This window comes from Bacteroidia bacterium (assembly GCA_033391075.1).
Lineage (GTDB): Bacteria > Bacteroidota > Bacteroidia > J057 > J057 > JAWPMV01.
Map to the genome: position 1 here is coordinate 461,372 of JAWPMV010000005.1, position 57,671 is coordinate 519,042.

The 57,671-nt window shown below is 42.3% G+C and carries 41 protein-coding genes and 1 pseudogene (2 of these 42 running past the window's edge); 23 read left to right on the plus strand and 19 right to left on the minus strand.

Features of this window, described 5'->3' with window-relative positions; genetic code table 11:
* A protein-coding gene (locus tag R8P61_37665; GenBank protein ID MDW3652869.1) for a hypothetical protein crosses the window boundary here: on the plus strand, positions 1–703 show its 3' portion. 662 nt of this gene lie to the left of the window's left edge; 703 of the gene's 1,365 nt are visible here — the last part of the coding sequence; the start codon falls outside the window, past its left edge; its stop codon occupies positions 701–703.
* Here the strand turns inward: R8P61_37665 and R8P61_37670 are convergent.
* The 7 genes from R8P61_37670 to R8P61_37700 form a co-directional block, all read right to left on the minus strand.
* Positions 683–1,843 carry a membrane dipeptidase gene (locus R8P61_37670; protein MDW3652870.1) on the minus strand — a complete coding sequence of 387 codons (1,161 nt, stop codon included), beginning with the start codon at positions 1,841–1,843 and terminating at the stop codon, positions 683–685. The genes R8P61_37665 and R8P61_37670 overlap by 21 nt on opposite strands.
* Positions 1,844–1,881: 38 nt before the next feature.
* On the minus strand, positions 1,882–2,349 hold the full coding sequence (locus R8P61_37675) for a hypothetical protein (GenBank protein MDW3652871.1): 468 nt from the start codon (positions 2,347–2,349) through the stop codon (positions 1,882–1,884).
* Positions 2,350–2,393: 44 nt separating this feature from the next.
* On the minus strand, positions 2,394–3,644 hold the full coding sequence (locus tag R8P61_37680; protein MDW3652872.1) for a replication initiation protein: 1,251 nt from the start codon (positions 3,642–3,644) through the stop codon (positions 2,394–2,396).
* 775 nt (positions 3,645–4,419) lie between these two features.
* Positions 4,420–4,995 carry a hypothetical protein gene (locus tag R8P61_37685; protein MDW3652873.1) on the minus strand — a complete coding sequence of 192 codons (576 nt, stop codon included), beginning with the start codon at positions 4,993–4,995 and terminating at the stop codon, positions 4,420–4,422.
* Positions 4,996–4,998: 3 nt separating this feature from the next.
* Positions 4,999–5,661, minus strand: coding sequence for a ParA family protein (locus R8P61_37690; GenBank protein MDW3652874.1), 663 nt, complete (start codon positions 5,659–5,661; stop codon positions 4,999–5,001).
* A gap of 792 nt (positions 5,662–6,453) precedes the next feature.
* Complete coding sequence (locus R8P61_37695) at positions 6,454–8,544, minus strand: prolyl oligopeptidase family serine peptidase (protein MDW3652875.1); 2,091 nt, start codon at positions 8,542–8,544, stop codon at positions 6,454–6,456.
* 71 nt (positions 8,545–8,615) lie between these two features.
* Positions 8,616–9,347 carry an SDR family oxidoreductase gene (locus tag R8P61_37700; GenBank protein ID MDW3652876.1) on the minus strand — a complete coding sequence of 244 codons (732 nt, stop codon included), beginning with the start codon at positions 9,345–9,347 and terminating at the stop codon, positions 8,616–8,618.
* A 105-nt stretch (positions 9,348–9,452) separates the two neighbouring features.
* On the opposite strand from R8P61_37700, the gene R8P61_37705 reads away from it, so the two are divergent.
* The gene (locus R8P61_37705) at positions 9,453–9,815 is read left to right on the plus strand and encodes a DoxX family protein (protein MDW3652877.1); all 363 of its coding nucleotides are present in this window, start codon (positions 9,453–9,455) and stop codon (positions 9,813–9,815) included.
* Positions 9,816–9,951: 136 nt separating this feature from the next.
* Here R8P61_37705 and R8P61_37710 read toward each other — a convergent pair whose 3' ends face one another.
* The 3 genes from R8P61_37710 to R8P61_37720 all read right to left on the minus strand — a co-directional run bounded on the left by R8P61_37710 (position 9,952) and on the right by R8P61_37720 (position 12,557).
* On the minus strand, positions 9,952–11,238 hold the full coding sequence (locus R8P61_37710) for a tetratricopeptide repeat protein (GenBank protein ID MDW3652878.1): 1,287 nt from the start codon (positions 11,236–11,238) through the stop codon (positions 9,952–9,954).
* A gap of 75 nt (positions 11,239–11,313) precedes the next feature.
* Positions 11,314–11,787 (minus strand): DUF4331 family protein, encoded by a 474-nt coding sequence (locus tag R8P61_37715; GenBank protein MDW3652879.1) that lies wholly within the window; start codon positions 11,785–11,787, stop codon positions 11,314–11,316.
* A 119-nt stretch (positions 11,788–11,906) separates the two neighbouring features.
* Positions 11,907–12,557, minus strand: coding sequence for a DUF4331 family protein (locus R8P61_37720; protein MDW3652880.1), 651 nt, complete (start codon positions 12,555–12,557; stop codon positions 11,907–11,909).
* 222 nt (positions 12,558–12,779) lie between these two features.
* On the opposite strand from R8P61_37720, the gene R8P61_37725 reads away from it, so the two are divergent.
* A complete protein-coding gene (locus R8P61_37725) occupies positions 12,780–14,306 on the plus strand; it encodes an MATE family efflux transporter (protein ID MDW3652881.1) in 1,527 nt (508 codons plus the stop codon).
* 50 nt (positions 14,307–14,356) lie between these two features.
* Here R8P61_37725 and R8P61_37730 read toward each other — a convergent pair whose 3' ends face one another.
* Both R8P61_37730 and R8P61_37735 read right to left on the minus strand, forming a co-directional pair.
* Entirely contained in the window at positions 14,357–15,184 is an 828-nt protein-coding gene (locus R8P61_37730; GenBank protein ID MDW3652882.1) for a DUF4249 family protein, read from the minus strand.
* A gap of 5 nt (positions 15,185–15,189) precedes the next feature.
* The gene (locus tag R8P61_37735) at positions 15,190–17,916 is read right to left on the minus strand and encodes a TonB-dependent receptor (protein ID MDW3652883.1); all 2,727 of its coding nucleotides are present in this window, start codon (positions 17,914–17,916) and stop codon (positions 15,190–15,192) included.
* A gap of 228 nt (positions 17,917–18,144) precedes the next feature.
* Between R8P61_37735 and R8P61_37740 the strand changes: the two genes are divergently transcribed.
* The 11 genes from R8P61_37740 (at position 18,145) to R8P61_37790 (ending at position 31,978) form a co-directional block, all read left to right on the plus strand.
* Entirely contained in the window at positions 18,145–19,218 is a 1,074-nt protein-coding gene (locus tag R8P61_37740; GenBank protein MDW3652884.1) for a histidine kinase, read from the plus strand.
* 13 nt (positions 19,219–19,231) lie between these two features.
* Positions 19,232–20,284, plus strand: a complete 1,053-nt coding sequence (locus R8P61_37745) for a T9SS type A sorting domain-containing protein (GenBank protein ID MDW3652885.1) — start codon at positions 19,232–19,234, stop codon at positions 20,282–20,284.
* A 79-nt stretch (positions 20,285–20,363) separates the two neighbouring features.
* Positions 20,364–21,074 carry a response regulator transcription factor gene (locus R8P61_37750; GenBank protein ID MDW3652886.1) on the plus strand — a complete coding sequence of 237 codons (711 nt, stop codon included), beginning with the start codon at positions 20,364–20,366 and terminating at the stop codon, positions 21,072–21,074.
* A 104-nt stretch (positions 21,075–21,178) separates the two neighbouring features.
* Positions 21,179–21,787, plus strand: coding sequence for a hypothetical protein (locus R8P61_37755; GenBank protein MDW3652887.1), 609 nt, complete (start codon positions 21,179–21,181; stop codon positions 21,785–21,787).
* Positions 21,788–21,854: 67 nt separating this feature from the next.
* The gene (locus R8P61_37760; protein MDW3652888.1) at positions 21,855–22,751 is read left to right on the plus strand and encodes a TIM barrel protein; all 897 of its coding nucleotides are present in this window, start codon (positions 21,855–21,857) and stop codon (positions 22,749–22,751) included.
* A 5-nt stretch (positions 22,752–22,756) separates the two neighbouring features.
* On the plus strand, positions 22,757–23,029 hold the full coding sequence (locus tag R8P61_37765; protein MDW3652889.1) for a hypothetical protein: 273 nt from the start codon (positions 22,757–22,759) through the stop codon (positions 23,027–23,029).
* Between the two features lie 86 nt (positions 23,030–23,115).
* On the plus strand, positions 23,116–26,526 hold the full coding sequence (locus tag R8P61_37770; GenBank protein ID MDW3652890.1) for an amidohydrolase family protein: 3,411 nt from the start codon (positions 23,116–23,118) through the stop codon (positions 26,524–26,526).
* Positions 26,527–26,695: 169 nt separating this feature from the next.
* The gene (locus tag R8P61_37775) at positions 26,696–28,933 is read left to right on the plus strand and encodes an adenylate/guanylate cyclase domain-containing protein (GenBank protein ID MDW3652891.1); all 2,238 of its coding nucleotides are present in this window, start codon (positions 26,696–26,698) and stop codon (positions 28,931–28,933) included.
* Positions 28,934–28,935: 2 nt separating this feature from the next.
* Entirely contained in the window at positions 28,936–29,727 is a 792-nt protein-coding gene (locus tag R8P61_37780) for an AAA family ATPase (GenBank protein ID MDW3652892.1), read from the plus strand.
* Positions 29,728–29,827: 100 nt separating this feature from the next.
* Positions 29,828–30,631 carry a KilA-N domain-containing protein gene (locus tag R8P61_37785; protein MDW3652893.1) on the plus strand — a complete coding sequence of 268 codons (804 nt, stop codon included), beginning with the start codon at positions 29,828–29,830 and terminating at the stop codon, positions 30,629–30,631.
* Between the two features lie 18 nt (positions 30,632–30,649).
* Positions 30,650–31,978 (plus strand): ADP-ribosylglycohydrolase family protein, encoded by a 1,329-nt coding sequence (locus tag R8P61_37790; protein ID MDW3652894.1) that lies wholly within the window; start codon positions 30,650–30,652, stop codon positions 31,976–31,978.
* Here the strand turns inward: R8P61_37790 and R8P61_37795 are convergent.
* Positions 31,975–33,426, minus strand: a complete 1,452-nt coding sequence (locus tag R8P61_37795) for a hypothetical protein (GenBank protein MDW3652895.1) — start codon at positions 33,424–33,426, stop codon at positions 31,975–31,977. The genes R8P61_37790 and R8P61_37795 overlap by 4 nt on opposite strands.
* Before the next feature lie 465 nt (positions 33,427–33,891).
* On the opposite strand from R8P61_37795, the gene R8P61_37800 reads away from it, so the two are divergent.
* Together R8P61_37800 and R8P61_37805 are read left to right on the plus strand one after the other, a co-directional pair.
* Positions 33,892–35,079, plus strand: a complete 1,188-nt coding sequence (locus R8P61_37800) for a class I SAM-dependent methyltransferase (GenBank protein MDW3652896.1) — start codon at positions 33,892–33,894, stop codon at positions 35,077–35,079.
* Between the two features lie 343 nt (positions 35,080–35,422).
* A complete protein-coding gene (locus R8P61_37805; GenBank protein MDW3652897.1) occupies positions 35,423–39,199 on the plus strand; it encodes a S8 family serine peptidase in 3,777 nt (1,258 codons plus the stop codon).
* Between the two features lie 11 nt (positions 39,200–39,210).
* Here the strand turns inward: R8P61_37805 and R8P61_37810 are convergent, their stop codons facing one another.
* Positions 39,211–40,140 (minus strand): heparin lyase I family protein, encoded by a 930-nt coding sequence (locus tag R8P61_37810; protein MDW3652898.1) that lies wholly within the window; start codon positions 40,138–40,140, stop codon positions 39,211–39,213.
* A 94-nt stretch (positions 40,141–40,234) separates the two neighbouring features.
* Here R8P61_37810 and R8P61_37815 point away from each other — a divergent pair, with 94 nt between their 5' ends.
* A complete protein-coding gene (locus R8P61_37815; GenBank protein MDW3652899.1) occupies positions 40,235–41,362 on the plus strand; it encodes a Gfo/Idh/MocA family oxidoreductase in 1,128 nt (375 codons plus the stop codon).
* 682 nt (positions 41,363–42,044) lie between these two features.
* On the opposite strand, the gene R8P61_37820 is transcribed toward R8P61_37815, so the two are convergent.
* The gene (locus R8P61_37820) at positions 42,045–42,926 is read right to left on the minus strand and encodes an alpha/beta hydrolase (GenBank protein MDW3652900.1); all 882 of its coding nucleotides are present in this window, start codon (positions 42,924–42,926) and stop codon (positions 42,045–42,047) included.
* 130 nt (positions 42,927–43,056) lie between these two features.
* Here R8P61_37820 and R8P61_37825 point away from each other — a divergent pair, with 130 nt between their 5' ends.
* The 3 genes and pseudogenes from R8P61_37825 (at position 43,057) to R8P61_37835 (ending at position 48,379) form a co-directional block, all read left to right on the plus strand.
* Positions 43,057–45,309, plus strand: a complete 2,253-nt coding sequence (locus R8P61_37825; protein MDW3652901.1) for an alpha/beta fold hydrolase — start codon at positions 43,057–43,059, stop codon at positions 45,307–45,309.
* A gap of 81 nt (positions 45,310–45,390) precedes the next feature.
* A pseudogene (locus R8P61_37830) lies at positions 45,391–46,773 on the plus strand (sugar porter family MFS transporter).
* Between the two features lie 7 nt (positions 46,774–46,780).
* Positions 46,781–48,379: a glycoside hydrolase family 32 protein gene (locus R8P61_37835; protein ID MDW3652902.1), complete on the plus strand. Its 1,599-nt coding sequence runs from the start codon at positions 46,781–46,783 to the stop codon at positions 48,377–48,379.
* Between the two features lie 54 nt (positions 48,380–48,433).
* Here the strand turns inward: R8P61_37835 and R8P61_37840 are convergent, their stop codons facing one another.
* The 3 genes from R8P61_37840 to R8P61_37850 form a co-directional block, all read right to left on the minus strand.
* On the minus strand, positions 48,434–49,972 hold the full coding sequence (locus tag R8P61_37840) for a bifunctional UDP-sugar hydrolase/5'-nucleotidase (GenBank protein ID MDW3652903.1): 1,539 nt from the start codon (positions 49,970–49,972) through the stop codon (positions 48,434–48,436).
* Positions 49,973–50,198: 226 nt separating this feature from the next.
* Positions 50,199–50,879: a hypothetical protein gene (locus R8P61_37845; GenBank protein MDW3652904.1), complete on the minus strand. Its 681-nt coding sequence runs from the start codon at positions 50,877–50,879 to the stop codon at positions 50,199–50,201.
* Between the two features lie 158 nt (positions 50,880–51,037).
* Positions 51,038–51,934 (minus strand): DMT family transporter, encoded by an 897-nt coding sequence (locus R8P61_37850; protein ID MDW3652905.1) that lies wholly within the window; start codon positions 51,932–51,934, stop codon positions 51,038–51,040.
* Positions 51,935–52,009: 75 nt separating this feature from the next.
* Between R8P61_37850 and R8P61_37855 the strand changes: the two genes are divergently transcribed.
* Genes R8P61_37855 through R8P61_37865 form a run of 3 tightly spaced genes read left to right on the plus strand, consistent with a single transcriptional unit; the run spans position 52,010 to position 56,273 of the window.
* Positions 52,010–54,931, plus strand: coding sequence for an FAD-linked oxidase C-terminal domain-containing protein (locus R8P61_37855; protein MDW3652906.1), 2,922 nt, complete (start codon positions 52,010–52,012; stop codon positions 54,929–54,931).
* A 4-nt stretch (positions 54,932–54,935) separates the two neighbouring features.
* A complete protein-coding gene (locus tag R8P61_37860) occupies positions 54,936–55,985 on the plus strand; it encodes an SMP-30/gluconolactonase/LRE family protein (GenBank protein MDW3652907.1) in 1,050 nt (349 codons plus the stop codon).
* A 57-nt stretch (positions 55,986–56,042) separates the two neighbouring features.
* Positions 56,043–56,273, plus strand: a complete 231-nt coding sequence (locus tag R8P61_37865) for a hypothetical protein (protein MDW3652908.1) — start codon at positions 56,043–56,045, stop codon at positions 56,271–56,273.
* Between the two features lie 104 nt (positions 56,274–56,377).
* On the opposite strand, the gene R8P61_37870 is transcribed toward R8P61_37865, so the two are convergent.
* Positions 56,378–57,671, minus strand: the 3' portion of a protein-coding gene (locus R8P61_37870) for a carboxypeptidase-like regulatory domain-containing protein (protein ID MDW3652909.1). The gene runs 1,016 nt beyond the window's last position; 1,294 of the gene's 2,310 nt are visible here — the last part of the coding sequence; its start codon lies off the right edge, out of view; its stop codon occupies positions 56,378–56,380.

Here is a 57,671-nt window from a genome sequence, read left to right on the forward strand (position 1 = left end):
GTTTAAAAATGCTAAACCCGAAGGAAAGGGAGTACTTTTTTACAAAAATGGAGATCGATATGAAGGCTGGTTTAAAGGGGGCCAGATATCCAATACAGGTTCTTTAATTTATGCCAATGGAGATGTGTATAAAGGAGCTTTTGATAAAGGCATACCCAGTGGAAAAGGAAGCATAAGTTACAGCAATGGAGACCGTTATGAAGGGGAAGTCTTTAAAGGTCAAAAACATGGAGAAGGCCTGTATTATAAAGGAAATCGCATGGTCTATGATGGTGCCTATCAGTATGGGGAAAAGCATGGAAAAGGAAAAGAGTACTTCGAAAGCGGCAATTCCTATATCGGGAACTTTGTAAATGGAATGCGACAGGGAAGCGGAACCTACACCTATGCTAGTGGAGCAAAATATGTAGGTCAGTTTGTTGGGAATGAAGCTTCAGGAAGTGGTAGCATGTTCTATATCGGCAATGAAAAATATGAAGGACAATTTCTCAATGGCAATCGCCATGGATTAGGAAAATATACCTATTCGGATGGGAGTTATTATGAAGGAGAGTTTCGGGAAAACAAACGCTATGGCGAAGGCTATCTCTATATCATCCGCAACAATGGTAAATTCAGAAAACGAAAAGAAAAAAATAAAGACTCTCTAATCGAAAATCCCATCAATACGCAAACTCCGGACTCAAATCCAGATATCAGATAGCACCCGCTTAAAATTGCTTCCAAAAATCTGTTTGATATTATCAGCCCCATACCCACGTTTTAAAAGCCTCTCACAGAGGTCATACATCTTTTGGGGATGATCCATCCCCTCGATATCTATCTTCTCCCTAAAGCCATAACTGGACTTATAGCCGGCTTTCAAAGATTCATATATAGGTCCTGGCAAATCATCATAGCCATTCAGGTCGGCATCTGTTCCGATTCCCACATGATCTATCGATGTTAGATTTACTACATGCTGTATGTGGTTTATGTAATCTTCCAAAGTCGTAGGTTCATCTGCTTTAACAAAATTCCTTACCGCAGTAATGCCCATCACTCCGCCTTGCCTGGCCATTTTTTTTATTGCATCATCGGTTTTACAGCGAGGATGATTGCCCACCAGGCTCCGGCAATTGGAATGGGTGATTAAAACCGGCTGATCAGATATTTCAAATGCATCCAGGGTTGTTTGGTCTCCACAATGTGAGACATCGACCGCCATACCTACTTTATTCATTGCTTCAATGATACTTTCCCCAAAATCACTCACTCCCCCATCTACCCGATCCGTCGAACCGCTGCCAATCAGGTTTTGGGTGTTGTAGGTAAGCTGGGAAACCCTCTGTCCCAGTATATAGCAAGTGTTTACATCGGCTGGCTCTTCAAAATGATCCGAGTTTTGGATACCCAGCATCAAGCCAATCTTCTTTTCTTCCATTACCCGATCAAAATCTTCGGCCGAGTCAATTCGAAGAATGTGATCCGGATGCTCAGCAGCCAGCCCATTGAGGGCTCCCAGATAAGTAAGCACATTTTGCTTTACTCCTTTTCCTCCAATACCTACTGCATGATGAAATACATTGATTCCTGATTTCTTGATCTTCAGCAACTCTGCTTCGCTAAACTTAAAGGGATCTTTCTGCATAGCCATTCCCGTAAAAAATTTTGTCATGTCCAGCAATCCCAACATATCAATCACCAAAGATTCATTGACAATATCCAGCACTTCTCGGCTGTATTTTTTATTGCTGTAAGGGGAAAGACTATAAGCATTGAGATTAAGGAAGGGAGCAGCAGCCAGAAAGCCCGCAGAACGCTTCAGGAAGCGTCTTCTATTGTTTTTAGTAGTAGAGTCCATGGAATTAAGTTAGGCAATTCCAGGAGAAATTTCAGGGCTTATGCACCTGCCAGGACGTATTTGTTTTGAAAATAGCTGAGGACACTGTCCCAATTTGGGAAAACATTGGAACCAAAATGAAGAAGTTTGCCTTCGAATCCCTCTTGTCCCCTACCCTCCAAATGATCATCAATGAGGTAGTCGCCTTTGTTTAGGCCTTTATTAGGGGAAATGATCAGCTTGTTGACCATTTTCATCCCCAAATGTTTTTCTACCCAAACCCGTTTTTCGGTATAGCAGAGGGGATTCCAAACAGAGGGAGCTGTCAGGATGTAAATGTCGAAACCTTCCAGGGCATTGAGTTTTTTCATGGCTTCAAGGGCACCCGGCATGGGTTCCAGGCCTGAAAAGAAGCCATAATGGGACTGAGGATAAGGCACCTCAGGGTATTTGCTTTTGATAGCTTGAGAACGAGCGGAGAACTGACATAGGACATCGTCCATGTCTACGTAGATTATCTTTGACATTTGGTCTGTGTTTGGATAAGTCGCTAGACTATGCTAACGAAACATTATGCCATTTGGTTTATCCAGGATTCGAAAGCCTCCTCAGCATCAGGGAGTTTTTCTTCCAGATAAGTTTTGAACCATTCCTTTACTTCTTTTTTCTCGCGGTTCAGATCATTACCATCAAAAACGCGGGCTTTGATAAAAGGATTGTCTTCGGCCCAATCCACAAATCCTTTCCAATCTTCCTCTGAAGCAGCCTTGAATCTATCGCCCAATTGTCCTTCACGCACCTGACGGAACTCAGCCCACAGCCTTTCTTTTTCCACTTCTTTCTCTTGCTCTTCCTGCATAGCCAAATCCAGCTGAGCTTTATTGTCTTTTTCGCTTTGTTCAAATTTGGATTCGAGCGCATCTGCTTCTTCCAGGACTTTTTTCAGATAACCAGATACACTGATTTTGATCTTTCCTGCCCTGTATTGCTTTTTGGTATAGGCTATCGCCTGCAGGATATGTTCTCTGCTGAGATCCTTTACAAAGCGCTCTGCTTGCTTTTGACTCAGTCCCATCTCTCTCAACTCAGCAACCAATCCCTGATCAGGTGCAATTTCTACATCTCCAAAAGCTCTCAATTGCTTCTGGATGATAAAGCGGATACTGGCAATCCGGCGTCCTTCCTTAATCTCTTCAAATTCAAAGCTAATATCTGTATGCTGCTTCAAATCCTGATACGCCTGTTGAATCACAAAGCGCTTGAAGTCATTGTATCTTTTGTACTGAGTTTCTTTAATCCCCAGAATACCTTTAAGGTCATTTACCCGGAAGGTCCTCTCACCGATTTTCTCAAACTGTTTGAGCAACTCATAGATTCTGATTGAGTAACTGCTTTGAAGGGTCAAAACATTTCGAATATCATAAGCGGTGAATCTACTTTTCAGTTCTAGCAGATAAGGTTTGAGCTTGGGGTCGAAACAAAGCTCCAGCATGCCCTCTCCTTTAAAATATTCAGCACTACTTAGGAAAGCGACTTTCAGCCAACCTCCATCATCTTTAGGGAGATCCGCAATTCTGCTAATCAGGTTTTGTGCGGCTTCTTTGATTTCTTTATAATGGGACTTGGACTGGGTACCTACGGCTTTGGCATAATCTTGTATGCGAATCCGATAAGGCTTGAAGTCCATATCGTCTTTTTCAACCTGGGCCACCATCATCAGGAAAAGTCGAATTTCAGCAACGGTCAAACTATAGCGTGCATTGATCAGTTGGTTCGATTTGACGACCAAAGCATGCGAAGGAGTCTGTGTGCGGGTATGCATAATGTTAATAAGTCTATGTTTGTCGGAGCATGAAAATCTTAAAAACGAGAAAAAAAACCTACTCTCGCATTAAAAAATACGTGAAATGCCCTGAATCCCTCGTGACTCGCCCTGATACTCTCGTTTTTAAAGGACAATAGTGCCTCTATTTGCCCTGAAATTCTCGTCGAGAGAAACCCTGAATCTCTCGTTTCGCATAAAAAATGGACCCTGATCTCCTCGTTTGATAGCCTGAATTACTCGCAATAAGGATAAATAGGGGCCATTTTTTATGCCCTGAATCTCTCGCATTTAAAGAATTGAGCTTCTTTTAGCCCTGATTTACTCCCCCTTTACCCTGTTTTCCTCGTCCTTAAAATTCTGAGATATCATAAAAGGCTAATAATCAAGCATTTACTAATAAGCAGATTTCTTCTGACTTTAAGCCCTGAAATTCTCGTTTTAAATACCTGAATTACTCGCAATACGTACTGAAACCCTCGTCTTAAACCCCAAATCCCTCGTCCTTTACCCTGTTAAGCTCGTTTTAATACTCATAAGTAGCTGTTTATCAATATCTTATAGTAACTGAAAACATTAAAAACTATATAAATATTAAAAAGAGTGACAAACTACTATAGGTGGTAGGTCTTTTTTAGGCTTTATAGGAACAGGAGATGGCTTTTAGAGGATAACGCTATTCTTTTTACCCATGATCCTCCCCTATTTCTATATAAAATGAGAGAGATTCAGGGTCGCCCTGAATCTCTCTCATTTCGAATATGTCTGGAAATACTTAAGCTTTCTTTAAATAGCGGGAGAGGCAGAATACATAGAATCCGGCCATGTTCCGAAAACCCAGTTTCCGCTGATTGAATTTGATCTGCATCCATAATTCCAGCTGTGGAGAAACAGATACATCTATGCTATCCTCAAAATCAGGTGCTTCATAAGAACCTACACTCTGAATGGGTTTTTTGAGGTAATCTTCTACACAATGGAGGTAGAAAGCTCCCAGGCTTCTAAAGCCTTCTTTTCTCTGTACTCTTTTGGCTTTGAGGTAAAGCTCGTATGGGGTAGCGATGCTGGCTCTGACAACTTCCTCCTCAGAACGAGCTGGTGCTTTAGGAATAGATTTAGGCTTACGACTTACTTTGGCCTCTTTCTTCTTCTCAAGCTTCTCTATAGGATTTCCTTTCGGTTGTACAGGGGCTTCTTTTACCTCCTTAACTTTAGGTTCAGCCTTTTTTTCCGGAAGCTTACTTACCTTATGTACTTTCTCGGTCGCTTGCTCGATTTCATCAATATTGATCTCGCGCTTCCTGCCTAATAAACTTGAAAGTGATGTATCGTCTCGTCTTTTCTTTGCCATACCTTATGCACTTAACAGTTTGATCATTCGATTTTCGATTTCTTTGCAGACTTTCTCTACTTCCTTTTGCCCTTTGGGATCTTCTTCCCATTCGAGTGCTGTCAATCCATATTTTGAAGATCTTTTGTGCACTACCCTATCTGCCAAAGTTGATTCCAGGGCCTCAATTTCAAATTGTTTGAAATAGCCCATAGCTTCCCGCATTTGTAGATCTTCATTGTTTCTGCCAGAAAATTTGTTTAGCAAAAGAAAGGTATAAATATTTCGCTCAACCAGGGCTTTGGCATCATTGACACGATCTACAAATCGCTCAAAACTTTTGAGATCATCGATACTAGGGGTTATGGGAATGAGAACCAAATCAGAAAGGAGGATCATCTTAGTTGTTACAGCCTCCAATTGGGGAACTCCATCTATGATGATCACATCATATTCATTCTGGTAGGATTTGACCTGTTTCACCAGGTTTTCTACGGATTGTAAAGGAAATACATCCAGACTGGCACCTTCCTCCCTCCTGCTCTTCCAGTCAAGGGTTGTTTGCTGTTCAATATCTGTATCGACAATACAGATGCTTTCCCCTTTTTGGGCAAAGTAAACAGCGAGATTTCTACTAATCGTAGATTTGCCTACGCCGCCTTTTAAATTTGTAACTGATATGATCATAATACCTTTTTATGTAGATACTTTCTGAGGTGTTTACATAAATACATTTATACTTTTTTTAGTAAAAATGTAAATACACTTATGTATAAAAACACATTTGTGTAAACACTTGATTATGTATACATGTTTTTGTGTAAAAATTCATACATGTAAACACATTTATATCTAATTGTGTATTAACACTTTTGCATAATTACTTAAAAAAGTTAAAACATCAAAATGTATTGCGGTATTTATGTATTAATGTGTTTTCATTTTTAGGTACTCAGGTAATTACATATTGATGTTTTTGTGTAATTGCATTTTTGAATTTAAAGGTGGAAATGTAATTACATTAAACTGTTGATGCATTTATATGTGATTACTTTTTTATGTTTTTGAATTATCAGGTATTTGCGTGATTGTGTATTTTTGTGATCGTGTATATACATTTTTGTGCTAGTCGAATTTTGTGTATTTACATTTTTGGGTAATTGTGTTGTTGTGTATTTCTGTGCTTACCTATTTAGGTAATCCTGTATTCATGCGCTTATGTATTTTGCGTTAAAACTGCTTGCTAAAAGCCTGTCAATCCCAAGCTGTTGTATTTGTGCTCAACAGGGAGATCAGGCCTTAGAATGTAAATATGGGCTTTCTGTTGCCAGGGTAGAGGCAGGTTTTACACATGCTTAATACATAAAGAACAGAATTCTCAGAAATCTTTGAAAATAGCTTTCTAAGGCTCCAAACATAGTGAATAGAAAGGAATAATAATAAAGCATCATTCCTTTTTATGACAAACTCCTTAAACAATTACTTTAAATGTTTATTGAGAAAGTTTTTGCTCTTTTGAAATGCGCTTAGCCAGTTTTTAAATAATAGAAATCCATGAACCTCATCTGGAAATATCAATTGTTCTATTTCTATCTCTCTTTTTCTTAGTTGATTTATGAGATCGACAGATTCACTAAATGGTACGTTTCGATCATCATCTCCATGGATTACCAAAACCGGATCTTCCCAACCTTCAATGAAATTCATTGGAGAAGATTCATAAGCTCTCCGAGATATCTCTGCTTGTTTCTGTGAATTATATCCTGGTACAAAATTTTTGATTACTACATTCCAATCATGAACCCCATGAATATCAACACCCGCCTTGAACAATTCGGGAGATCTTGCTAATCCCATGGCTGTTAAAAATCCCCCATAAGATCCCCCCCATAATCCGATTCGATTCTCATCTACAAAATCATTACTCCCTAAATAAATTGCAGCACCCATGACATCATTAAATTCACTTGCCCCATTCGCTCCATAATTCAAGGCTTCTCTAAACTCCATTCCATATCCAATTCCGCTTCGATAGTTCACAGATAAAACTGCATAGCCCTGATTCGCCATATACTGGTTGAAGGCATAGGCATTGTGATAATATCCTCGATGATGAAAACCCAATAACATTTGTCTCCGGGATCCTCCATGAAAGAAGAGTAATCCTGGAAGCTTTTCCCCGGACTTGTGGGCTTTGGGAAGAAAGAGCTGGCCGTGTATCTTCATTCCATCGGCTGCCGGAAAAATTACTTGCTTGGGTTCACTTAAATGATCCGAAGGAAAGGCATTTATTACATCTGGATGTAAGGCAGTCCGTTTACCTTTTTGATCCAATCCTACCAAATGTGCAGGAAGTTTTGAACCTGAGGCAAAACACATGAGTTTCCCATTGGGCAATTCTAATGGAGCCCATTCGATTCCTTCGCCCGAAGTCAGCTGTTTCCATTCATTTGAAGCAAGATTTACCTGCCAGATGTGTTGACGATCAATATCTCCATGATTGCTAGAATAATACAGACGCTCCCTATTAGCTGATAAAGACACAAATTGGACTTCCCCTTCACCGGGACTGAGGTCCTTTAACTGCCCACTTTCTAGTGAAAGACTGTATAAATGGGTCCAGCCGGTACCTTCATAAGGAAAAATGAGTTGCTCCCTGGTTCCCCAATACAATTGCCTTGGACCAGAAACAAAGCGAAATACACTACCCGTACCTTCCGGACTGCTCCAAAGGACCTCACTTTCTCCGCTATCCACATCAGCAAGCATTACAGACCATCCCGCTCCCGAACGCCTTTCAAAAAAGGGTAGAAAAGATTGATGAGGTGTTCGGAGAAAAGCGACTCTATCAGCTTGCGGGGACCAAACTGGATTACTGTCCAGGTCTACAGAAGGAGAGAGGTATTTGAGTGAATGATTGTCCAGGTCAAAAATCCCAATAAAGCTGTGATCTCCTCGACTGCTTACAAAGGCTATTTTATGTTCATCGGCTTTCGGAGACCAATTTATCTGTGAGATTCCCCCACGAGTATGAACCATTGCTGCGGGAGTAAGAATGTTCTCCAGGTTTCTTAACCAGAGTTTGCCTCCCTGAATAAAAGCTAAATGATGACTGTCAGGCGATAGGCTAGGGGAGTGGCCTTCATTGATTTTCTGTGTTTTCCCATCTTTGGTGGAGATTTTCCAAATTTCTCGTTTTGCCCCATCTGCTTGACTGGTAGGATTGGGAATTTCTCCTTGTCGATTAGGTCCATCACCTTTTACATAGATTATGAACTTAGCATCAGCACTAAATTGAAGTCCATAGAGGGTTTCTCCATTATCGAGGGTATAATTCGTCAATTGTTTTCCCGCATCATCTGTTCCAGAGGAGATCCAGATATTCCTTACACCTTTTTCATTGTATACCCAGGCAATTTTTTCTCCATTGGGACTGTAAACCAGATTTGTGGGGAAAGGTGCTGCCAGAAGGGATTCGAGGCTGAGAGTTGTTTGGGCGAAAGAATTGTTAAGGGAAGAAGTGATCAAAATACAGATCAGGATTCGAAGGAAGGAAGCCATCGATTGCATAGTAATAGTAATTTGGAAGTTGAAAAGCTCAGGAGAGCCTTTAACTCTAAATTACGAGAAATTCAGGGCAATTATCTACCCCCGCCTATATCGATGATGCTACCCGTTACAAAAGAGGCTTTTTCAGACAATAACCAGGCGATGCTTTCAGCTACTTCTTCAGGAGTTCCCCCTCTTTTCATCGGAAGGAATTTGGAGAGTTCATTTACCCGATCGGGATTTCCACTATCCTTATGGATATCTGTATAGATCAAACCCGGCCTTACAGCATTTACTCTGATATTCTGAGCCGCTACCTCATTTGCCAAACCTTTGGTAAAGGTGTCCATCGCTCCCTTGCTGGCCGCATAGTCTACATATTCGAAAGCCGCTCCCAAACGAGCAGCAATTGAAGAGACATTTACAATGGATGCCCCTGATTTCATTCGCTTTAAGGCCTCTCTACTACATAGAAAGGTGCTGAGCATATTGGTTTTAAATACTTTTTCCCATCTTTCTGCGGACATTTCAACTACAGGCATGGCTTTAAACAGAATACCAGCATTATTCACCAGACCTCTTAATTCTCCCCCTTCTACATCTATTTGCTCAAATAGCCTTAAAACTTCCTCCTCTTCGGAAACATCTGCCTGTATACAAAAGGCCGATTCTCCTGCATCCTGGATTTCCCTGGCGACTTCCTGAGCTGCACTTTTATTCAATTTATAATTGATGCAAATCTTAAATCCTGCTCTGGCAAGCAATTTGGCAGTGGCAGCTCCAATTCCTCGACTGGCACCTGTGATGAGGACAATTTTTTCCATGCTGATGGGTATTAAGAGGAGCTTCAATTAAAGAAAAAATTTATTGCAGACCCTTTATTGCCTTTGTAAATTCGATGTTTAAACTCCAACCTACTCAATAACGCTATGGATCGAAATAAGATTATCTACTGGGCCGCTACTTGCATTATGTGTCTGATTTTCACTTTTTCTGGAGTCATGTATTTCGCCAATTACGAGACTATGGCTGGCTTCTTTACCAAATTTGGCTTTCCAACCTGGATTGTTTATCCGCTGGCAGTGGCCAAATTGCTGGGGGTTACGGCGATATTGACTAAAAAATCAGATATGCTAAAGGAATGGGCCTATGCTGGATTCTTTTTCGATGCATCTTTGGCCTTCACTTCGCATACCCTTGCTGAGGATGGGGGATGGATGATGTCAGCTATTGCTTTGGTTACGCTGGCGATTTCGAGATACATGGATCCGAAGGTTTTTCTGAAGAGCTAATAGTCTCAAACAGCCCTGTCATTGCGAGCCTTTAACAAAGGCGAAGCAATCCCCTTAACTCCATAAAACAATCAGGAGTCAAGGAGATTGCTTCGCCGGAAATTCCAGCTCGCAATGACAAGCTTGTTGTATGATCTCAAAGCTTCTTCACTTTCTCTATCATCAGCGGCCCCAGCTCAAAACTGCTGCTGAGCAATTCAGCTTTTAGTTCATCGATATTCTCATCTTTCGCCTTATACACCTCAGCCATCTGAAACAAAACATCTGGTTCAAAGCATTTCCCTTCTACTTTTTCTTTCATAAGCTGAAAGGCAACTTCTGTATTTCCAGATTTAAAAAGGGCCCAGGCTTTTAGGCTATGAGATTGTGGACTGGGGCGATTTTCCAATTCCTGCTCTGCAATTTTCAGGGCTTTTTCTACTTCCGCTTCTTCTTCAGCGAGTAAGCCAATCTGATATGTATTATACATGCTTCCAAACTCCTCTCTTTGGATTTCTTTCAGAAAGGCTTCTTGTGCTTCTTTGCTCTCAGCAAATTTTCCTTCAAATTCTGCAATTTCTCTTTTTAGCTCCCATAAATCCGGAGACTGAGATCGTTTTTGTAGAATTTCTATAATTCGCAATGCTTCCTGGCTGTTTTTCTCATGGGAATAGGCGATCCAGGCGATTCCTTTTTTCGAATAAGCGTCGGAAGGATTCAATTCAAGAGCCTTGAGGTAATGTTTATACGCCTGCTCAATTTCCCCGGCATGCCCATAGAAATCTCCTAAATTGCTGTAAGTCCAGCTTAATTGTGTCTGATTTCGGTCTCTTTCAGCCAAATCCAGGGCTTTTTCCATATAATCAATGGCTGTTTCCAGATTTCCTTTATGGTCCTGCCATTTCGCCATACGAATGAGGTAATCAAAATTTTGCTCCTGGGCTATGCGGTTTAAATAGCTAGCTGCTTTCTCCTCATTACCCAACTCCATATACACATCAAATAACATTGAATGTGTGGCAAATAATTTATCTCCGATTTTTTCTGCTTTTATCAGTAAGTCTAAGGATTCTTTAAATCTGTGTTGCGAAATGTAATTGTGGGCTAAAGATCTGAGGATGGCAGAATTTTGACCATGACTTTGATCGACTGCTTTAAGTAAAAACCTCTCAGCATCCTTTAAATCTGAAATATCCCGCTCTAAGGTGAAAAGTTCGGATTTTACACTGGCCATTTTTTGCAAATAGGGATACTGATTGGGGTTCTTTTCATATTTGCTTTGCCAGAATTCAAAATTAGCTTCCATATTTTTCCGTTCTTCTTCTGCTTGATATTGAAGGAAGCTGTCGTATTCCGCAGTATGTAGGCTAAAATGCTCAGATTTCTTCTGACAAGCGGAAAAGAGGAGTAGGAGGGAGGCAAGAATGTAAATTGAATAGCGCATAGGTATGAGAATGATTGACTGATGAAGAGAAAGGCAAAAGCGAAGGCCGAAGCCAACGCTTTTGTTTGTGTTAGCTTACCAGGGACTAGCCAGGTAAGGGAATGAAGTCAGGAATGCCTTATCATTGGCATCAACATGATCATCAGAGAGAGTGGGATTTTCTCCAAAATCCTCGCCGCCAAAGATCAATAAAAGCTCCACTGTGATCACATCATCTGCCAGGGCACGACCTGTCAGTACATTTGTTCCATCAAAGAAAGTGGTTGTTCCATCCAGAGAGACGTTCAAGACATCTGTAGCCAAAAGGCCTGAGAAATCATCTGAATCCAGTCCGAGAGCATTTGCATCACCGGGATTCGCATATGCCGGACTCAGCGTTTCCAGGCCTGTTTGGATGGTGCTTTTAAAAGCTGCTGCTTGTTGGGAAGGAACCGTTGTATTATAAGTATCCTTCATAGCGCTTGGGATAAAGACCGTATTTATAGCGGGTCTTCCCATTTGGTCTTGCATTTCATAGGTTCCGCTGAAATCAGGACCTGCTGGTTCCATAGGTTCTTCCTCACAGGCAATAAAGAATGAAAGTGCCAGGGCCAGGAATGCTATTATTTTGATGAATTTCATGTTTCTGTTTAAAAATTGTTGATTAAAGAATGATGAATGGGTTAGGCTTACTGCAGTCTTTTTGACTCCACCCAGGTATTGATTGTACCGGAGCCACCTACTTGACTTTTAGGAACTTCAATAGCAATGCTCATGACATTGGTTCCTGCGAAGCTGTCTGCACCGGGATCATTAAATCCAGCCGCATTTCCTGAAATGACTTCCCCATACTGAGCAAAATCCATGAAGAAAGGATCATCTCTGGGACCTGCGAATACACTTACGCCAGCTTCAGTTGCGATTATGGCTTCCTGCCCATAAGATGAAATGTCAACTACATACTGACTGGCTGAAGTCAGGATGCTACTGCTGGTTCCGGGACTCGTCGGAGCTTCCGGCCCAAAGAAATACATCTTTCCATCACGGGGAATGGCTTGAATTACCAGATCTTCGACAGCATCGGCATTGGTGTCAATATTGAACTCCACCAATACGCCTTCGTCAAAGCTGGCAGCAGCACTTTCCGTTGGGCTCATCAGCCCCTGAAGATTCGCTACAAAAACGAGGTTTTCTGTGTTTTCTCCCTGAAAGGCATAAAAATCTGTAATGTCAGCACTGCCACCTGATACTGCAGGAGCATCGATATGGTCTGCTGCAATTAATAGGAAAACAAGGGCAATAAGGGAGCTTGCTTGAAGATTGATCTTCCAGTTTTTCATAAAAAGCAAAATTTGTTGTGATATTTTTTTTCTGATTCGCCCTTACTTACGAGGCCTTTGCAGAAAGTGGATTTCAGAACACAGATTTTTTTTCGAAAAAGGTCGTATTAAGTTAATTATCAGGGTAATCTTTGCCCCTTTTTTCCCAACTTGCGCTTCCTCTATTCTCTTTGAAGACCTTTGGTAAAGCCTTTGTTACATAAGCTTCCTGATAAAAAACTCATGTCTAAGATTTGGGTTCTGGCTTTGCCTGTGCTTCTTTCCAATCTCCTTCAGACATCTGTAACCGTTGTCGATACCTTTATGGTTGGTCAATTGGGACCTGTACCTATCGCAGCTGTTGGCATGGGAAATACAATTCGCATGTTGTTGCTCATTCTTTTCCTCTCTGTCTCAGGGGGGGCGATGAGTTTGGTTGCACAGGCCAGGGGCGGACGGGACAAGAAACGAATGAGTAGAATTACCCGTCAGAGTATTGTTTCAGGATTGATGCTTTCGGGCATTATCATGTTGATAGGAGGGCTGAGTGCTGGCCCCATGATGGAATTTATAGATCAGGGAGATAATGAAGAAGTCGTTGCGCTGGGAACCATCTACTTGCAGGTTCTTTTCCTGGGGGCGCCCTTTTTGGTGCTGAACCTCATTGTTAACAGACTTATGCAAGGCGCCGGAGACACCTTGACTCCCTTGATGTTGACAGCTGTGATGGTGGTACTCAATATCTTTTTCAATTATATCTTCATTTTTGGCTGGGGAATGATTCCAGCATATGGAGTAGTAGGAGCAGCTTATGGAACGCTGGCAGCTAGAGGACTTTCTACCATAGCAGCCATCGTCATTTTCCATAGCGGCAAAAACGTGATCCATATCCTGCCGGGGAGTTGGTGGCCGGATTGGTCTATGATCAAAGATATTTTAAGCATAGGGGTTCCTTCGGGCATACAAGGGGTTTTTCGGCACAGTGCTACCCTCATGGTTATCTTTCTTTTGACTGCTACCGAACTCGGAACTTTTGGAGCCGCAGCCTTGACCATCGGCTATCAGGTGGCTAGTTTGGCTACTATGCCGGTTGTTGGGCTTAATGTTGCCAGCACAAGCTTAGTTGGGCGAGCTTTAGGGAAGTGGCAAATAGAAGAAGCAAATTATATCGGAAAATTGATGATTGTTCTTGGGGTTTTGCTCATGCTGATTTTGGTTACCCCCATGATAATCTTTGCAGAAGAAATTATTCTCATTTTTGATCCCTCAGCAAATCCCGCTGTGCTCAAAGGAAGTCTCGGATACTTTCATACCAATTTGATATTCCTACCAGTTACAGCCGCATCTATCATAATCACTGGCGCCTTGCGAGGAACCGGACATACGACTCCTGCCATGATATCCACCCTCATTGGCCGCAATGCCTGTACCCTGCTCTTTGCCTGGCTCCTGGCTTTCCCATTAGAAATGGGATCTATCGGGGTCTGGTGGGGAATCGTCATTGGAAGACTGATTGATGTCTGTTATATGCTTTATACCTGGGCTGCGAAAAAATGGATCAATGTTGCGCTGGAAAAATCAGAAGTTTATCGAAAACATCTGAAAGAGCTTCCTGTTCAAGTGCGTGAGAAGTTTCTGGAAGAAGTCCGTGCTCCACAAATGGCAATTCCCCATACCCTCGAAGTGGTTGGGGAAGACGGAGTATTGTACCAAAGGCCTGATCAGGAATTGGAAGTTGTTTTTGAAGAATCGAGCTATCGAAAGTTCTAGTTCATTTCGGCTAAATCCGAATGAAGACCAGCTTTTCCCTTGACAATATCTTAGCGTTCATTTACCTCAAAGTATAAAGTATCAGAGCTCAAGCCCGAGAAAATGCCAAGTCCATTATTGACATTACTGGGCGGTTCACTGATTGTCAGGGTACTATTGGAAGAAGACTGATACAAAGCTGCATATTCGGGATTTACCCTAAAAACGATCACGCGATGGGTCCCGAATTGCTGGAGTTCACGCATCGGATTGATGGCGTAGAAATCCGTGATTTCAGGCTCAGTGATTCGTTGGAAACGCCTCAACTCTCCACTCTCTTCTAATCTTTCACGCAAAAATTCATTGATATAACGAGGATCATCCTCAATGTTTTCAATAAGCACATAGTAGTAATCCCCTTCTGAATTATCCCAACTGATCTCAATTGGATCGGCTTGTTCTCCCAAATTCCCCGGAAATCCCCCACTTTCAATTCTATCCATTTCTATTGCTAAAGTGGAAAGATTAGCTGCCCGGGCCTGGGGTACATAAGTAATTGCGGATACTTCATTTCCTTTATGTTCAAATTTGAGTTGATAGCTGTTTTCGCTTAAAACGATAATATCAGGGTTATGATAGTATCCATTGCCTATCGAAAGCAATTCCCAGCTATTATTAGCATCCGATAGGCTAGGGGAGAGCTCATCCAGGCTGATTATACTACTATCTGACTGGGAATAAGAGATAGATTGGGTGATTCGGATGGAATCAACGGGGTAACCTGCATAGATGTACCCTGAAACTACCGCAGTTTCGGTTTCGTAATTATTCAGGCTTTCCTGTTCACAGGAGAGATTGAATAAAAGGAGAGGGAGGATAAATATGATAAGATTTTTCATGAGGATTATCTAAGTTTCCAGGTAAAGAAAAAGCTGGGGGTAAGGGAAAGTAGAGAGATATCGGTTTCTATGAGTTCACCTTCTATCACTTCATATTCTTTGTACCAAACATTGCGTCTGTCGTAGAGATTGAAAATGGACACCCCAAAGCTTGAAGGGCTTTGTCCCAATTTGAATTCATAAGTAGCTGAAAGGTCCAGGCGATGATAATCGGGAAAGCGAAGGGCATTCTTATCACTTACCTCAAAGAAATCGGCTGTACTACCATCTAATAAGCTGACTTCGTAAAAACCGGTGGGAGCGGTATAAGGTCGGCCTGTAGCATAAATAAAGCTACTTCCAAAGGTCCAGTTTCGAACTTTAAAGCTACCTACCAGCTTCAATTCGTGGGTTTGGTCCTGATTGGCGTTGAAAGGCTCATCTCCGAAAGCGGGAAAATCATAAAGCACTTCTCCAAGGGTATAGCTCAACCAACCTGTGAATTTCCCCACCTTTTTCTGTACCAAAAATTCTATTCCTTTGGCTATCCCTGTTCCCTGATAAAAGAGTTCCTGATAATCCAGGCTCTGATTAGGCCCAAATCCACTTCTGCTAAGTCGGGTGGTATATTCTGAAAGGCCATCCAGGTTTTTATAATATGCCTCAACATCGAATAGCCAAGTATTCGTTTCATAACTCAGACCCGCGATATAATGCTCTGCAGAACTCACAGGCACCCGATTTCCGTCAGCCAGCAGCCAAAAATCACGGCTTCCTTGCTGGATATCTTCCCGGACGATGCGGGTAGCAAACTGATAATACTGTCCCCAGGCCGCTTTTAATTTAAGTTTATTGCTCAGAGCATAGGAAAGACTGGCTCTGGGCTCAAAATACCATTGATCATTTACTCCATAGTGCGAAAGTCGTAAGCCTCCTTTCAGCAAAAGCTTATCAAAAAAGAGGTGCCGATCCTGAAGATAAAGAGCATTTGTGGCTCCAATATCCTCCCGATCCAGGAGACTTATAGAGTCATTTTGGGTAAACTGATATTTGATATCATTGTAAGTGCTTTGCAATCCGAAATCCAACTGATTTTCTTGGCTAATTTTCCATTCATTATCCAACTTAAAAGTCAGGTCTCTCAAATCGTTGAACTCATAAGAACCATTGCTGCGTTCTATGGTCGTATCTTCCCGTGTAATGCTGGTCTCATTTCTTCTATCCCTTTCGCTATAGTAATTGGAGTAGGAAAGATTGGCTTTGCTATAAAATTTCTCGTTCCACTTTCTCGACCATTTCAGGCTACTTCCCCAGTTTCCCCAATTGGTCAGGTCAGTATTATTGCTGTTGAAAGTGAAATTGGCATTCCCTCCTCCAAAAGGTCCTCTTCCGCCTAAAGAATTGTTATCCAGGTTTCGAGAATTGTCCAGATTGTCTTGCCCATTGTAGAAACTAAGAGAAATAACATCTTTGGGATTCGGACGATAAGTAACTTTCGCATTGAGGTCATAAAAGTAGGAGTTAGGCTGGACCTCGACTTGCCCAAACCTTCCTCCCAGGCCTCCGGGCGACCCCTGCTCAGTCCCGGAGCTTTCTGTGAACGAATCAAAAAGATTGTTGTAAAAACTACTTTGGAAGGATCGACGACCTGCCACCATAAAGGAGCCTTTTCCATTGGCAAAAGGACTTTCAACGAAAGCATTTACACTCACCAAACTGGCTCCGAAACCTGCATTGAAACGCTCGGTATTCCCATTCTTTCCCGTCAAATCGACTACACTGGAAATCCTGCCGCCATACTTGGCTTCGAAGCCTCCTTTATACAATTGCACATCTTTGATCGCTTCTGTATTGAAAGCACTAAAAAATCCGAACAAATGGTCCACATGATAGACCGTAAAGCCATCAAATAATACCAGATTCTGATCGGGCGTACCCCCTCTGACAAATAAGCCCGAGGAACTCTCATTGCTGCCACTTACTCCTGGCAATAATTGTAGAGATCGGAAAATATCTTTCTCTCCAAAACTAGGAAGTGTAGCAAGTTGTGCCGGGGAAACGCTAATCGTACTAATCCCCGTGGAAGCTTCCATCAATTGTTCCTCCCTTTCCGAGAGGATCAATACCTCTTCCAGTTCTACATCAAAATCCTCCAGGAAGATGTTCAGATTTGCTAAATCCATCTCTGGACTCAATCGAAAAGAAAGATTTTGATAGCCGAGATACTTTATCTCTAATAAAGAAGTATCTGAAGGCACATTAAAGAGGCTGAAATAACCATCCACATTGGAGGTAGTGCCTATCTTGCTTCCGGCCAAACGAACATTTGCATAGGGCAGGGTTTCCCCGCTATCGCCATCCTTGATCGTACCTTCTACTGTGATGTTGAATCGACTTGCTGCACTCAGGGCTTTGGGAACTACTTTGCCTGTTCGTTTAAAGATTCTGACCAAATTGGGTTCTGCCAGTTCAAAATCGAGACCTGTGCCTGTAAGTAGCAATTTCATGGCTTCCGGAAGGGGTCGCTTCCCAAAGGCCACGTTTACCCGAAACTCTTCCAGCTCTTCTTTTTTAAATTCAAAATCGAGTTTATAGCCAATCTCGAGGTGAATCAAGGCGGCCTGAAGCGGTCGATCATAAAACTGACCCTTGACCTTCAATTCATGAAGACTTTGGGAAAAGCTTAGGGTATGAAAACTTAAATAGAAAAGGGAAAAAATGATGCAGTATCGTATGCAGCGCGAAACCTCCATAGTGTAGGATTTTGTGGTTAGATGACGTGTCCCGGTGCATTTCTGGTCTAAAACTGGAAGAATAGGAGGGAGGCAGCAAACTTTTTCAATGAAAGCCGGGAAAAAATCAACCTAGGGCAAATGGAGGTCTAAAACAGCTTCATTGAGCTAGAAAGCTTTTTCATTGAGCCTGAAAGCTTACTGATTGATATTTCTTGTCCAGCGGAAGGGATTTGGATAGATTTGATTATGAATGAAGTTGGGATCAATAAGAAAAGGATAGGCCTTCAGATGCTCTTCTGGAGTGTTATATGGGTGAGCTTACCCGTCATTGGTTGGGCATGGATGGGAGGAAATGGCTCCATGTTTATTAGAAACAGTATTGTGCTGTCACTGGCATCAGCAATAATTGCTGGAATCAATGTTGGCTATCTTATCCCCAAATACCTTTTCCCTAAAAAATATGCTAAATACATATTCCTGAGCTTTCTTCTATTGGCTATTATTTCTGTGCTTTCTCATGAATTCTGGGTGAATGTGTTTGACATGCGCGGCATGCCTTTCGGAGAGCGACCCCCACATAAAGGAGGCTTCTGGCCCAGAGGCAGGTTCTTCAAAATCTTTCCATATGTTGGCCGATCAATACCATTATTGATCTGTTTGATAGGAAGTGCCCTCTATGAAATGGCTACTTTCGCCCATATCCAAAGTCAAAGAGCCCTGAATCTACAGCATGAAAAACTGGATGCGGAAATGAAATTTCTCAAAAGCCAGATCAATCCGCATTTCCTTTTCAATGCCCTCAACAACATTTATAGCCTTTCCATCCTTAAATCTGAAAATACCTCTGAAAATCTCCTCAAGCTTTCGGATATGTTGCGCTATGTGCTTTATGAGTGTAATGCTGAACAAGTGCCTTTGCAAAAAGAGGTGGAATATATCCGCAATCTGATTGGTCTAAATATGCTGAAGGATAGTAAGGGATTGAATGTGAAAACTTCTTTTTCAGAAATTTCTCCTCATTTGATGATTACACCCTTGCTATTTGTGCCTTTTATAGAAAATGCCTTTAAACACAGCAAGATCGAGCAACTGGATAAAGGATGGATTCGATTGCGTTTGGAAGAGGAAAATGGGCGCATACATTTTAGTCTGAGTAATAGTCGACCTCAGGAAGCAATCAGCAAGGATAGGCAAGGAGGAATAGGTCTGGTAAATGTGAAACGAAGACTGGAATTGTATTACCCACAAAGGCATCAGCTCGATATTCTGGAAAGTGATGATGAATTCAGGGTACAATTAGAAATTATTGTAAGCAATTAAGAGAGACAAAAATATGATTAGAAAAATCTTACTTTCAGTAGTAACAATTTTAATATTTATTATACCGGCCAAATCACAAGATACGCTTGTGTCGGCTTTTTTTGGACTTGATAATGGACTACCAAGTTTATTATGTAATCAACCAGGAAGCCTGCTAGATGGTATGCCTGTTAATTTTAAATTCCCATTAGATGCATCCAGTTTATCGGAAACTGATTTTGAAGTTTTAGATAGCCTTGGAAATATACATACCCCTATTTGTGTTTCTTTGGCCCCAGCTAATGAAAACGGAGAAAATCGAACTGTGCTTCTGATAGGTGAATTTGGTACCGCTGTTACCAATCCACCGGTTGAAGTTAGAGTTGTAGGGGATTTATTTACAACTGATACTTTATCCGGAGAGTCCGCTTGTTCAGAAATCATAAACCTAAACGGAATCATTACCACGAATGTTATTCCGCTTGATGATGGACCAAGTTTATTCTTTGCCCAAAGAATTAATGGCAATCTGAATGAATGTAATTCAGGAACACAAACGATTCAAGTTGCTTGGAATGGTGGCATTACACCGTATATAAGTGGTGATACCGAATCTGACTTATTTCAGTACTATATTGGCTATTCTGACAGTTCTGGAGTTCTAATACCGCATGTACCTATTTCGATAGCAGATATAAATGACAACGACAACTTTCACCAACTTTGTTTTTCTACAAGTGATGAAATTGTTAAAATTTCAATGATGGCTAACACGGTCGAAGATCCAAACCAAGACCCAAATTTATACAGCGAAATTGATGTTATTTCCTGCACTTCTTTGACAAGTATTGAAGAGAACCTCTTCGAAAAAGGGTATAAAATTTACCCGAATCCGTTCTCAGATGAAATTTTCGTTGAGAATCTGCATGGTAATGAATACTTCATCATTTATGACTTCTTAGGGCGAAATGTTATTGAAGGAAAATGTTTAGGTACTGTAAAAATACCTGAAATAAACTCAGGGATATACTATTTGACCATCCTAAACAATACCAATCAGACAACCTTCAAGTTAATTAAAAGATAACTGCTTACAACAATGTATATGCAATAATGCTCCCTATCGGTCGCACTACGCATATACTAACTGATTTGGCTTAACCTACATGAAGTGTTTAGTAATAGATGACGAAGAATTGGCAAGGGCCCTGCTGGAGAATTTCATTCAACGGCTCCCGGACCTGGAACTGCTTGCCAAGTGTAAAAATCCCCTGGAGGCTTTGGATTTGATGAGCAGGGAAAAAGTGGATTTGATTTTTCTGGATATCCAGATGCCCGAACTGAATGGGCTGGACTTCCTGAATATTCTAGCTGAAAAGCCCATGATCATTTTTACTACGGCTTATTCCGAACATGCCCTGGATGCCTTTAATCTGAATGCACTTGACTATCTCCACAAACCCTTCTCCTTTCAGAGATTTTTACAGGCATTGGCAAAAGCCAGAGAGAAATATCATTTCAGGAAGACTTCTAAACAAGCGGAACATAAGAAAGAAAACCCATCCGAAGAGGCCTATCTCCTCGTCCATGCAGATCACAAGGTTCACAAACTCTGGCATAAGGACATCCTATATGTCCAATCCATGAGGGAGTATGTAACCTATCACCTCAAAGATCACAAACTCATGGCACTGAATTCGCTTAAAAAACTGGAAGAGGTATTGCCGGGTGAAAAATTTACCCGCATCCATAAATCCTATTTGGTAGCCAATGATCAGGTCAATGCCCTTGAAGGGAATCAGCTACATATAGGGGAAATCCTCTTGCCAATTGGTGGAAGTTTCAAAGAAGAGGTGGTCCGCAAGTTGTTTTCATAGCTCATTACTCCTCTCTTTCTTCCCTCAAGCCTACAATTTTTCTCCTCTTCTTCAGTTTTACTATTTTGGGGAAAAGCTTCAGCTAGCGAAAATATCACAACCTTATGGAAGAACTGAGTCACATCCTTTCATCTACCTGTATCGACAAACTGAGAAGCTTGCAGGAACTGGCCACTGAGCTGGATAAAGACCTTTCTTATCATATGTTGATTAGTCTGAATGAAGAGGGGTTTATGGTGAAAAATCCTAATTATTCAGAGTTCCTTCAACAATGGCTCGAGGATTATGTCAGGCGAAAGGAACATTATTCGTCTGAAGAACTTTTGGATTGGCTCAAGGCAGAACGAGAAAAAGAACTGGAGAAGTTTAAGGTATATCGTGAAGTAGGAAGGAAAACATACTTTAAAAAGTTTTTGGGCATCATACGATCTGAAATTGCTGAACTCGGGGAAGAGGAATCAAAAGGAGTTGATAAAAGTGATTTGCTGGATTTGATCAGAGATGATAAACTGGCAGAGGTGATGGATAAGTTAGAAAAACTGTTTGAAGAGCAGGAAGTGTATGAGGATACAGCCATGGAGCTTATATTACACCAGGGACGCTTATCTGAATTGGAGAGATTGTATGCCCAGAATTTGATGGAGGAAAAGGATTATCTGATGGAAAAGGCAGAACTCCGTCGTGCCCTTATCTTAATTCTCAGAGAGATCTAAAGGATATTTGAGAAAGCCTTCTCAAATTGAGTATATTGAGAAAATCGATCTATAAAATACTATTACTATGTCCGACAATAAAATGTCTCGCGGCAAAGCTATCAAGACCATGCTGGTCGGTGGCTTGGCCCTGGGAGCCGGGGCAGCCCAGGCAAAAATGAACCCCCGCTACGACGAAGAAACAATTCGCAATTACCAGATTAAAGGAAACATCAATCATTCGGCTTGTCGCTGGTGCTACAGCAAAATAGAGCTCGAAGAACTTGTGAAATCTTGCAAGGAAATGGGCCTGAAGGCGATTGATCTCCTCAATCCACCGGAATGGGAAGTCGCTACAAAACAAGGATTGGAAGTCTCTATGTCATTTGGTAGTTCGCTGGGAATTCCTCGCGGATTTAATGATCCTCAGTACCATGATCAGCTGCAAAAAGAGTTTAAAGAACTCATTCCCAAAGCTGCTGATGCAGGCTTGAAAAGGATTATTTGCTTCTCTGGAAACAGAAATGGGATGTCCGATGGAAAAGGCCTGGAGAATTGTGCTGTAGGCCTTGAACCGGTGGTAAAACTGGCCCAAAAGCACAATATCACCATCATCATGGAGCTATTGAACAGCAAGGTCAATCATCCGGATTATATGTGCGATCTCACTCCCTGGGGAGTTGCCCTTACTGAAAAAGTAGGTTCTGATCATTTCAAACTCCTTTATGATATCTATCATATGCAGATCATGGAAGGAGATGTGATAGCGACCATCAAAAAATACCATAAATATTTTGATCACTATCATACAGGTGGAGTTCCGGGAAGAAATGAAATCGATGAAAGCCAGGAGCTTTATTATCCTGCTATTATGCGTGCGATCCTGGATACAGGATACACGGGTTATGTGGCACAGGAATTTATTCCCAAACATAGTGATCCCCTTGTTTCCCTCAAGGAAGCAGTGATGATCTGTGATGTTTAAGGCGAATGAACGAAAAGGAATATCCTCGTTGTGGCTGCTTTTCTCCGGATAAGCATGGAAACGACTGGGAAGAAGTCCTTTCATCAGAATTTAGCCGAAAAGAATTTCTGAAGGTGCGTAAAGGTACGGGCTGTGAAAGCTGCCAGGTAAAACGCTATACTTCAGAAGCCACTCGCTGCAAGAGATGCGAGATAATCAGGGCTTATCTGTCATGTATGCACAGGCGTCCTGAGCAACTCCTGTTATTTGAAGAAGAGGAAATTCGACCAAATGATTAATTAAGTCGATTTCCTCTTTTTCTGTATTCCTACCAAATTTTAGCTTGCTGCATTATTTACGATTACATATTCCAAAAACTCTTTCTATGAACTTGTTCAGCAAATCATTAGTCGCTGTCCTGTTATGCTTCCTTCTGGGAAGTTTGTCTGCGCAGGAGGCGAAAAAAGACAGCACAAAAAAGAAAAAGCCCAAAACACCTCTGAGTCTGGAAGCCGGACGTACGATGCAATTGAATACGACCGAAGGTACCTGGATGTCTTTGGATGTAAGCCCGGATGGGAAACAGATTACCTTTGACCTCTTGGGGGATATTTATCTTCTTCCTATGGAAGGAGGAAAAGCCAAAAGAGTCACCAAAGGAATGGCTTATGATACCCATCCCAAGTTTAGCCCGGATGGTAAGTCTATAGTTTTCACCTCCGATAGAGATGGAAATGAAAATATCTGGATCAAAAATCTGGAAAGTGGAGATTCTACTCAGATTACCAAGGAAAAAACAGACCACATGCAGTCTGCGGAATGGACCCCGGATGGAAACTACATCGTAGTGGTTCATGGCCAAAGAAACTGGAAACTTTACATGCATCATAAAGATGGAGGTAAAGGTGTTCAGTTGATCAAAAAGCCCGATGCAATCAAGGTTTCCGAACCAGCTTTTGGTCCGGATGAAAGGTACATCTGGTTCTCTCAAAGAAGAGGAGCCTGGCAGTATAATGCCCAATTACCCCAATACCAACTCGCAACCTATGATCGTGAGACTGGAGAAATAGCTCAGCAGACCAATAGATATGGTTCTGCATTCGCACCCACCCTTTCTCCTGATGGAAAATGGCTGGTATACGGGAGTCGCTACAATACGGAAACAGGCCTGGTAAAAAGAAATCTTGATACAGGAGAAGAGGATTGGCTGGCTTATCCTGTCCAAAGAGATGAGCAGGAATCTATCGCTCCTTTGGGGGTTTATCCTGCGATGTCTTTTACCCCTGACAGCAAATTTGTAATAGCTAGCTATGGAGGAAAGATTTGGAAAGTACCAGTAAATGGAGGAGAAGCTCAAAATATCCCCTTTGAAGTAAATGAAAGTTATGACCTGGGACCAGAAGTAAGGTTTGACTATCCTATTTCTGACGAAAAGGATATGATTGCTACCCAGATTAGAAATCCTCAACTCTCTCCGGATGGAAAGAAACTGGCCTTTACCGTACTCAATCGCCTTTATGTGATGAATTATCCAGAAGGAGAGCCTAAAAGATTGACCGAGAATAATTTTACCGAAGCTATGCCTAGCTGGAACAGCGATAGCAAACATTTAGCTTTCGTAAGCTGGGAAGGCGAAGAAGGGCATATTTATAAGATAAATGTAGAAGGAGGAAATCCTCAAAAGATCACTAATCAGGGAGGAATCTATACAGAACCTGCCTGGGATTCTCGTTCCAATAGAATCGTCTTTCTGATGGGAGCAGCCCAAAACTTCAAAGATGCCATTGGGCCTTTTGCTTTTGGTGCTTCTCGAAATCTGGCCTGGGTCTCAGCAAATGGAGGAGATATTAGCAAGATCATGGCTTCTAATGGACGCTCAAATCCTCACTTTGTAAAGAAAAACGAGCGCATCTACCTTTCTCATGGTCAAAAAGGATTAAGTTCTATCCGTTGGGATGGTACGGACGAAAAGATACACATCAAAGTAAGTGGTATCACCTCTTTCCCTGCTCTCAATCCCGAAAATGGACATGATCACAATCATGGTATCCCGAGTCTGATGTACAATGATTCGGAGAAAGAACCTCAGAGAAAGCCTACCAAAGCCTCTGTTATAACGATGGCTCCGGAAGGAGATCGCGCCCTGGCCAAAATCAACAATGAAGTCTATATCGTAACAATTCCATATGTCGGGAAAGACGTACCTGAAATCAATGTAGCCAATCCCGAAGCTGCTGCCTTCCCAGCCATGAAGGCTACAGATATGGGTGGGGAATTCCCCCATTGGAGTTCGGATGCAAAAAGAGTCAATTACTCTCTGGGTAATGCCTATTTCTCTTATGATATAGCGGAAGCCAAACGGGTGAAAGAGGAGTTGAAAAAGAAAAAGAAGGAAGAAGCCAAGAAGAAGGCTCAGGAGGCAAAAGAAGGTAAAAAAGAAGAGAAAAAGGACGAAAAGAAAGAAGAGAAAAAAGAAGATGAGGGATATAAAGCCAAAGAAATCAGAATTAAGGTGACTGTTGAAAAGGACGTTCCGGAAGGGAAGATTCTCCTGAAAGGCGCTCGTCTGATCACCATGAATGGCGACCTTATTTATGAGCGTGGAGATATTCTGGTTGAAAATGCGCGTATCAAAAAAGTGGGTAAAAGCGGTTCAGTAAAAGCCCCTTCTGGTACCAAAGTCATGAATATGCGCGGCAAAACCATCGTTCCGGGCTTTGTGGATACCCATGCTCATATGTGGCCAAATTGGGGTATTCACAAAAACCAGATTTGGATTTATGCTGCTAATTTGGCGTATGGAGTTACCACAACCCGCGACCCTCAGACAGCAACTACAGATGTATTGACGTATGCGGATATGGTTGAAACCGGTGACATGGTTGGTCCAAGGGTTTACTCTACCGGACCTGGCGTAGGTTTCTGGGCATACCGCATCAAGAGCCTAAAGCATGCGAAAAAAGTATTGAAGCAGTATTCTGAATACTACAATACCAAAACTATTAAAATGTATTTGGTCGGAAATCGCCAGCAAAGACAGTGGGTGATCCAGGCAGCTAAGGAGCAAGGCCTGATGCCAACTACAGAAGGTGGTTTGGACTTCAAACTCAATATGACTCAGGTCGTGGATGGATATCCTGGGCATGAGCATTCCTTCCCGATCTATCCAATTTATGGGGATGTATTGCAGTTGATGAATGAAACTCAAACGGCTTATACTCCGACTTTATTGGTGGCTTATGGAGGGCCCTGGGCAGAAAACTATTTCTATGCGACTGAAGATGTAGCTGGAGATAAAAAGCTCAAGCATTTTACCGCAAAGGAGGAATTGGACCAAAAATCGCGTCGACGCGGAGGATGGTTTATGGACGAAGAACATATTTTCAGCCGCCATTCTGAGTTTGTAAATGATCTGGTGAAAGCTGGGGGAATATCAGGAGTAGGTTCACATGGTCAGTTGCAAGGCCTGGGTTATCACTGGGAACTTTGGGCAATGGCTTCCGGAGGAATCAGCAACCACAATGCCTTGAAAACAGCAACCATTTTGGGAGCAAGGGCAATAGGATTGGAGAAAGATCTGGGTTCTCTGGAAGCAGGAAAACTGGCCGACCTTATCATCCTTGATAAGAACCCCCTGACAAATATTCGTAACACGAACAGTGTTAGATACGTTATGAAGAATGGGCGGCTTTATGAGGGTAATACTTTGAATGAAGTATATCCCCGCGTAAAGGATGCACCAGAATTCCTGATACAGGAAGCAGGACCGTCAGGACTGCCCGGTATCCGGAACTAGTACGGAAACAATAAACAAAGGCAGGGAAAGTGACTATGAGTTGTCTTAGGTCATTTCCCCTGCTTTTGTATTTTCAAACATTGGGCTTTTTATGTATCATGGAAACTAGATATATAAACAAAGGTGTGGAGAATGAGTTTCGCAAAGAAACATCCTTTGGCATAAAAGAATGCATAGAACATTTACCCGATATATCCTGCTCCTGTTCCTTATGTTGCTTGCTGGCAAAAGCATGGCGCAGGAAGAGGTATATATTTCTCTGACTGAATCTTATAGTCAGGAACTTACGCAGGAAAATGTTCGCCCCTTTATTAAGTTTTATGAGGACCTTGAAAGCAATCTCAGCTATGCGGATGTATTGATGTCCTATGTGCAGGGAGAATTTAAAGGACATACTCTCCATGACTCTCTTTACAACCCCAGCCAGAAAAGTACCTGGTGGATGGCGGTTCCGCTCAAAAGCAATGCAAGTGGATGGAAAGAATACTGGTTCAATGCCGGGGGAGAATTTCTCGTCTGGGACAGTATAAATATTTATACCCTTTATTCAGATAAATCAGTACAGGAACAAAGGACAGGTCGAATGATGGATCGATCTGAATGGAAAGCTCCGGTACATCCCAATTATTTTTCTGTAAGACTTGATCCCGGAGATAGCGCTTTGGTATTGCTGGCCATGACCAATTATGATAAAGCGCATCTTACACCGGATCAGCTGTACTTTGAAGCCATAGATTTTCAAAAGGAGTTGCAAGCCAATCTTACCGAAAGATTTACCGTAGGCCTGTTTTTGGGGATTCTGAGTATACAATTGCTCTTCTTTCTCCTCTTTTTCATGATTACCAAGGATGACACCTTTGGCTATTACGTCTTGTACATCCTGGGGCTGACAGGAGTCGTATTCTTTACGGCCCAGACAGATTTTCATCTCCTGCGCCTCAATCTCTCTATGGCATTTATCATCTCAGCAGTCTTTGTCCTTTTCGCGATCATAGGTTTGCTGAGATTTTCGATTTCATACTTAAATATCAAAGAGAAATTGCCCGCCTGGGGTGCGCCTGTCAGATGGTTTGAACGAACCATTATCTGCCTGACAATCTTTCTGATGTTGGCAATAGGAACGTTTGTAAAAACGGGAGATACCTCCCTCAGTACAGAAGATGGCTTGATGAGTGTCCTCTTTATTTTAGGCATACTCCTCTACATCCTCATGTTTGTGTTGCTGGGAATAACTCTTTTATATTGGGGCGTACAGATGATGCGGGTGGGTCTAAGACCTGCACGTTTTTACCTCATGGGTAATTCTGTCTTTATCCTGGGAGTCCTTTTGTATATCCTCTCAATTTTCCTTTCCATCGGTCAAATAGAAATAAGAGAAACCCTGTCCAGCATGGAGCTGATTCGAGGAGGAATCATCTTGCAACTTTGTCTTTTTGCAGTTGCGCTTGGAGCCAAAAGAAACCTCCTGGAGAAAGAAAAACGCGATGCCCTGGAAGATAAATTGAAGCTGGAAGAGATTGTAAGTGCAGCATCTTCCCGCTTTGTGCCCTACGATATTCTTAGGATACTTGGAAGGACAGATATCACGGAAGTAGCCCTGGGAGATCAGGTAGAGCAAAATTCGACCGTCTTCTTTTCTGATATTCGGAATTATACCACCTTATCTGAAAAGCTTAGCCCACAGGAAACCTTCAAATTCCTCAATACTTATTTAGGTAGGGTAGGGCCGATCATAGAAAGTTATGGAGGTTTTGTGAACCAGTTTCTGGGAGATGGGATCATGGCTTTGTTTATGGAAGAGACCTTGCAACTCAGTTCCAGTGAAAATACCCTGCGGGCAGCGATAAAAATTCAGGAAGAAATTCTGGAATTTAACCGGACCAACCATAGTTTCGATATACAGGAGCTACGCATGGGGATCGGTATACATCATGGTCCTTTGATGGTTGGTATAATAGGAGATGAGCAGCGTATGGATATAGGAGTAGTTTCAGATACCGTAAATACTGCTTCACGCATGGAAGGATTGACCAAGATATTCGGTGCCTCTATCATTTTGAGTGAAGTTTCCTATAGAGAACTTAAAGAACCGGAATCCTATACCTTCCGCTATCTTGGGAAAGTGAAAGTGAAAGGCCGTCAGCAAGCCCTGGGGATTTACGATTGCTATGATGCTGAAAATTCTATGGTCTTTGAGCAAAAAGCAGAATCCCGTATTCTATTTGAAGAAGGATTGGAAGCATACTTTGCCAAAGATTTTAAATATGCGGGCAGGGCTTTTGAAGAAGTGCTTACAAATTTCCCAGAGGATAATGCTGCTAAATTTTACCTCACCCAAACGAAAGGCCACCTCATCGAAGGAACTCCCGAGGGATGGAATGGTGTGCTTCTGATGAACAAAAAATAATCATGAATTTTCTTTCCTCCATTTCCCTGAAAGAACATGAGGAAAGGGGTTTCCCTTTTGACCTCCCCCTGATACAGGAACTGGGAGAATTGAAGTTTCACAAACAGGTAAGCTTTTTTATTGGAGAAAATGGCTCTGGTAAATCTACTTTGCTGGAAAGCCTGGCAGCAGGCATCGGTTTGCCTGCCATTGGCAGCAGTGATGTGAGTCAGGATGCCAGCCTGGGGCCAGCAAGACGCTTAGGAAGGAAAATCCGATTTAGGTGGAAGAAGAAAACCCGTAGAGGGTTTTTCCTCCGAGCTGAAGATTTTTTCGGTTTTACCAAAAGGCTGAATCAGCTTCAGCAGGACTTTGAAGGAGACATTGCCGATCTGGAGGGGGAGTTGGAGGGCTATGGACTTCAATTGGCTAAGGGAGCAATTATGGGGCAGAAGCGGGCGATTACGGATCGATATGGAGCGGATTTGGATGAAAATTCTCATGGAGAGAGTTTCCTCAAACTTTTTCAGGCCCGTTTTACCCAGCCGGGTATATATCTCCTGGATGAACCTGAAGCACCCTTATCTCCTCAGCGGCAATTGGCCTTGATTAGCATGATCAAGGAAATGTGTGAAAACAAGCAGGCTCAGTTTATTATAGCTACCCATTCACCTATCCTTATGGCCTATCCCGGAGCTAGCATTTTTGAGTTTAAAGAAGGAAAAATCTCGGAGGTTCCTTATGATGAAACCGAGCATGTGATACTCACCCGAAATTTTTTGAATAATCCGGAATTGTATTTGAGGCATTTGTAGGAGCTCCCGCTTTCATCACTTAAATTTTCCATTTCTTGTTCCTTGTTCATACTTTCCCTTAATTTTGTCTATCCACCTATTAAGCTCTCTTGAAAAAATTATGGCAGAGAAAATTCAGATTGATGGAAAGGAGATAAGTATAAAATCTGTAAATCAGCAGGATTATATTTCCCTTACAGATATGTCTAATTGGGATAGTTCAGAATATGCAAGAGATCGGATTCGCAACTGGCTGAAGAATAGAAATACCTTAAATTTTCTGGCTATTTGGGAAAGAGATAATAATCCGGATTTTAATTACGCCCAAATGGACGTAATTAAACAGGAAGCCCCTGAAAATTCATTTTCATTATCCGCAAAGGCCTATATTCAGATGACAGGCGCTATTGGTATTATATCGAAAGCGGGAAGATATGGAGGAACATTTGCCCATGTGGACATCGCTTTTGAGTATGGATCCTGGTTAAATGCAGAATTCAAATATAGACTCATCAAGGAATTCAAGCGGCTCCGATCCGAGGAGATGATGAGGCAGAAACTGGAATGGAATGCAGGTCGTGAGCTTGCCCGTCTCAATTATCCTATACAAACAGCCGCCATACAGGAGGTTTCAGGGAGTCTGGCCGAAAAGAAAAGAGGAGGGATATACGCTGAGAATGCTGATATGATCAATAAGATTGTTTTCGGTATGACAGCCAAACAATGGAAAGTGCAAAACCCTGATCTGAAAGGCAATATGAGGGATTATGCTTCTGCGAGCCAGAATACAATCCTGGGCAATTTGGAAAGCTTCAATTCTGAATTGATTCGGAAAGGAGCCAGTGAAGAAGCCAGAGAAAAAGCTTTGGGTGAAATGGCTGCTTTTCAGGAGAAGATTTTGAATAAAAAATATTTATCAGAATAAGTTCCAAGTCCTTTTTCAATGAAATATTTGTCTCTCCTTATTCTCAGCCTGCTTTTGCTGGCCTGCGAAGCCAAAAAACCGGAAAGTAGCTTACATGCATCTCTTTCTACCCCCAAAGAAGTTGATATGAAACTTTCGAAAATGGATCGGGACCAACTCTATGACAAGATGTTGGGCATGTTGGCAGGTTCTGCTATAGGTGATGCTATGGGCGCTCCAACAGAAATGTGGGCCAGGCAGGATATTCAATTGGAATATGGGCATGTTGATAGCCTGGATGACATGGTCAGAGAACCATCGGCAGAAGGCATCTGGGATTTCAATTTGCAGGCAGGAAGCACTACGGATGATACCCGCTGGAAAGTATTGCTGGCTGATTTCTTGACAGGAACCTCAGCAAATGTCAAAAACCATCAGGCAGAATTGGGAGCCAAAGCATTTGCAGATCATTTGATCGAACATTACAGCAAAAGCCTGGAAAAGCTAAAAAATACTGAGGGGCTCGATTTGGAACCCTACGAAGATGGGATGCGGCGTTTAGAGTGGTTGAAAGAATGGATTAAAGTTGCCAGGCCCTATGCAGAGGGAGATATTCAAGGATATAGTGAAGCTTTGAGTCAATTTTATGGTGGAGAAATGGTGTGCGCAGGAATGCTCTTTGCTCCCATTTTAGGGGCCTACTATCCCGGTGATCCCGATTGGGCCTATCAACAAACCTATGAAGCCGATATGTTTGATCTGGGCTATGGGAGGGATATCTCTGGTCTTACGGCTGCTATGGTAGCAGAAGCCTTTAAGCCAGATGCCAGCCCGGACAGTATTATTCACCTACTCAGAAAAACCGATCCTAAAGGCTATTTCAAGAGTCGCCTGGTAGGGCGAACTTCCTATAAAGTCTATCAACAGGCATTGAGGATTGCGCGAGAAGCAAAAGAGATAGATGTAAAATCATTTTTTGAGGGAGATATCCCAGTCAAACTGGCCCTTCCTCTGGAAACAAAAGAAGATTCCCTCAAATATGCTCAGTGGAGTACCGCTTATCAAAAGCTGGATCAGGAACTCATGCGTTACCCTTTTCATCCATCAGAGATTTTTATCGTAAATCATGTAGCTCTTTTGATGAATGAGTTTGATTTTGTTCAAACCCTCGCTTTTGTGATAAATTATGGAAGGGACAATGATACGACAGCTGCGGTAACGGGCGCTATCCTGGGAGCTTATTGGGGGGCTGATAAATTACCGGAAGGGATGTTGGCGAAAGTACTGAAAGCAAATTTGGAGCTGGGCTATGACCTGGAAAAGCTGGCGAGTCGTATGACCCAATCGATTTTAGCTGCAAACTCCTAGTCCGGCCTGTAACGTCTTCTCAGACTTTTGCTTAGTTCTTCTATCTTTTCTGCTATCCAATCCCTCTCAACCAAAAGAGTGGCCTCATAGAAGCTTTCTCGCAAGGCCGGAAGCCTATGTTTATTAACAAACTTCACTTTGGCCAGTCTTCGCATGTATTTAGCCATATTGAGGTAAGCTTGTTTATTATTATCCGAAAGGGCATTACTTCTTCGTATGTAGGCACTGAAACTTGCACATAGGGAATAAAGGGCTTCTATTTCCCCACATTCATAATAAGTTTTCATCAAAAGCATGTCATAATTAAGCTTGATGAAGGGATCGATTATCTCCACACGCTGAAGGTATTTCAGACATTTGCTATACTCCCCTTTAAAGAAATGGAGATTGGCCATATTGTAGTTGAAAACGCCCTTTCGATACTGAGGATCAATACGGTCTTTGTAGGTTTTTATGAACTGCTCTGTCCACTCTCCTTCCTTTAGTTTCAGCCCCAGGGTAACTACATTTTTATAGAAGAGAGAGGCTACATGCGGGACGTTGAATAAGATGTCCAGCTCCAGCATCTCTTTATACAAATCGAACATGTATCGCAGAAATGCCATATTGCCCCGTTTGTATCGATGCGTACAGAAATTGATCAGGCTGGTGTATAAAGCAGTCAATTCCTCCTTCTCAAACCAATGTGCCTTTTTGGGTAATTCTTTTCTGACTTTGTTAAAATAATTACTGCCATTGGGACTCTGGTGCATCATCACGGTTTGGAAATAAATCTCTACTACCGGCCATTCACTCAGGTCTTTCTTTTCACAAAAGGAAATGATCTCTTCTAAGAGCTGAATATCTTCCTCATTCGCCAAAACCCTTTGCCTGTTCAGTAAAGCAAATACATAACTCAGTTTCTGCACCAAATAATAAGCATCCAACTGCTCCATTGCATGTTTATAACTGGTTTCAACACTTCTGTTTTTCAGGTTTACTACATATTCCGTTTTCAATTCCTCCAGTCGGTAACGCTCTCTGAAATAGTTCGCATTCCTAAACGGATGATCTGCCAGTATTTCCTCACTTTTTTCAATCAAACGAGGCAAGAATTTATGCAGCTGTTTCTTATAGAGCGCCCGCTTCAATGCCAGCTCTTTGGATAGAAAAGACTCATTATCTACTTCCTCCTGAGAAAGAAAATCCATGAGAAGATTTAGCAAATACTTATTAAGGGTATAGATCTGGTTGGCTTGAAACTTTTTTCCCGGATACAAAAGGGAGAAGATTTTTTGATGGTCAAGTTTGGGATGGTCAAATGTAGGATAGTAATCTTTTAAGACTTCAAATAAGGCCGTAGTGTCTTCATGACTGTTGAAATAAGGAGAGTGGACAAATTTGTCAAACCTCTTCATTTCTAAGGGACTCAAAGCCTGTAAAACCTGTATGAGTTTCGTGTTTTCCATCTCATTTTAAAACTAATCAAGAAAATTGACTATAAAAAATTAAAAAATAATGCAAAATAAATTATATATAAATAATTGATTAATAGTAAATTATGATTTACTAATGATATTTAATCTAAATTTATATACTCAGAATAATGAATTATATGTAATTTTTTTCGAAAAATTGAATCTCTACTTTTACTAACAGTTTGGGGCAAAAAATAAGATGATAACCAACAGATTTCTTATTGACGTTCAGGTTTTCGATAGCGAGCAGAATTTTTGGTTCTGCTTGTAAAGGACCGAATCCTGAGGGTTCCATGAAAGATTTATCATCCATACCCCGTCTGACCCAGCGCTAAAATAAAAGAGCTTCCATTTAGGTGAGTCAGGAAGACAGAAATTTTAGCCTGGGTAAATCCAAATCCGGACAAATACAAGCGACATACACCCTGAGCGGTATAACATTTAGCTCTATTTACTATGAAAAATAGAAACCCCGACTCCTGTTGCTCACTTTGTCAAAGTAGGTCAATTGAAAGCGTATTCCACCTTGCTCAAGTTCCTACCCAGGATGGGGTAATGTATGATTCTCATAGCGGGGCAAAGTCTGCTCCGCAGGGTGGAATCGAACTGATCCTTTGCGAGGATTGCGGTTATGTAGAAAATATCGGTTATGAGGATAAAAAGGTAGGTTTTGATGAGTATGACTTTTCCCTTTCTTTCTCTCCGCTTTTCTCAAACTTTATAGACCAACTCACAGAAGAACTTATTGAAAAACATGAGTTGTGGGGAAAACCTGTCCTCGAGATTGGATGTGGAGATGGATATTTTCTGAAGAAAATTTGCAGAAAAGCCAAAGCCTGGGGAGTTGGTATAGATCCGGGATACGTAGTTGAGCAAGATAATATTGGAAACTGGGATCCTATCATAATCCGGGATTACTATGATGATAAACATGCATTGATCAAGCCGGATATAATTTTTTGCAGACATGTTCTTAATGTTAATAAAGATCCTCTGGGTTTTCTGAAAAGGCTGAGAAAGAACCTGGAAGATCATAAAGACTGCACCATCTATTTTGAGGTGCCCAATGCCAATTACACCTTTGGAGAAAAGGTCCTTTGGAATGTTGTATTCGAACATAAATCCTGGTTTACAGAAGATTCGCTAAGCCTGCTTTTTGAGTTATGCGGATTTGAAGTTAGTTCGACAGGATTGTGTTGGAATGATGAGTATTTAATGCTGGAAGCCCGGCCCAGAGATATGGATAAAGCCTATAAATCCAGCATAAATAAGAAGCGCATCCAGTCTTTTGTTGATCAGGTCAAAGAATTCAACAAGTATGTAGGAAGCATCCAAACGGAAAGCATAGCTCGGCTCAATGAGATTTCTACAAAGGAAACAAGAACAGTTATGTGGGGAGCTGGTGCAAGAGGAGTATCCTTTCTGAATATGTTTAAACTGAATGGATTGATAGAATGTGTGGTTGATATAAATCCCATGCGCCAGGGAAAATTCATGCCTATATCCGCTCACAAAGTAGTGGCACCTGATGATCTCAAAGAGATAAACCCTGAATTAATCATAATCAATAATCCCACTTATGCAGAGGAAATAATGCATCAATCCCGGGAAATAGGACTGGAACCCGAATTTTGGGTGCTTTGAATTTATGAAATTGTAAATTTTGAATAATGGTATTACTTTTAAATAACAATGGTTAAAGAGACTTCTTACTTCTCATAGTGCTCAAAAAGGAAGTGCTTTGTAAAAAAAAGATTAGTGTAAGTGCTTTTAAATCAGAAGTTTGACTCATTAGATATAGGGCTTGGTCAAATTTGTTTGGATCAGAATCAATAAAATTTGTAATCAATAGAATTCCCGTCATCTTCTAGATTGTAAAGCTTGTCTCAAGGAACATCATTGCACTGCTAGTAAACAATCTCTCCTGTATTTTATTTGGGGAAAATACGATCGTATTCCTGAGAATGAATGTGTTAAGAGCTGAACTATGATAAGAAGAAGTACACTTTCACTTTGCGCTCTACTCCTGTTATTGTTCGAATTTCAAGCTGCCCGTAGTCAAAATAGCGAGTACTATCAGCAGGCTATTATTATTGAATTAGAAGAAGAGCTCACTGCCGCTCAACAAAAGGAAATAAAAGAAATATTCACAAGTATCAATTTGAAAGGGAGACATGCCGTCTGGCAGCTCCCTTTTTCTTTTTATAATGCTTCACCTAAAGCCCTTGAGGAAAAACTGGACCAATGGACTGCACTCAGTGGTATTAAGCGGATAGAACCCAATTATGCCTATAGCATCCTCAATGGGATTCCTGATGATCCTGAACTTGAGAAACAATGGCCGGCTGATATGATTTCAGGAAATGATGGCAATATAGATCTTCTATCCGCCTGGAATTTGCATCCGGGTGAGAAAGCCATAATTGCGGGCATCATTGATACAGGCATTGACTTTGGGCACGAAGATTTACATCAAAATATCTGGCAAAATCTGGCAGAGGATAGTGATGGAGATGGTAGAACCATTGAACGAATAAATGGCCAGTGGGTATTGGACCCTGGAGATTTGGATGGAATAGATGCTGATCAAAATGGCTATACCGATGACCTGGTGGGGTGGGACTTTGTGAATAATGACAACAATCCTTTTGATGACAATGGGCATGGGACCCATATCGCGGGTATCATGGGAGCAAAAGGGAATAATGGAAAGGGCATCGCAGGGGTAAACTGGAACATGAAACTCATGGCTTTGAAGGCTTTTGATGCAAATGGAGATGGTGCTCTATCTTCTATTCTCCCAGCCATGAGATATGCCAGAAAAATGGGGGTTGATATCAGTAATAGTAGCTATGGGAGCCATGCTTTTAGCAGAATCATGTATGAGGAGATTGAAAAGCATGACAGAGACAAAAAATTAGTAGTTGCAGCTGCGGGAAATGAAGCCAGCAACAATTATACAAAGCCCGTCTACCCGGCCAGTTATGAGTTGGATAATATAGTCTCAGTAGCTGCAGGAGATAATCAGGGAGAATTAAGTACTTTTTCAAATTACGGTTTGTATTCTGTGGACCTTATGGCTCCCGGATCTCAAATTTACAGCAGCCTGCCCCATGGAGGATATGGCTATAAAGATGGGACGTCTATGGCGGCACCCTTTGTAACAGGCACCTTAGCCCTGATTTGGTCCTTTGGCCCGGATCTTAATCATCATCAGTTAAAAAACATATTGCTGGCATCTGTAGATCAGCTGCCGGCTCTCTATGGAAAGTGTGTGAGTTCTGGCAAATTGAATGTGCATCGTGCCCTTCAGTTCAGTAGTCGGATTTGCACGGATTGGTACAATAGTTCTTCTTCATTTGATGTCAAAGGACTTGCAGAAGAGGGAGAATACATTTGGGCGGCAACGAATCAAGGACTCATCCGGCTCAAAAAAGATGATTGTGAAGTCAAGACCTTTAATAAGAAAAACTCAGATTTACCTGAGGATAAGATCAAGGCTGTAGGTGTGGATAAACAGGGAGTTGTCTGGGTGGCTACAGATAAGAAAGGCGTTCTGAGTTATGACGGAAATTCCTGGACCACCTACACCCAAAAATCCGGCTTGCCTGATGATAAGGTTCGAAGCATCTTGGTAGATAAGGATAATCGAATATGGTTGGGATCTGAGAAGAAGGGAATAGGAGTATATGAAAATGGAAGCTGGACCTATTATAATAAGAAAACAGGCCTTCCGGATGACAAAATAAAGTCATTGGGTAAAGATCCTGATGGTAACATTTGGGTGAGTACACAAAAAGGGATAGGCCATTATAAACAGGAAGAATGGACGATTTTCAATAAGAAAAATTCCGGTTTGCCCCATGATAAACTGATAGGAGTAGCGGTAGGCCCGGACCAGACTATTTGGGCTGCTACAGATAAAGGATTAGCAAGCTTCAACGGCAGTTCCTGGACCCAATATGCTAAATCCAATTCCGGACTTCCCAATGACAAGATTCTTTCGATAGGAGTGGATGGAGACGGAGAAGTTTGGATAGGTACAGATAAAGGCCTGGTAGAATACAATGGGAATGCCTGGACCGTTTTCAAAAAAAGTAATTCTCATCTCCCTGATGATCATCCTCACGCCATGATTGTGGATGATAAAGGAAACACCTGGGTAGGAACGCATAAAGGGATACATGTATTTGGAGCCAAAGTCCTGGCTTCCTTTTCCGGTGATCCTTCCATTTGCGTAGATCAGACCTATACCTTTTCCAATGCGACTATGAATGGGACCAGTTTTGAATGGCGATTGGATGGAGACCTGCTCAGTACCGATAGAGACCTGACTTATCATTTTGACAGAGCTGGCACCTATTTATTGACCCTGATTGCAAGTAATCGAGTCTCTTTCAATGTTTTTAGTCGTACCATAGAAGTCAAAGAACCCCTTGAGATAGACCTGGGCCCTGACCGCTCCTTGTGCGCCAATGCTTTTGTGCTGGATGCATGTACAGATGATCTGGTGTATAGATGGGTTAATAGCAATGGAGAGACACTTGGAAGGGAAAAGACCTTTACAGTCAGAGAAAGTGGAACCTACACCCTGATTGCAGAAAATGGCTGTGATCAGGTGGCCAATGCATCCGTACAGATTGATTTAAATGGAGATTGTGTATGGCCCGGAGACGCTAATGCGGATGGTAGAGTGAACAGTAGGGACTTCCTTACTATGGGGCTGCTTGAGGGCTTTCAAGGCAGCATGCGAAATGACAGAAGTACCCAATGGGAAGAGCAGCTTGCGGATAATTGGGTGATGTCTTTTCCAGATGATCATAGCCTGGCAGCAGATGTAAACTTCAAACATGCAGATGCCAATGGTGATGGTCTGATAGAGTTGAGTACCGATGGGCAAATAGTCTGGCAAAATGCCTATATGCCTGCAGAAGAAATTAATAACAGTGCCCCTAATGGAGCTATCCTGAGTTTACAGCATGAGTCAACGACCATTCTTTCTGAGGATACAGCGCTAATCGAATATGAACTCAAGTTGGATCAAAATGGAGGGCCTGTTCCTGATCTTTATGGATTGTCTTTTGCGCTTGATTATAATCTTCCCCTTGCACAGGAACCTGTCCTAAATTTGCAGAATGGGTGGATGGGAAATGCAGAATCTCTGATCATCCATGATTGGAACAATTTTCAGAATTGTCCGGAGGGTGGTCAACGTCAAATGGATATTGCCCTGAGTAGGATAGATGGACAAGGAGCTACAGGCAGTGGAAAAATTGGAACCCTGGGCATCATAGTGGTTGTCGATGATCTTGCAGGGGAAAATGATATCCTGGGATATGTAAGCCTTCAGATCACTCCCCGAAATCCCCTGATTCTTAATTCGATTGGAGAATATATTCCCCTGAATACAACTCTGAGTCAGGTAACTTCTGTAGTACCCTTAAGACTTGAGAAAGAGGAAAATGAGGGGATAACTGAAGAAAGCTTTCGCAGCCCTGAATTTCCCGCATTGACAGATTTTCTTCCATATCCAAATCCATTCAATGAAGAACTTACAGTATCATTTTCTCTCGAAGAAGATGAAGAGGTGCTGATTCAACTTAGAAATCTTCAGGGAGTGTTGATGAAAGAATGGACAGAAGCTTTTGTTGCCGGGACACACAAAAGTCTCTTACAATTCGAAGATTTGCCTCCGGGTTTGTATTTCCTCTATCTGGAAACAGAGAACCAAAGAGGAGTAAAGCGAGTTTGGATCAGTGAATGATAGAGGCTTACCTATGGTTTAACAATATCAAATGCATCTTTACGGTAATTGGGGGCCGAATTATCTCTTATCAATAGCTTCAAAGGTCCCATGTAAGCCGATACTTTATCTGCTCCCGCAGCAAGAGAAGAATTTACTTCTGTCGTATCGTATCTATGTGAGTGATGATAAATGCCCCATTTATTATTTCCTCCCCAGGGATATTCATCAAAAACGGTTTGCTCTGCTTCATTATAGATCAATTCGCCATTGATCCAAACTTGAAAGAGGCCATTTGCTCCCTCATCAAAAACTATGTGCAAAACTATTTCAAATGTCTGTCCGGCCTGAGGACTGAAATCTGTAACAAAGCGAGTATTCAACACATGATTGACAACCTGTATCTCCCCTCCTTTGGCGGGTCTGGGGCGGTTTAATCCAGCGATCTCTAACTCTACCATAGGGGAACTACCGACTACACCCGGATGATTCTGAAAAATGGTAATCGGAGAATTAGGATCAATAATATAATCGGGCTCAAAGGTAAAGGTCCAACCTATCCAGTGCTCCGAGCCTAAAGGATGATTGATTTGCCAGGGGGCTGTCCGAATTTCACTCCTATAATTAAAATTGCCATCATTGGTAGCAGGAGGAGCAGGATTTATGGGATCCAGGAAAAAACGCAATTTGTCTCCCTCAATTTTTACTCCATTTACATCAAAAGCAAAATCTACAAATAATCCGTTTCCGAAGGCAATGCCATCGGGCCAGGTATAAGCAGGTAGGGTTAATTCGGACCAAATCCAGCTCTTCACAATAGAAGAATCCAATTCCGGATGTGTATTGGGCTCATTAGTCGGAGATTCCGGAGGAGCGGGGGGCCTATAAATGGGCCCGCAAGCAATTTGTACAAGAAAAATCCATGATATTAGGTAAATACCAAACTTTTGGAATATTTTCATTACGACGAACTTATGGTTGCGAAATCTTGCGAGTCTTAGCCCAAACTTTCAGCAAAATAATATTTCTTTCCCAAAAATAATAAAGCTCAAAAATATGGAACCGCATTCTAATGAACCGCTCAATAGGAGACATTTTACTAAAAAACTGGCAGGAGGCCTTGGAGCCTTTGCCCTTACTACCTCAACGATAGGACTGGGTGCGCTGGATGCCTGTGCACAAGCCTCAGGAGAAAAACTGGGGATAGCCCTGGTAGGATTGGGAAATTATGCTACCAATCAATTGGCTCCAGCCCTACAGGAAACCAAAAACTGCTACCTGGCAGCTATTGTTACCGGCACACCAGAAAAAGCAGAGAAGTGGAAAGCCAAGTATAATATCCCCGATAAGAACATATACAACTACGACAACTTTGACGATATAAAAGACAATCCAGACATTGACCTGGTGTATGTCGTTCTTCCCAATTCGATGCACATGGAGTATTCGATACGAGCAGCAAAAGCCGGTAAAGATGTTATTTCGGAGAAACCGATGGCCACCAATTTAGCTGATGCGGAAAGAATGGTCAGAGAAATAAAAAAGACAGGTCAGAATCTCTACATAGGCTATCGCTTGCATTATGAACCCTACAATTTGGAAGCAGCCCGTATAGGAACGGAAGGAGATTTTGGAAAGGTAAAAGTATTCGAAGGAAGTTTTGGATTTAAAATAGGCGATCCGACTCAATGGAGACTTAACAAAGAACTGGCAGGAGGTGGCCCTTTGATGGATGTGGGGATCTATGTAATTCAGGCTGCTCGATATTGTACAGGCGAAGAACCAATTGCAATCACAGCGCAGGAATACAAAACTGATCCCGTAAAATTTGCCCAGGTTGACGAAACTATTTTCTGGCAAATGGAATTTCCAAGTGGAGCCGTAGCAAATTGCAGTACCACCTATGCCAGCAATATCCAACGCCTCTTCTTATCCTGTGAAAATGGATATGTAGATTTGAGTCCTGTGTACGGATATGGAGGAATAGGAGGGAAAACCCATAAGAAAACCCTCGAATTACCGGCTGTCAATCAACAGGCCCTGCATATGGATGGGATCGCATATAGTATCATTCATGGTACTAAAGCCAATAATGTATCTGGAGCAGAAGGCCTTCGGGATATGCAGGTAATTGATGCGATCTACCGGGCGATTGAAAGCAAAGGTCGGATAGAGATAGGATAAAGGGAATTAGTCTCCCACAATACAATTGTCATTGCGAGCTCAAATTTTGAGCGAAGCAATCCCCTTGAACCCTAATGCCTTTTCGAGTCAAGGAGATTGCTTCGCAGGAGATTCCGACTCGCAATGACATGGCTGTTTGAGCGAATGGCTTCAGCTTATACAGGTCATTTATGCGATCTATCGCGCGATTGAAAGCAAAGGAAGGATAGAGATAGGATAAAGGGAATTAGCCTCCCACAATACAATTGTCATTGCGAGCTCAAATTTTGAGCGAAGCAATCCCCTTGAACCCTAATGCCTTTTTGAGTCAAGGAGATTGCTTCGCCGGAGATTCCGACTCGCAATGACATGGCTGTTTGAGTGAATGGCTTCAGCTTATACAGGTCATTTATGCGATCTGTCGGGCGATTGAAAGCAAAGGTCGGATAGAGATAGGATAAAGGGAATTAGCCTCCCACAATACAATTGTCATTGCGAGCTCAAATTTTGAGCGAAGCAATCCCCTTGAACCCTAATGCCTTTTCGAGTCAAGGAGATTGCTTCGCCTGTATTACAGGCTCGCAATGACAATTTGTTTAATCGAACTAAATGAAGAACAAGGAACAAGGAATGGATAAGTAGGTGAAATGGAAAAACCTACACTTCTAAGCTCTCCATTCCTTGTTCTGTGTTCTGCCTTGCTTTACTTAATCACCCCCTGCACACGGAGCCAATCTTCCAGTCGATCCGCCCAGGAATTAAAAACAGGATTCGAGGTATTTATCATTCCCAGTCCATGTCTACCTTCCTGATAAATATGAAGCTCTGCCGGAACTCCTGCTTTTTGCAGGGCCAGATAATAAACAATGCTATTTTCCGGAGGAACTGCTTTGTCCTGGCTGGTGTGAACCAGGAAAGTTGGAGGAGTTTCAGCGCTTACCTGTTTTTCGTTTGAGAGCAATTCAATCATTTCTGCTGAAGGATCCTGTCCGATCAGGTTTCTCTGTGAACCTTTGTGGGTGAAATCTTCTCCAAAGGCAATCACAGGATAAGCCAGTACTGCATAATTGGGTCGGGAATGTTCTTTATCTATAGGGTCTGTCGCATTTGCATCGCCTGAATCGAAATGCGTAGAGGCAGTAGAAGCAAGATGTCCACCTGCAGAAAATCCCAGTATCCCGATTTTTTCCTTATCAATTCCCCAGGTATCGGCATGAGCCCTGAGGTATCTAAGGCCCCGTTGTGCATCATACAGCATAGAGGGATGCTTATATCCATGTTTGGCGAGGCGATAGCTTAAAACGAAAGCATGGACTCCACGTGCCTGAAACCAACGGGCAATCTGATCTCCTTCATGATCCATGGCCAGGTTCCAGTATCCACCCCCCGGACATATCAGAACTGCTGAAGTATTTTCGGGAGCGCCTTTTACCAGGTAAAGATCCAATTTGGGTTTATCCTCCGGATCTTCTCCCAAAGCGCCTGGAGCACCTTCCGGCCACAAGAAGACCTCCTCTCCTTTTTGGGCTTGAAGCTGAAGACAAATAAATAGCATGAGAAATAGGAAAGTAGTAGTTCTGAGCATTTTGTTCTCCTTTTGTTTGGTGAAAAGGGCAGTGAAGACAAAAGATAGAAAATCCTGCATTATCCCAAAAACAGCGACTCAATTTCTTTCTCCCAAAGCTTCTTATATTGAAGCATTCAATCTGGGAATTATGAAAAAACTACTGCTTCTGGGCCTTTGCAGCCTCTTTATTCAACTTCCTGCTCAAGTAGAGAAGAGAAAAGAATTTCTTGAAGAACTCAAACCCTTTCTGGAAGCTTCTACGGGTTCCTGGGCAAGTAAAGCATGGATAAGTCCTTTGGATAGTAGCTGGCAAGCCTGGCTGGATCGCACAGGAGAACTTCCCCCCAATTTTGATATCATCCCCAGCCAGGTCCTACCGCATGATTTGATGAAAGATTTGGTTTCTGGAGATGAAATTAGGCGTAAAGATCAATGGCAAGCACAACGCAAAGAAATGGCTGGAATCCTCAAAACCTGGCTCAGCGGAACTTTCCCCCCAAAACCGGAATCCATCCAGGCAGAAATCCTCGAAAAGAAAGAAGAAAGAGGGATCAGAATTGAAAGAGTAAAAGTCTCCTGGGGATCACATCCGGATTTGAGCATTCGAGCCAGTATCTACTATCCTCCCGGCAAAGGACCTTTTCCGGTATTTATGACTCCCGGTACAAAGGGACATTCCTGGATCAGCATCAGCCAGGCGCTTAGCCGAGGCTATATTTGTGTACAATATTCGGGTTGTGATGCGGAAGATGATACAGAGAAATATGCCCGACATTATTATCCCACATACGATTTTACCACCATCATGAGAAGGGCCTGGGGAGCTCATCGGCTCGTAGATTATCTCTATACCCTGGATATAGTTGAAAAGGATAAGATTGGCATTACAGGCCTTAGTAGGGATGGTAAACAAGTATTGATGGCTGCAGCCTTCGATGAGCGGATAGATGCCGTAGTGGTTTGTAGTGGGGGAACGGGCGGTGAAGACCTTTTCCGCTATACCTCTCCCAACTATGACAATGAAACTATAGCTGCAATTACAGGTAATTTTCCTCACTGGTTACATCCAAGGCTTCGTTTTTTTGCCGGTCGAGAACACAAACTTCCTTTTGATCAGCACTTTTTGAGTGCCCTGATTGCTCCAAGGGGGCTATTATTGAGTTCGTCTTATTTTGAAGATCAGGGAAATCCCTGGGCCATAGAGCAGCATTTTGATGCGGTTTTACCGGTATTCAAATTTCTGGATGCTGAGGAAAAACTGGGCTTGCATTTGAGAAGGGGCTTGCATCGGCCTGCCATGCGTGACGTCCATGATTATGTAGATTTCTTTGATAAAGTTTTCGACAGAGGAAATAAAGCGGTTCCGATAATTCGCTATTATGATTATTCTTTTGAAAAATGGAAAGCCCTGAGTGCTAAGGAAGAACCGACCCAAAGCAAAGAGATTTCTGTAGCTTCTCTTGAGGAGGCAGCGGATTTTGATAAATGGAAAACTGAATTGGCACAAGAAAGCAGGAAACTTCTGGGTGAAGCCCCTATGCTCCTCAATCCCAGCTTTCGAGCCGGCCTGGATTATTTGGATAAAGTGATCAGACGTCCGGGCTTACCCAAAGGAGCTGACTCAAAGGAATTGCACATCGGACAATTGCAATATCCCCTGGATGAGGAAGGCAAGCCCTTGAAAAATGTACCAGTAGTGATTTATTTGCATGAATTTGCCTATCCGACGGGTTATGGAAGAGGAAGCTGGCGTTTTGTACATTCCTTATTAGATGCTGGTTTCGCGGTCTATTTGCAGGATCAGATTGGTTTTGGCAGCAGGGTAGAGGAGGGGAAAGACTTTTATCAGCGTTATCCTGATTATTCTAAAATGGGACTAATGGTGGATGAATTGAGCCTTGCAGTTGATGCCCTGGAAAGAGAAGATATAATTGATAAAGAGAGAATCTATGCGGTGGGATATAGTTTGGGGGCGAAAGTGGGACTTTGGGCAACTCCTTTTGAAGATCGGATAGCTGCTATGGCCTTGGTTGCAGGAGTGAATCCCCTAAGAAATAGTGGCAAGGATAAAGAAAGATTAGGGATTAAACTTTACTCCCATTTACATGCCTTGATTCCTCAACTTGGATTTTATGTAGGGAAAGAAGAGGGCTTGCCCATAGACTATGATGCCCTGATAGCTGCTTATGCTCCTAAGCCCCTCATGATGATCTCTCCCATTTGGGATCAAGAAAGTAATGCAGGAGAATTGGCACAGTGCGTGGAAAGTGCAGGTATGGCCTATAAAATTTTGGATGCGGGTAAAAAACTGGAATTCCGGCCTGTGGTTGATTTCAATCGATTTAGTAAAGAAATGGAAGAAGAGATCTTAGCCTGGTTGATGAAAAATGCGGGTCTCTAGCTCATGATTATTCGAAAAATTGAATACTTTTAGACAAAATTATAGGGAAAGAACAGAGCTTCTTCCCTAAAACTACCTACTACAATGAATCAACAACGGATTTTTTATTGGTCTGTAACCGTTGCGCTTGCAGGTTTCCTTTTTGGATTTGACACCATCGTCATATCCGGAGCAGATCAACCCATACAAGAACTCTGGGGTCTTAGTGATTTTAACCATGGCTTTTTTATAATGTCCATGGCCCTATGGGGGACTGTGATCGGCGCATTATTAGCCGGTATTCCTTCTGATAAATTAGGGCGAAAGAAGACCCTCATCTGGATTGGCGTACTGTATACAATTTCGGCTTTGGGCTCAGGAATGGCCTGGGATCCCTTTTCATTCTCCTTTTTCAGATTTATCGGAGGATTGGGAGTTGGAGCTTCCTCGGTTGCAGGACCTACTTATATTGCAGAAATCTCTTCTCCGGAAAGAAGAGGTCGTCTGGTAGCCCTGTATCAATTTAACATTGTATTTGGTATCCTGATCGCCTTTTTCTCCAATTATTTTATTGGGCAATGGGTGGAAAGCGAATCCTGGCGTTGGATGCTCGGAGTAGAAGCTATACCCGCAATTCTTTATACAGTTATGGTTTTGGGAGTGCCTAATAGTCCCAGATGGTTGGTCTCCAAGCGCAAGGACTATGATAGCGCTCGCATGGTACTTAAGGATATGTACCCTGCAAATGAGGTAGAAGATGCCCTCGAATCCATCAAAGCTGATAGTGGCACCACAAAAGGGGTACCCCTATTCAATGGAAAATACAGCAAACCCCTTTTACTGGCATTCCTCTTAGCCATGTTTAACCAGCTTTCGGGGATAAATTTTGTACTCTATTATGCGCCTCGATTATTAGAGGCTGCGGGAATCGGAGCAAATGAAGCCTTGTTACAATCAACGAGTATCGGCGTTGTAAACCTCCTCTTTACCCTCTTGGGAATGTACCTCATTGACCGTATGGGTCGAAAAACCCTGATGTACTATGGATCAATAGGTTATATCATAAGCTTAGCGGTTGTTTCCTGGGCCTATTTTTCGGGAGCCAGTCAAATTCTCCTCTTGAGTTTTGTGCTGGTATTTATTGCCTCTCATGCCATCGGACAGGGAGCAGTGATATGGGTATTTATCTCAGAGATTTTCCCCAATGATGTTCGGGCAAATGGGCAAGCCTGGGGATCTGGTACCCATTGGGTATTTGCTGCTATCATTACCATGATTACCCCCTTCTTTTTGGGTTTGGTAGGAGATAATCCCTGGCCATTATTCGCCTTCTTTTCCGGGATGATGGTACTCCAACTATTATTTGTTCACTTTATGATGCCGGAAACCAAAGGGAAAACCCTCGAGCATATCTGGATGGAAATTTCGGGTACAAATTTGAGAGAAGTCGAGGAAAAGATAGATCAAATCAATTCAAACGAATAGACTAAAAATGAAAAGCAGCCTTCAAATAATCACTATTTTGATTATACTTTCTTCAGGTTTTATGGCCTGTAAACCTACTGAAAAAGAAAGCCAGAAAAATCCTAAAGAAGAGACGATAGCTCTTTCCGCTTATAATGAACAGCATCGTCCTCAAATACATTTCTCCCCTCCTCAACAATGGATGAATGACCCCAATGGCATGGTGTATCATGATGGGGAATATCATTTGTTCTATCAGCATTTTCCCGATAGCAATGTTTGGGGACCTATGCATTGGGGACATGCGGTGAGTGAGGATTTGGTTCATTGGGAGAATTTACCAATTGCCTTATATCCGGATGAACTAGGCTATATTTTCTCTGGCAGTGCAGTAATGGATTATGAGAATACATCAGCTTTTGGGACCGATGAGAATCCGCCTATGGTGGCGATTTATACCTATCATGATCCTGTCGGAGAAAAAGCAGCTACAAAAACTTTTCAAACACAAGGAATTGCATACAGCACAGATAAAGGTAGAACCTGGACCAAATATGAAGGCAATCCCGTCATCCCCAATCCCGGATTGAGAGACTTTCGTGATCCTAAAGTATTCTGGCATAAAGAGAGCAGTCAATGGGTCATGATCTTTGCACGAGGAAATCAGGTTCAAATCTACAATTCTCCTAATTTGAAGAATTGGACGCTTACCTCTGAATTTGGAGAGGATCAGGGAACCCATGCAGGTGTGTGGGAATGTCCGGACCTTTTTGAGCTGCCTATCGATGATACTGGGGAGAAGAAATGGATGATGATTGTGAGTTTGGGAGATGGAAACCCCAATGGAGGCTCAGGAACCATGTATTTTGTTGGAGACTTTGATGGAAAGACTTTCAGCAATGAAAATCCTAAAGATGAAGTGCTCTGGCTGGAATATGGCAGAGACAATTATGCGGGTGTAAGCTGGTCAGATGTACCTGAAACGGATGGGAGGCGCATTTTTATGGGCTGGATGAGCAATTGGCGCTATGCGCAAGTCGTGCCTACCCATGCCTGGCGCAGTGCAATGACCCTGGCCCGGGAGCTTACTTTCACCGACTATAACGGAAAAACAGTCCTCAAGACAAGTCCAGTGCTTGAAAATGAAGGTATGCGGATAAATGAATCTGATTTGACTGTGGGAGAAGTCTCCGGCCTTCGTCCTTTGGGCTTATTGCCAAATGGTTTGATGGAAGTTAGCCTTAAACTAGAGCTTGATCCCACGGATAACCCTGAATTTATCGCAATTCAATTATCCAACACCAAAGGAGAGATTGTTCGAATAGGATATAAGACCGCAGCCAATGAGTATTTCATCGACCGTCAGAATTCAGGCAAATCTGATTTCCATGAAAATTTTGCCACGATTGATGTCGCACCTGCTATGTTGGGAGAAGATAATATCATAGATATGCGGCTTTTTGTGGATGTTTCTTCTGTAGAATTATTTGCTGATGAAGGCCGGACCGTCATGACAGATATTTTCTTTCCCAATGAGACCTTTAACCAACTAAGTCTGGTGGTCACTAAAGGCAAAGCCAAAATTCTGGCTGGCAAGGTTTGGGAATTGGAGGGGATTTGGGAATAAATGTGCTCAGGTGTTCTGGTGAGATTTTCCTAGCCACCAGAACACCAGAATACATTATTCTGCCCTCCCCACATCCTTTATTCTCCCTACGTCCGGAACTTCAACTGTTCCATGTTCCCGAAAATAGGCGATCAGAATCTCACTGATCTTTCGTGTATCTATTTTCCGCTTTTTACCTACAAACATTTTATAGGCATCTCCTCCTGTAGCGAGGAAACTGTAGGTTGCAACTGTATATGTGCGATCAGGATCGATCTTTTTGCCTCCAATACGGGCTTTGAGTAATCTTTCGCCTTTGGGTTTGCGGCTGTCATAGGTCAATTCTATGCCAGAGAGCTGAGCGAGCCCATAGGGCAGGGTAAGGCTGTATTCCAGTACTTCAATTACTTCCTTTCCCCTAATTTCTACCACATGTAAATGATCCGTGAAAGGATAGACATTGAGCAATTGCTCGATGGTAACGGGGCCGGGATTGAGGTCAAAGCGGATAGAGCCCGAACTGATAATGCCGATATCTGCATTACCTGCTTCCCGGAAGATATCGGCAATAAGGTTTCCTATATTGGATTCCCGATAGTATTTGCGGAAGGCCTGTTTGTCAACTTTTCCTATCGCTTCCGCTAATTCTGGATGCTCTTTTCTTGCTTGTTGGATGAGCTTGAGGATATTGGGGTCTGCTTCGAAAATATCTGCATTTACGGGTATTAATTTCCCTTCTTCCAACTTCACTTTTCCTTTTTCCTTATCCAACATAAACCGAGCGTAGCCCAGGTATTTGCCTTGCCCAAAAGTCAATCCGATCCAGGTGCCGGTTTTGGGATGCTGTACCGGTTTCCAAAGCCCGTGATCAGAATGACCGCCGATAATCATATCTATGCCGTCAACAGCTCCCGCAAGTGCATAATCTTCATCATATCCTCGCTGAACTTCCGGATCTGCTTCTTTATCTGTTTGCATGGGAGCGGTTCTGTTTTGGTGAGTCAGAACTACGATCATATCCACTTCCGGCTTGAGTTTCTGTACCCACTTTTGTACGATAGGGGCCGGATCTCGAACTTCCAGGCCCTCAACATGCTTTTTCATAATGGCATGTTCATAGGCATCTACTCCCATGATACCGATCACTCCCAGTCGAATTCCATTTTTTTCCAGGATGGTATAGGCCTGTGCAAAAGGAATATCTGTACCTGCATAAAAGATGTTCGCATTGAGGGTTGGGAATCGAGCTCTTTGGATTACTTCCCGCAATTTCTCCCATCCATACTCATACTCATGATTTCCAATGGCCATGGCATCATATCCCATAGCGCTATAAATATCAAAAGCCAACTTGCCTTCAGTGGCCTGAGATAAAGAACCGGTAAAGATATCACCCGCATCGAGGAGAAAGCTGTTAGTAGCTTTAGCCCTTTCCTGCTGGATCAAACTGCTCAGTTGAGGTATTCCTCCTATATATTCGATATCAGGGTTCCAAAAGGCTTTAACGGGCTCATAGACACTCTCGATATCGTTGGTATAAAGGAGGGTAATCTCCTGAGCCTGCAAAAAAGAGTAGGGGAGTAGCAGAAAGAATAATTGAAATAGACGAAACATCTTTTTGCTGCTAATTAAGGAATTTTCCGTGAGAAGCTTTTATCAAAAATCAAGGAGGGACTTTATGTTTGTTATAAAATTAATGTCTAAGTCCAGATGTGAGGCCTAGTAGAGATCATTCTAAGTTTGGTTTAGATGTGCACCTGATCTTCTTTCTTTTTCTTCTCAAAAGAAAACCCCCACCATAGGTGAGGGCTAGTGTATTATGGCTTAAGGTTTTATTTTTTTAGAGTCCACGATCGACCTGAGCAACCAAATCATCAATGGCATCATATACCACTCTATCCAGAACATTAAGGTTGTGATCATCATCGAGGTCATGTCCTTCATCCAGTCTGAACCATCCTGCAAGGGTCTCCTGGGTCAGGATTACTCGTTCCTTTGACCTGATTTTGGTTTTAAATTTCTCCACCTTCTTTCCATCTTCATCAAACAAGGTCAATTTGATCACTACCACAGGTCTGATTCGTTTTACTTGCTTTTCCCAGGGACCAATTCGAGCCCGGTCCTCCGTTGAAAGAAATGCAGGTCGGATGAATAAGTCCATTTTCGCATAATAATCAGCCTCAACCGATTTGATCGCGCGTCTTTTGCTTACACGTCTATAGGGGTTTCTATGAGCGAAACTTTCATAGGGCAACAAAGACAATTCGGTATCTTCTTCCAGACTTTCCTGAAGATCATGGAAATAAGGCTCCAATATGTAGTCGATAAAATGAGGCTCTCCATCCCTGGCATCCCGGATGACATCTGCTACATCCTGAACCGTCAGAAGTTCCTCCTGGAATTCATCAGAAAGATGGATTTGATAGTGATACAGCGCCACATCCGCGTTTTTGGAGGATTGGGCACTCAGGTTTAGGGAAAAGAAAAAGAATAGGGGAAATAATAATCGGGCAAATTTCATAGCGTATGGTGTTTGGATATATCTACGCCGATTGAAATATGGAGATGCCTAAAAATGCCTGATTCCTTTTATAGGTGTCTGATTTTTGCCCATTCGTGTCAGAAACATTAGCGGCAATTACTCAACAAGGGGAAAGTGAATAGCTATCTGCTGCTGTGCTAACGGAAGCTGATTTTTCCTCCCTTGAAAAACACATTCAATAACATTCCTGCGAGAATACAAATGATGCCCAGGAAGGCGAGGTAATTATAGGTTTCCCCCAGCCATAGCCAGCCAACCATTAAGGCAAAGATGGCCTCCATGTATTTCATCGGAGCAACTTTGGAGGTTTTTTCTATCTGAAAGGCTTTAGTCATAAAGAATTGCCCGATAAAGCCAAATACTCCTATGGTTGAAAGAATCAGCCATTCTTGTCCCTGAGGCCAAACCCAGATGGGAATGGCAAAGATCAAACCTGTCAGGCTGGCGATAAACATGAAATAATTTACGATCACCAGCGGATGCTCACTTTGGCCTATTTTTCGGATCAGGACATAAACCACTCCACTAAAGAGGGCGGAGATAAAAATATATCCCAATCCCAGACTGCTGATTCGAAGATCGAAGCCTTTCAATAAAAGGACACCACAAAAGGCTATGGCGAAAAAAGACCATTGAATAGGCTTTATTTTCTCTTTAAGGTAGAAAACAGCAATAATGGCAGCGAATACCGGGGATAAATATCGGAGAGAAATGGTTGAACCAAAGGGCATTTCCTGCAAGGCCAGAAAGAAAGTAGCCATACTTGTGACACCAAATAAGCCTCTGGCGATTAGGATAGCCCTCTTTTTCCCAAAAACGGGAATTCCTTTGGCCCATAAGAAAGCAAAACATATCAAGCATGAGGTAATGGCTCGGAAAAATACCAGCTCCAAAGCAGGCAGATGCTCCATGTACTTGAGTATTGAATTCATGGCTGTGAAAGAGGAGGTGCACAGGACCATGTAGCCCAGGGCTTTCCAATTGATGCCTTCTGCTGAGGAGGGAATATTTACAGAGCTCGGTTTTGCCGACATGGGGCGCAAATTGGGAATACTTATTGAAAAAGCCGACTTTTTTCCTAAAATGAAGTCTAATTAAGAAATCCAGACGTGAAAGAGGCCCAATCCCTTCCCAAAATAGATATAGTTGCAGCTCTACGACCTCATATAAAAGGAGAAATCCGAAATGAAGAGCTCTATCGCCTGATGTTTAGCACGGATGCCAGCAATTATCAGGTGAAACCCATGGCTGTATTGTTTCCCTCTAATGTAGCAGACGTTCAAAAAGCGGTCAATTTTTGTGCAAAGCATAAAGTGCCTGTTATTTCCAGAGGAGGAGGCTCCAGTCTTTCGGGCCAATCGATTGGGAACGGCTTGCTTATCGATTTCAGCAAGTTCATGCATGAGGTTTTGGACTGGGAAATAGGGGAGAAGAAAGTATGGGTGGAGCCGGGAATTGCATTGGCAAGCCTGAATAATCAGCTTTCTCGTGAGAAACAGATGATTGGTCCGGATCCTAGTTCAGCTTTAGTGGCTTGTATTGGAGGAATGGCGGGAAATAATTCGACCGGTACCCATTCGATAGTTTATGGGATGATGGCTGATCAGGTGGAAGAAGTGGAAGTCGTTCTGGCAAATGGAGAAATCCTGCATCTTGAGGAGAAAAGCAGTGAGGAATTGAGTGAATTGATAAGAAGAGAGGATACCGAGGGGCTGATTTATCGGGCTATTCTGGATATTCTAAAGAAATATCATCAAGAAATAGAAGAAAACTATCCCAAAACCTGGCGAAATGTAGCTGGATACAATTTGGATCGCCTCTGGAAGTCTTATAAGGCAAATGGCAAACTCAATCTCGCCAATTTGATCGTCGGGAGTGAAGGAACGCTGGGAATCATGAGCCGAATTAAGCTGAAAAGTGTTCTCAGACCTTCTATTTCTCAGTTGGCACTTATTCATTTTGATGAGATGGAGAAAGCATGCGAAGCGGTTCCCGCCTTATTAAAATGCGGTCCTTCAGCTATCGAATTTTCCAATGACTATTTCCATGAATTAATTGATCAAAACGCTGCATATCAGGATATTTACCGTTCTTCAGTTAAAGGGATACCTAAAGCATTATTGATTCTTGAGCAAAGTGGAGAAAAGCAGGAGGAAATTGAGGCAGGTTTCGAAAAAATGCACCAAATCCTCAAAGAACTGGAATTCTCCGGGGAAATCGTTTACCGGAGAAGCCCAGAAGAGGTAGCTTCTGTATGGGGCATGCGAAAAGCAGGCTTCGGCCTGATGATGAGCCAAAGAGGAGATGCCAAACCCCAGTCATTTGCTGATGACGCCAGTGTTCCGATTGACCAACTTCCGGGTTTTATCAAGGAAATGGAAGGAATTTTTCAAAAAGAGGGGATACGAGTGGCTATGGTCGGACATGCTTCCGCCGGATGTATTCATATGAATCCCAATCTTAACCTGAAAACTCCTAAAGGCATACAACAAATGCAGGATATGGCGATTTCCATAGCGGAAACAGCCATAAAATATGGAGGAAGCAGCACAGGAGAACACGGAGAGGGTTTGGCGAAAAGCTATTTCAATGAAAAAGTCTATGGTCCGGAACTTCATCAAGCCTTTCGAGAGGTGAAAGAGGCTTTTGACCCACAGTACATCCTGCAACCGGGCCGTATTCTGGATGCACATGAACCCTGGGCAGAAGATATATTGCGGTACAACTCATCTTACTCCGTCCCCAACAATCCTACTGAGACGATCCTGGACTTTAGCAAGGATGGCGGATACTCAGGATTGGTAGAAATGTGCAATGGAACCGGTTTCTGCAGGAAAGATGAAGGAGGCGTCATGTGTCCTTCATATCGGGTAAGCCGGGATGAGAAACATTCTACTCGGGGGAGAGCAAATGCACTTAGAGAAGCGATAAAAGGCAATTTGGAGGGCGGTTTAAGCAATCCTGAACTCTATGAAAGCCTGGATCTTTGCCTGGAATGTAAAGCCTGTAAAGTCGAATGTCCTTCTATCGTTGACATGGCCAAGCTCAAATACGAGTACTTGCATCAATATCAGCAAAAGCATGGAACTCCTCTGAAAAATCGCTTTTTCGCCCATATCCATCGACTTAATAAGGCTTTTCGGCCCTTTAAACTCCTATTCAATGCTTCAATCAGGAATCCACTTATAAGAATCTTCCTGGAAAAAAGGCTAGGGATTGACCGGAGAAGAAGCATTCCCCCACTTGGGAAAGGCAATTTTCAGGCATGGGCTTCCCTTTCGCCCGAAAAAAAGAGGGGCAATAAAGGTCAGCTGATCCTCTGGGATGATACTTTCCTCACGTTTAATCAACCAGAGCTGGGAAAAGCAGCTATGACAGTACTGGAAGCGGTTGGATTTGAGGTGATGTTGATGAAAGATCGAAAATGTTGTGGGAGACCGATGATTTCCAAAGGATTATTGCGGGAAGCCAAAGAACATGCTGCTCATAATGTAGCACTCTTGCTGCCCTATGTCGAGAAAGGGATACCTATTATAGGGGTAGAACCGAGTTGTATAGCCAGTTTTAAGGATGAATATCCGGACCTTCTACAAAATGAGGCGGCTCAGAAGATAGCAGATGCTTCCTACTTCATAGAAGATTTTTTAGGAGAATTAAGGGAAAAAGATCAACTGAACTGGAAGTTTTCGGTTGAAAACCAGGAGATTACGATAAAATACCATGCTCATTGCTACCAAAAAGCATTGAGCAGTCCCAAAAGTGGACTGGAGCTATTAGGATTAATCCCCGGAGCAAAAGTGGAAGAGATCCCTTCGGGCTGCTGTGGAATGGCTGGCTCTTTCGGCTATGAAAAAGAACACTATGAAATATCGATGGCATGTGGAGAAGAAGTGCTATTTCCAGCCATTCGTTCCTCTAGTCCGGATACCATAATTGCGGCATCTGGATTCTCTTGCCGGCATCAAATCGCTGATGGAGTTGGAGGAAAAGCTTTTCATCCCATCGAAATACTTGCAAATTTTCTATCTTAAGCGCATGAAACAGACTACAATGATTTTTAGCCTTTGCCTGCTGATGCTTTTTGCGATGCTTGCTTGCGAAGGACCTGAAGAAGAAAACAAAAAACCCAAGGGAGATCCCATGGATGCTTATAAGCACATTGGGCAAATAGACCGTATTGATGCTGCAATTAATGAGTTGATCCCTGAAGATGCTGAAATTGAAGTCCTGGCAGAAGGATTTGACTGGACAGAAGGGCCCTTATGGGTAGAGGATGGTGAATATGTCCTATTCTCTGATATCCCTCCAAACAATATCCATAAGTGGTCAGAAGGGGAGGGGGTAAGCCTGTATCTCAATCCTTCTGGGTATACAGGTGATGTTGATAGAAGCGGTGAAGCTGGTTCTAATGGATTGCTGTTAAATGCGGATGGGCAATTGGTTCTCTGCCAGCATGGAGACCGGAGAGTTTCCTATATGGACGCTCCTTTGTCTGAGCCTCAGGCCAATTATATCACAATCGCAGATTCCTATGAAGAAAAAAGGCTCAATAGTCCCAATGATGCTGCTTTTCATAGCAATGGAGATTTGTACTTCACCGACCCTCCTTATGGACTGGTTGATCAAATGGAAGATGAAGGCAAGGAAATAGACTTTCAGGGTGTTTATCGAGTGAAGTCGGATGGAAGCGTAGATTTATTGACAGATGAATTGAGCCGTCCCAATGGAATTGCTTTTTCTCCGGATGAAAAAACACTTTATGTTGCCAATTCCGATCCTGAGAGAGCAATCTGGATGGCTTATGATGTGCAGGAAGATGGAAGCATTGCAAATGGTCGTGTCTTTTTTGATGCCACTGACAAAGTTGGGCAGGATAACAAAGGATTGCCGGATGGATTGAAGGTTCTGTCTAATGGAATCATCTTTGCCACTGGACCTGGAGGAGTTCTGGTCTTTAGTTCTCAGGGGAAACATTTGGGAACCGTAAGAACCGGAGAAGCGACTTCTAATTGTGCCATAGGAGGAGATGGATATCTCTATATGACTGCGGATATGTATTTGTGCAGGATTGAGATCAATGTGTAAAAAGAAACCTAATAATAGAAAGGGCCTGATCTACGTCAGGCCCTTAATTTTTGAAGCATGCAAATAAACCAAAGACTTTCAAAAGCATTTAAGTATGCTTTGATCGTAAGCCTGGGACCTGTCCTCTTTCCTTTGATAGAAGGAGTAGGTCTGGGAAGCGTAGTATTTGTATATGGCTCCTTTCTGGTTATCAATACCCTTTTGATCGCCTATCTCGTCCTTCCTTTGTGGGAGAAATTGAAGGAGGACTCTGCTAAAAATGATAGTACGGCTAATAAGAATGATTGATAAAATTATTCGAGCGGTGCTTTAGGTATTCACGAATAAGTTGTTGAAATACAGTGAATTGTAAATTTTTTAGACTCCTCTAAAAACTTAAATTTTAGATAAGTCTAAAACTCGATCTTGTAACTAAGATTGGGTACTATTATCCGATCTGTGTTCTGCTCGATTTTGTTTGTCAAAAAATTATACTGGTAGCCCTTATACTCTTTTGCCCCCAGGACATTGAGGATTTGCAGAGACCAGTGATTTGAATGCTTCTTTTTATTGCTGCGATAGGTAAAGGTGAGGCTGGTTATATGAGAATCAGGATTTCTGAGACTATAGGGAGAACTCAAGTCTTCGATGATCTCCCTGGCAGCCAGAGAGGCTGTTTCATTGTGCGGATGCGTCAGGTTCCCTCCCAGATAAGTATACTTCGCACTGATATTGAATAATCTGTTCTTTTTTAGGCTCCACTCTTTCCCGAACAAGACATTTGAGATAAAATTTCTATTGAATCTGCTTTCCCTTTCTATTCCATCCCCACCTGTATAGCGAGAATCAAATACCGAGGCAGTAATCAGATAATACCAGCCTTTATGCAGAAAACGCTCTAAGGTCAGGTCCAAACCTATATTCTCCCCTGTCCCTTCATTCACCAAAGCATCATTGATAAAGAAATCTTCCGTGAGGTTTAAGGTGGAGAAATAGCTACCCTCTACTACAGGGATGTCGAATAATCGTTGGTAGTAAGGTTCAATTCTCACATGCACATGATCAGTTAGCATCCAATCATAGGAGAGTACCAAATGATGGGATTTCCCCAATTTCAAGTCCCTGTTTGCTTGCACACTATGTGTATCTGCTGGAATATCGGCTAAGTAGATAGACAATTTTTCCAGCTGACTGTGTAAACCATAGCCCAGGCTTAGGCTGTGTCTGTCATTGATTTGATAAGAAGAACTAAACCTTGGCTCAATGGAGTAACGATTGTTTAGGAAAAAATACTGGAGATGTAGGCCGGGATTCAGGCTAAGTTTTTCCCCTAAACGGAAGGAGGATTGACTATAGGCTTGCAATAGGTAACTATTTCCCATATCTGCAGCGAAACTTGTGAGCTGGGGATTTGGAAGATTCGCTTCCTGAAGGTCAAATTCATAGCCTAAGCGAGACAGATTGAAACCACTGCGATGTGTATGAGAGGCATTAAATTTATAGTTAAATAAGCTACTTAATTGAATCTGATTATTATTATAAAGGATTTCATCTGTGCGAACTTCTGTGAGCAAGTCTTCGCCCAATCGCCCATTTTTAGAATCGATGCGATTGCTAGAGGCGGTCAGACTGCTTTTTATATAGCCTTTTTCATTGAGCCAGTATTTATGATTTAGGCCGATGATTCCAGTTGAGAGTTTGCTGTTC

Excerpts from the sequence above, each read along its gene's own strand:
- R8P61_37785 (MDW3652893.1), top strand. The coding sequence starts at position 29,828 with ATGGCAGAGAAAATTCAGATTGATGGAAAGGAGATAAGTATAAAATCT.
- R8P61_37800 (MDW3652896.1), top strand. The coding sequence starts at position 33,892 with ATGAAAAATAGAAACCCCGACTCCTGTTGCTCACTTTGTCAAAGTAGG.
- R8P61_37725 (MDW3652881.1), top strand. The coding sequence starts at position 12,780 with ATGTCTAAGATTTGGGTTCTGGCTTTGCCTGTGCTTCTTTCCAATCTC.
- R8P61_37735 (MDW3652883.1), bottom strand. The coding sequence starts at position 17,916 with ATGGAGGTTTCGCGCTGCATACGATACTGCATCATTTTTTCCCTTTTC.
- R8P61_37795 (MDW3652895.1), bottom strand. The coding sequence starts at position 33,426 with ATGGAAAACACGAAACTCATACAGGTTTTACAGGCTTTGAGTCCCTTA.
- R8P61_37840 (MDW3652903.1), bottom strand. The coding sequence starts at position 49,972 with ATGTTTCGTCTATTTCAATTATTCTTTCTGCTACTCCCCTACTCTTTT.
- R8P61_37705 (MDW3652877.1), top strand. The coding sequence starts at position 9,453 with ATGGATCGAAATAAGATTATCTACTGGGCCGCTACTTGCATTATGTGT.
- R8P61_37770 (MDW3652890.1), top strand. The coding sequence starts at position 23,116 with ATGAACTTGTTCAGCAAATCATTAGTCGCTGTCCTGTTATGCTTCCTT.
- R8P61_37810 (MDW3652898.1), bottom strand. The coding sequence starts at position 40,140 with ATGAAAATATTCCAAAAGTTTGGTATTTACCTAATATCATGGATTTTT.
- R8P61_37765 (MDW3652889.1), top strand. The coding sequence starts at position 22,757 with ATGAACGAAAAGGAATATCCTCGTTGTGGCTGCTTTTCTCCGGATAAG.
- R8P61_37745 (MDW3652885.1), top strand. The coding sequence starts at position 19,232 with ATGATTAGAAAAATCTTACTTTCAGTAGTAACAATTTTAATATTTATT.
- R8P61_37815 (MDW3652899.1), top strand. The coding sequence starts at position 40,235 with ATGGAACCGCATTCTAATGAACCGCTCAATAGGAGACATTTTACTAAA.
- R8P61_37755 (MDW3652887.1), top strand. The coding sequence starts at position 21,179 with ATGGAAGAACTGAGTCACATCCTTTCATCTACCTGTATCGACAAACTG.
- R8P61_37825 (MDW3652901.1), top strand. The coding sequence starts at position 43,057 with ATGAAAAAACTACTGCTTCTGGGCCTTTGCAGCCTCTTTATTCAACTT.
- R8P61_37835 (MDW3652902.1), top strand. The coding sequence starts at position 46,781 with ATGAAAAGCAGCCTTCAAATAATCACTATTTTGATTATACTTTCTTCA.
- R8P61_37860 (MDW3652907.1), top strand. The coding sequence starts at position 54,936 with ATGAAACAGACTACAATGATTTTTAGCCTTTGCCTGCTGATGCTTTTT.
- R8P61_37695 (MDW3652875.1), bottom strand. The coding sequence starts at position 8,544 with ATGCAATCGATGGCTTCCTTCCTTCGAATCCTGATCTGTATTTTGATC.
- R8P61_37775 (MDW3652891.1), top strand. The coding sequence starts at position 26,696 with ATGCATAGAACATTTACCCGATATATCCTGCTCCTGTTCCTTATGTTG.
- R8P61_37850 (MDW3652905.1), bottom strand. The coding sequence starts at position 51,934 with ATGTCGGCAAAACCGAGCTCTGTAAATATTCCCTCCTCAGCAGAAGGC.
- R8P61_37865 (MDW3652908.1), top strand. The coding sequence starts at position 56,043 with ATGCAAATAAACCAAAGACTTTCAAAAGCATTTAAGTATGCTTTGATC.
- R8P61_37700 (MDW3652876.1), bottom strand. The coding sequence starts at position 9,347 with ATGGAAAAAATTGTCCTCATCACAGGTGCCAGTCGAGGAATTGGAGCT.
- R8P61_37710 (MDW3652878.1), bottom strand. The coding sequence starts at position 11,238 with ATGCGCTATTCAATTTACATTCTTGCCTCCCTCCTACTCCTCTTTTCC.
- R8P61_37715 (MDW3652879.1), bottom strand. The coding sequence starts at position 11,787 with ATGGAACCAGCAGGTCCTGATTTCAGCGGAACCTATGAAATGCAAGAC.
- R8P61_37675 (MDW3652871.1), bottom strand. The coding sequence starts at position 2,349 with ATGTCAAAGATAATCTACGTAGACATGGACGATGTCCTATGTCAGTTC.
- R8P61_37750 (MDW3652886.1), top strand. The coding sequence starts at position 20,364 with ATGAAGTGTTTAGTAATAGATGACGAAGAATTGGCAAGGGCCCTGCTG.
- R8P61_37760 (MDW3652888.1), top strand. The coding sequence starts at position 21,855 with ATGTCCGACAATAAAATGTCTCGCGGCAAAGCTATCAAGACCATGCTG.
- R8P61_37805 (MDW3652897.1), top strand. The coding sequence starts at position 35,423 with ATGATAAGAAGAAGTACACTTTCACTTTGCGCTCTACTCCTGTTATTG.
- R8P61_37790 (MDW3652894.1), top strand. The coding sequence starts at position 30,650 with ATGAAATATTTGTCTCTCCTTATTCTCAGCCTGCTTTTGCTGGCCTGC.
- R8P61_37685 (MDW3652873.1), bottom strand. The coding sequence starts at position 4,995 with ATGGCAAAGAAAAGACGAGACGATACATCACTTTCAAGTTTATTAGGC.
- R8P61_37730 (MDW3652882.1), bottom strand. The coding sequence starts at position 15,184 with ATGAAAAATCTTATCATATTTATCCTCCCTCTCCTTTTATTCAATCTC.
- R8P61_37820 (MDW3652900.1), bottom strand. The coding sequence starts at position 42,926 with ATGCTCAGAACTACTACTTTCCTATTTCTCATGCTATTTATTTGTCTT.
- R8P61_37780 (MDW3652892.1), top strand. The coding sequence starts at position 28,936 with ATGAATTTTCTTTCCTCCATTTCCCTGAAAGAACATGAGGAAAGGGGT.
- R8P61_37670 (MDW3652870.1), bottom strand. The coding sequence starts at position 1,843 with ATGGACTCTACTACTAAAAACAATAGAAGACGCTTCCTGAAGCGTTCT.
- R8P61_37740 (MDW3652884.1), top strand. The coding sequence starts at position 18,145 with ATGAATGAAGTTGGGATCAATAAGAAAAGGATAGGCCTTCAGATGCTC.
- R8P61_37845 (MDW3652904.1), bottom strand. The coding sequence starts at position 50,879 with ATGAAATTTGCCCGATTATTATTTCCCCTATTCTTTTTCTTTTCCCTA.
- R8P61_37680 (MDW3652872.1), bottom strand. The coding sequence starts at position 3,644 with ATGCATACCCGCACACAGACTCCTTCGCATGCTTTGGTCGTCAAATCG.
- R8P61_37720 (MDW3652880.1), bottom strand. The coding sequence starts at position 12,557 with ATGAAAAACTGGAAGATCAATCTTCAAGCAAGCTCCCTTATTGCCCTT.
- R8P61_37690 (MDW3652874.1), bottom strand. The coding sequence starts at position 5,661 with ATGATCATATCAGTTACAAATTTAAAAGGCGGCGTAGGCAAATCTACG.